Origin of the sequence: Bradyrhizobium sp. TM102 (genome assembly GCF_009176685.1) — a bacterium.
Classification (GTDB): domain Bacteria; phylum Pseudomonadota; class Alphaproteobacteria; order Rhizobiales; family Xanthobacteraceae; genus Bradyrhizobium; species Bradyrhizobium ottawaense.
The window spans coordinates 3,347,972-3,402,313 of the sequence record NZ_AP021855.1; the positions used below are offsets into that span (position 1 = coordinate 3,347,972).

A 54,342-nucleotide genomic window follows, 5' to 3' on the forward strand; every position below is an offset into this window, starting at 1 on the left:
CGAGGCGAGCGATGCGGCCGGTGACGGCTACATCATCATCACCCGCGACGACGGCTCGAAACAGTGGGCCTACAAGGGCAAGCCGCTCTACACCTTCGCCAAGGACCAGAAGCCCGGCGACGTCACCGGCGACGGCTTCTTGAACGGCGCCTGGCATCTGGCGATGCCGTAACGGCGCATCTATCTCGGATATTCGAGCTGCATCGCGACGAAGTCGGCCGTGCGCGAGCCGTAGCGCGCGTCGATGGCGGATAGCGTCTGGTCCAGCGCTCGCGCCGGCGGCAAACCGGCGGCGGCCGGCGGCGTCAGCTTTGCCGGCCAGTCGGCCGCGATCTTGTCCGGCAGGATGCGGAGACCGCCGCGGCTCGTCTGCGGCTCTGCCGTGGCAGCGAAGGTGAGGGCACGCGAGCGATAGGTGCGCGACCACGCATCGGCGATTAGCGCAAGCGAGACCTCGTCGATGCCTGGCGTCAGCGCGATTCCGAGTTGCTCGCGGTTCCAGAATGCGAGCGTGTTGGCGATCGCCGTCAGCGCGAACGGGCGCGTGAACTGGAACGCCGCGCTGCGATGGCGCGCATTCCACTCCGCAAGACCGATGTCGCGGGCGACCGCCTCGGCCCTGGCGCGGCCGGCGATGGCCTCGACCAGGGTCAGGGCCATCGGCATGGACGCGGTGATGCCGGTCGTCGTCGCGACGCCGCGCTCGACCACCAGCCTGCGGTCCGCGACATAGCGGATCGCGGAATGCTTCTGCAGATCGCGCACCGAATACCAGTGCGTGGTGGCCTGCCGGCCGTCGAGCAGCCCGGTGTTGGCAACGACCTTGGCGCCGACGCAGACGCCGACGATGATCGCGCCCTTGCCGGCCTGGCTTCTGATCCATTGCAGGGCGACCGCATCGTCTTCGCGGCTCATCGCGGGCACGATCACGTAGTCGGCGCCGTCGGGATGCGCAGCGTCGAACTCGGCGATGGTCGCATGCGGCTGCACTTTCAGCGCGGGATAGAGCGTGACGGGTCCGGGCTGCGTCGCCAATGTGAGGACGTCGGCGACATCGGCGCGCGCGAGGATGCCGTAGGGCATCAGATAGTCTGTCGTCTCGGTCATGTCGTTGATGCCGACGATGGCGATCAGCGGGCGTTCGCGCTTCGGCGGCTTCAGCGCCGCAAGCGTCGCCTCGGTCTCGTCCCTGGAAATTGCGGGCGCGGCTCCCCGAGCCGGAGTGCCTGGCAGCAGGAACAGCCAGGTTCCGCCGATCGCCGCCAGCAGCGCCACGCAGCCGAGGCCGCTCAACGCCAGAACGCGCCATGTCATGATGATGTCACCCGAACCTCGTTGCTTCACGCGAGGCGGAAGCTAACCCTTGGCAACGACATCAGGAATGACGCAGATCCGGCAAAAACGGCCATCCGCGTGCGCGAGACTATCTCAGCCCCTCATACACCATCAGCCCGCGTGCGATCTGCAATTTGCGGATCGCGCGCGGCAGCAGCTTCTCCGGCTGGTGCAGATAGCGCCAGGAGGTGAGGGTGAAGGTTGAAAGCGCGCCGCATTCGTCGTCGAACGGCGCGAGCACGCCTGTCACGCTCACCGGCGTGTGCGGGCGGGCGTTGAAGGGCAGCAGCAACAGCTCGAGATAGGCCTTGCTGCCGTCCTCGCGCGCGGCCGTGATGCCGGCGATCGCACCTAACGCCTCGTCGGCGACGATGGTCGTGATCTCCTCGATCTCGCCGCGGCTCGCGGCCGTGAACAGCGCCGCAAAGCTCTGGTCCTTGAGGTCACACCCCGCGAGCGCACAGACGCGCGTGCCCGCGACGCGGAAGGGAAAGCCGAGATTGGGCTCGCAGGAGAGGACAAAAATGTCGCCGAGCAGGCCGCGGACCGCGGCCGGATCGATGTCGGCCCTATCAGGGGCCCGTGCGGCGCCGCGCTTCTTGTCCCAATACGCGAAGAACGCGCGGCTCGACGGATGTTTCATGTCTGAACGCTTATCCCGGGGTGCAACCTCGAAGGGACAAAGCTGTCCCGCTTCAGTGCACCCGCGATCCCTTGTGATGTTGTGCAGGAGGGGATTTGCAGCGTCCATGCCGGGAGGGCGTTTTCGCCCTCGTTAAGGCAGTCTTTGCGTCGTTAACGTTAAATTAACTATGGCCTTTGCGCCTCACGCGTCGCTGCTATGGTGATCGCAGTCGCAAGCCTCGCCGCTTTCATCCAGGTTCTCGGCGGGGTCTGTACACAGGGCGTCAAACAGCTTGGTCACGGGCCGCGGGGAGGGGTGGGGATACACCTTCATTCCTCCGGCACCGGAAGGCCGACACGGACAGGCAGGGCTTCCCAGGGCCCTGCCTTTTCCTTTTCAGCCGCCGGCTTTCGTGCCCCGGAGCCGGGGCCCATGTCGCGGGCTCAACCGACGAAGAGCTGGGTCCCGGCTCTGCGGCGCGTCACTTCGTGCCGCGCCTGGTCCGGGACACTAGCGTTCCGTGTCCCGGACGCGCTGCAGCGCATAGCGCTGCTGCGCAGAGCCGGGACCCAGTCAGTTTGCCAGCGAGTTCAGGTCTTCCGTCAGGTCGCGCCAGTCCGGATTGAGGTCTTCGATCAGCTTGAGCTTCCAGGCGCGCCGCCATCGCTTCAGCGAATGCTCGCGCGCTCTCGCTTCGAGGATGGACTCGTAGCTCTCGAAATAGACCAGCAACGTGACCCCGTATTGCTTCGTAAACCCGGGGACGCGCTTCGCCTTGTGTGCGGCCATCCGGCGCGCGAGGTCGTTGGTGACGCCGACGTACAATGTGCCGTTTCGCTGGCTTGCGAGGATGTAGACGAAGAATGCGGTTGGCATCGGCGTGAACCAGAAAGTAGAAACTACCTAGAATTGCATGGTTCGAGCTTGCCGCCAATCTGGGTCCCGGCTCTGCGGCGCGTCACTTCGTGCCGCGCCTGGTCCGGGACACGGGCTGGGCTGGTTTCATGCCCCGGACGCAGTGCGGCGCTTCTTCAGCGCTGCACTGCTGAGCCGGGGCCCAGCGTCGCGTCCGACATCGAAATGAGACGCCGTTTTACGATTTCCTTTTGTGCACTTGCGCAAGGCCGGCAAAGGCGACTATCTCCAAACGGATCGTTCCGATCGCGCCTGAAAGCGAAGCTGCCTTGGATTCCCCGCACGATTCTCCGCCGCAGGATTCTCAGCCCGGCCTGCCGGCCGCCCATGAGGAGGCTCCGCGCGAGCCGGTCCTGACGCTGCCTGTGGCGCTGACCGCCTATATCGTCCTGCTGGCGGTGATCCATCTGCGGGTGCTGCTGCCGGCGGAGCTCGAGAACTGGACCATCGACGTCTTCGGCTTCATCCCGAAGCGATACGATTCCTCGCTGCTCAATCTGCAGATCCCGGGCGGGTCGGGCGCCAAGGTCTGGACGTTCGTCACCTATTCGCTGCTGCACGCCAATCTGACCCATCTCGGCTTCAACGTGCTCTGGCTCTTGCCGTTCGGCAGCGCGCTGGCGCGGCGGTTCGGCGCGGTCAGGTTCTTTCTGTTTCTGGCGGTGACGGCGGCGGCCGGCGCGCTCGCCCATCTCGTCACCCATGAGCACGCGGTGGCGCCGATGATCGGCGCCTCCGCCTCGGTGTCGGGCGCGATGGCAGCCGCGATCCGCTTCGCCTTCGTGCGCGGCAGCTTCCTGTCGTTCAACCGGTCGGACGCCGATACCGCAGCAAAGGTTCCGGCGCTGCCGCTATCGCGTGCGCTGCGCGACGGGCGGGTGGTCGGCTTCCTCGCCGTGTGGTTCGGCGTCAACATCATCTTCGGCGTCGGTGCGATCGGCATCGATTCCGAAACCACGAGCGTGGCCTGGCAGGCGCATATCGGCGGCTTCTTCGCCGGCCTGCTGCTGTTCGCCCTGTTCGATCCCGTGCCGCGCGTGCGAAACGATGCTGCGGATGCGTCATCACAGGACGTTTCAGACCGTATTTGAAGCGGCGCTTGCGGCGCGGCCCGAATTCATCCATCATTTGCAGGAAGAATGTTCCGAAGCTGCAAGCCGCTAGCGGCGATGCTTCGCAAAGCGCCTGAGCCTGCAACCGGCGCCTAAACTGTTAGTTGAAGACTCGAAGAACAAGTCCGGACCGCCAAGAGGCGGACGGGTCCGATTCAGGGAGGCAACAATGACGGTACGTTCCATTCTCAACACCAAGGGCCACCAGATCATGAGCGTCGAGCCCGACGCGAAGCTGGCTGCCGCGGTCAAGTTGCTCGGTGAGAAGAAGATCGGCGCGGTGCTGGTGATGAACCAGAGCCGGCTCGAGGGCATCCTGTCGGAGCGCGACATCGTCCGCGTGCTCGGCGAGCGCGGCGCCGGCGCGCTGGAGGAGCCGGTCGCTCAGGTCATGACCCGCAAGGTCGTGACCTGCAAGGAGACCGACACGGTCGCCGAGCTCATGGAGATGATGACGTCGGGCAAGTTCCGCCATCTGCCCGTGATCGACAACGGCAAGGTGGTCGGCCTGATCTCGATCGGCGACATCGTCAAGCGCCGGGTCCAGGAATACGAGTCCGAGCAGGAAGCCCTGCGCGACTACATCAAGACGGCCTGATCAGGTCTGCTCGCCCGCTTTCGGAGCGGTGCCTTCGGGCGCCGGCGCCAGCACATGGATCGCCTCCTGGATCGACTCCAGCGCGCGCTCCGCGGCGCGGGTGCCATGAGCGATCAGGTCTTCGGAGCGGTGGAAGTCGAACCAGCCGAACTGGCCGACCCGCGGCGTGATCAACAGATCCGGCGGATCGCCGGCAAGGCGGGCGCGGGTGATGCGGTCCTGCATGATGTTGAAGGCATCCACCATCACCGAGGAGATGCCGGGCCGGCCATTGCCGCCAAAGAACTCGCGCTTCATCGTCCTCTCGGGCGAGAACAGGCGCGGGAAGCGCCGCTTGGCCGTCGGCTCCTCGGCCCCCGGAGCGACCGGCGTGGGCGGTGCGCCGTGCGAATAGATCGTCGTGGAATGGGTGAAGATGTCGCTGGAAAGATTTGCGGCGATGACGATTTCGGCGCCGAGCGCGCGGGCGGCCGAGACCGGCACCGGGTTCACCAGCGCGCCGTCGACCAGCCAGCGGTCGCCGATCAGGACGGGCGAGAAGATGCCGGGCAGCGCGTAGGAAGCGCGCATCGCATCGACGACGCGGCCGCGAGTCAGCCAGATTTCGTGGCCGGTGCGGACCTCGGTCGCGACGCTTGCGAACTTGATGGGCAGGTCCTCGATCAGGGTCTGTCCGACCGCGTTCTCGAGGCGGGTCGCCAGCTTCTCGCCGCCGAGCAGGCCGGAGCCGTTGAGGCGGATGTCGAGATAGCCGAGGATGTTGCGCATCCCTTGCAGGCTGCGCCCCCACTCTTCGAACGTCTCGAGTCGGCCGGCCGCATGGAGGCCGCCGACCACGGCGCCGATGGAGGTGCCGACCACGACGTCGGGCACGATGCCGTTGGCGATCAAGGTCCTGAGGATTCCGATATGGGCAAAGCCGCGCGCCGCGCCGCCGCCGAGGGCAAGGCCGATGATCGGCCGACGGGTGGGGCCAAGGCCAATCTTCTCACCGTTCGAGCCGTTCCCACCACGACCCTTCAAGATATCAAGCACCGAAACTCTCCTACCCGGGCCAGCCCTCGACACCAGAGTAGGCACCGGACTTCCGCCGCACCAGAGCGAGGGCCAAGCATGGTTTATACCGTTCGGGAAGCAGGGGGCAGCAGTGTGGCGAGAGCTGGCTGCCGCTGGACTAATCACGCAGGCGTCAACCGGGTTCCATCAATCGGACCGGGCCCGTATTTCCTGGGGTTTCAGAGGCTTGAATTTGCCGCGTTTTCGGTGAAAAGCAGGGGGCATGACACGCGGGGGTGACGGCATCATCGGATGGCGGCGCAGCGGCAGGCTGCTGCCGGCGCTGATCCTTGCCGCGTGCCTCGTTACCTCAGGCCAAAACGCTGCGCAGGCGCAGCTATTCTCCGATCGTCCGCCGCCGGTCCCGCCGGCTTCGGTGCCCGACCCCGGCGGCGCCGTCAGCCTGGCGCCGCCCTCCGGCCCTGGCGCCGGCCCCCCGAGCCTGCCGCCGACCCTGATGCAGCCGACGACCCCCAGCATGCCGCCGCCCGCGGTCACGACCGTGCCGCCGGCCGCCCCGCTCAATGCGGCCGTGCCCGGACAGGGCGTGCTGTCGCTGACCGCGAAATACGGCAAGGATTCTCCGGCGATCACCAGCGGCCTGGTCTGGCGCGTGTTTGCCGACCGTCCCGATGAGAACGGCACCTTCAAGCTGATCCGCGAGGACCGAAGCGCCACGCCCAATATCGTGCTGCCGCCCGGCAATTACGTCGTGCACGTCGCCTTCGGCCTCGTCAGCGCGGTGCGCACCGTCAGCCTGAAGGCCGAGACCGACCGCGAGTCCTTCGTGCTCCCGGCCGGGGGCCTGCGGATCGAGGGTCGGGTCGGCACCAGCCGCATTCCCCAGAACCAGATCTCGTTCGCGATCTACAAGGGCAGCCAGTTCGAATCCGGCGAGCGTGCCTCCTTGGTGCCGAACGTCGCCGCCGGCGACGTCGTGCTGCTGCCGGAGGGCACCTACTACATCATCTCCAACTATGGCGACGCCAATTCGGTGGTGCGCTCCGACATCCGCGTCCAGGCCAGCAAGCTCACCGACGTCACCATCACCCACCGCGCAGCCGTGATCACGCTCAAGCTGGTCAGCGACAGGGGCGGCGAGGCGCTCGCCAACACCGCCTGGTCGGTGCTGACCCCGGGCGGCGACGTCATCAAGGAATCGATCGGCGCCTTCCCGCGCGTCGTGCTCTCCGAAGGCGAATACCGCGCCATCGCCAAGAACGAGGGCAAGGTCTACGAGCGCGGATTCAACGTCGTCAACGGCGTCGACGGCGAGGTGGAAGTCGTCGCGCGCTAAGGCCCTCGCGCGCTAAGGCCGTCGCGCGCTAAGGTCCTGGCGGCGGTGCCGCCTGCAACCTGACACCGACCTGACGTCCGGCACGGAAATTCTCATCGAGCGCACGAACGTGCATCTCCTGTTACCGTCGCATGCGTCGTGGGGACTGGTAAGCAAAATGCTCATCCCCATCACCCCCTGTGTTCTGCTTTGAATACTGCAAGCGCCAGCAGATTGCCTCCTGGGGCCGAGGCAAACACCGCTGGCGAAAGCTTATTCCCGCACCCCCGCCGTCCTCATCACAGCGGTGCAAGAGACGAATTTCCGATCATCAATTTTATTCTCTTTCCACTCCGCTGGGTTATATGTCGGGCATCCGTCTAATGGGGGAGGCCGGAGCAGGGGCTTGGATGCCTTTGCGAGACCGGCAAGGAGCAGGGGACCAAGCTCGTCGGCATGTTCGAAGTGATCCTCACCAGGCGCAAGCGGTTTGGCTGGCGATGGCAGGTGTGCGACCAGTCCGGCAAGATCTTTGCCGACGGTTTCGAGCGCACCCGGCCCTCCGCCAAATATCATGGCGAGCGCGCGTTGTTCTTCCTGTTGTCGCAGGCCTATTTGCGCAACCGCTCCGCCGCGTCCAGCGAGGACTAGCGGCGCGCACAGCTCCATCCGGCTACAAGCTCCACCTCAGATATCGACGACGAGCTTGCCCTTGGCGGCGTGATCCCTGATCAGGGCATAGGCGTCGTCGACGTTCTCCAGCGTAAAGCGCCTGGCGTCGAGCAGCGGCACGAGCTTGCCGGCCTCGGCGAGGCGCGTGGCCTCCGCCATGATCTCTCCATGATGCGCGCGGCCTTCGCCCGACAGCAGCGGCAGCAGCGTGAACACGCCTGAATAGGTGGCTGCCCGGAATGACAGCGGCGCAAGCGCATGCGTGCCCCAGCCGAGCGCGCTCACCACATGGCCGAAGCGGCGCACCGCTTCGAAGGAAGCGTCGAGCACCTTGCCGCCGACGGTGTCGTAGACGATGTCGAAGCCGCGGCCGCCGGTGTGCTGCGCCACGCAGGCTTCGACCGAACTGTCGCGGTCGATGAATACGGCGCCGAAACCTTCGATGGTGGCGCGCTGCGACGGCGAACCGGTTGCGAACACCTCCGCTCCGAAGGCGCGCGCGATCTGGATCGCGACATGACCGACGCCGCCCGCACCGCCATGAATCAATACCTTCTGGCCCGCCTTCAACGCCGCCCGATCGATCAGGCCTTCCCAGGCCGTGATGACGATCAGCGGCAGCGCGGCAGCTTCCCGCATGCCGAGATTGGCAGGCTTCAATGCGAGGAGATCGGCATCGACCGCGGCGAATTCGGCGAGCGATCCCTGTACGCCGCCGACGCCACCGGTCATCCCGTAGACCTCGTCGCCCGGCTTGAACCGCGAGACCTCGCGCCCGGCCAGCTCGACCACGCCGGCGAGATCGATGCCGAGAATTGCCGGCAGCGGGTGGCGGGCATGCGCCGCGGCGCCGGCCTGGATCTTGGTGTCGAGCGGATTGACCGCGCTCGCGCGCACCCGCACCAGCACGTCGTGCGGGCCGATCTCGGGCGTGGAGATGGTTGAGAGGCGCAAGGGAGCGTTGTGGGTCTCCAGGACAGTTGCGCGCATCGTCGATTGTCTCGTCATGATCGTCTTGCTCCGTGATCGGCTCAATATGCCCATGAAACTTTGCATGAGAAGGAACAAGGTTGTACAATCGTCATACATTTATGTATGGCGGGATTCCTGATGGACTGGAGTGATCTGCGCATCTTCCTGGCAATTGCGCGCGAAGGCACGCTCGGCGCTGCCGCACGAAAAATCGGCCAGACCCAGCCGACGATGGGCCGGCGGCTTCGCGCGCTCGAGACGTCGCTGGGACAGACGCTGTTCCAGCGCACGGCGGATGGCCTGGTGCTGACCGACGAGGGCGCCGCCGTGCTCCGCCATGCCGAGCGGATCGAGGACGAGGCGCTCGCGCTGGAGCGCCATGTGTCCGGTGCGGAGACGCAGCTCGACGGCCTGCTCCGCCTGTCATCGTCGGACTGGTTCGGGACGGTGATGCTGTCGCCGGTGATCGCCGCATTCGGCAAGCGTCACCCCAAGGTGACGGTGGAGCTCCTGACCGATGCGCGGCTCTACAGTCTGCCGCGGCGTGAAGCCGATCTCGTGTTTCGCATCAAGCCGTTCAGCGAGCCCGAGGTGATCTCCAGAAAGCTGCTGCACATTCCCCACGCGCTCTATGGCAAGAGGGGCAGCAAGCCGCCGCGCGCCGGCGACGGCAGCGCTGTCCGCGTCGTGACGATGAATGCCGAGTTCGCCGACATGCCGGACGCCGTCTGGCTGAAGCGCGCGCTGCCGAATGCAGCCGTCGCCTCGCGCAGCAACAACAGGCAGGTGCAAGCCGAGCTTTGCGCGAGCGGCGGCGGCTTTGCCGTGCTGCCGCGTCCGCTCGGCGACCGCGACCGCCGCCTGGTCGCGCTCGACATCGGAACGGCGCCGCCCGGCCGCGACACCTATGTCGGTTATCACCGCGATCTCAGGCGGCTCGCCCGTCTGCGCGCGCTGCTCGATATCGTGATCGAACGTCTCGCCGGCGCGGCTCCGTAGGCGGCACGGTGCCGTAGGGTGGGCAAAGCGACTTGTCCGCCGTAGCTCGGAGAGCGAAGGCGGAAGCGTGCCCACGATTGGCCCGAGTGGAGAGAGATGGTGTGCACGGCGCTTTGCGCCTTTGCACCCTACGAACGCGTTCCCACGAGCCCTTGCGTTGTCCGACGGGCAAAACACCCGAGCCGTGGGTCAATCCGTGTCATCAAAAATATCCCACTTTACCGAAATTCGGAAATCACGTATGTGTCGCGACAACCCGGCCCAAGGAAGAGGGGCGTATCGCGATCGTCACGAACGCGGGCCGGGCGGCGGTGGACGCTAGTTGCATCGGCGCGAAGTGCTTTCGCAGGGCGGAGAGCCGTGAGCGAAAGTATCGCGCACACGACCGGTGTGATCGGCGTACGGCAAAATCGTGTGGTCCTGGCGCCCGGGGTCTGTGCGCCAAGTCTTGTGGTGATGGATGTCGTCCAACCGGACGCATCCGCCAGCCATCCGCAAGGCGACGGGGGCAATAGCGCAACGCTCCCCGGGGAGAGCACGACATAAGCCGTAAAGCCACTGCGCAGGGAAGGCCGGGATGCTCCGGTTGCCCTGTGGTCTTTCCGCCTGTGCCTTTCTGCACACGCAGATCTTGCGCACAGGCGGCCATGGGAGCCAACCGGCTCCCGGCCTTCCCTGCGCCCTCTTTCAAATGGGGGTGAAGCGATCAAGCAAAGCTCGGGCGAAATGCGCCGCGAGGCTGCGAAGGTGTGTCTATTGAATAGGTCTCGTGCCCCGGACGCAGCGCAGCGCTTCTTCAGCGGTGCGCTGCAGAGCCGGGGCCCATGTTGCAGCACGTGCTGTGGCTTGCTGGGTCCCGGCTCTGCGCCGCAACGCGAAGGGCGTTGCAGCGCGTCCGGGACACGAGAGAGCCGGAAGCTGCTACTTCACACGCCGTCATTGCGAGGAGCTCTTGCGATGAAGCAATCCAGACTGTCTCCGCGGCGGCAGCCTGGATTGCTTCGCTGCGCTCGCAATGACGACTCTCGTGCCTCGGACGCAGCGCAGCGCTTCTTCAGCGGTGCGCTGCAGAGCCGGGGCCCATGTTGCAGCACGTGCTGTGGCTTGCTGGGTCCCGGCTCTGCGCCGCAACGCGAAGGGCGTTGCAGCGCGTCCGGGACACGAGAGACGCGCGCCCAAACTTCGAACGCACACCCGGACGTAGCCCCTTCGCACGACCGTCATAGTCTCTAACGCCCACTAACCAACACCCGACTTAAAACTGTCATAATCGCCGAATGGAACCCGCGCCAGCGGCCTTTTTACATGTCGTTAAGCGCAGCTGCATTGGATGCGCCGGGAAAGTGCGTTGGGGACTGCCATGAATGCCGCGAAGAAAGTGTCGGGAAAACCGGCCGCCGAAATGTTCGACGACATCCCGGTGCTTCAGCGCAAATGGCGTGCCGCACTGAAGCCGGGCGATCGGCTGCCGCGCTATGAGGACGTGATGCTCGGCAGTCTCGGACGGCTCGCCGATCACATCGCGCTGCTGAGGAACGACGGCAGGCTCGAGCTGTCGCGCAGCGGGCGCTACGTGCAGAAATGGCTCGGCGAGGAGCGCTGGGATATTCCCGTCGCCGAATTGTCGCCGGATTGCGCCACCGCACTGTCGGAAGCGGCGACGAGCGCGCTTGCCAATGGACGACCTTACCACGCCAGCGCGCATTGCGTGCGCGACGGCATGGTCCGGACCTACGATGTGCTGGCGCTGCCGACGGCCTCGCGCTGGGGCGCTACGCTGGTCGGCGCCTACATCAACGAGCGCGGCACGCAGTACAATCTGCTGGATGCGATTTTCGCTTCGACCGACGATGCGGTGATCTCGCTGGCGACGGTGCGCGATGCCGGCGGCAAGCCGTCCGATCTCCAGGTCGTGCATCACAACAACAGCGCAAGCGCGCTGCTGAAGGTCGCGAGCGGAGGTCTGTTGTGGCGGCGGATCGGCGAGGGCAACACGCTGCTGGCCTCGCCCGAGATCATGGGCTTCCTGCTCAAGGCCGTCGCGGGCGGCCGCGGCGAGCAGCTCGAGATCGAGAGCGACGGACGCCACCTCCGCCTCAGCGCCACGGCCTTCGCCGACGTGGTCTCGCTGACGATCTCCGATGTCACCGCGTTGAAGCGGCGCGACGCCTCGTTCCGCCTGCTGTTCGACAGCAACCCGATGCCGATGTGGGTGTTCGACGCGCAGACCAAGGAGTTCCTTGGCGTCAACGACGCCGCGGTCCAGCATTACGGCTACAGCCGCGCCACCTTCCTGCGCATGAAGCTGCACGAGATCTGGCCGGAGGACGAGTGGGACAGCCACGCCGAGGCGCTGGAGCGCGTTGGCGAAGCCTATCACTCCTCGCGCAACTGGCGGCATCTGCGCGCCGACGGCAGCGAGATCGAGGTGCTCACCTTCGGCCGCCGTGTCGCCTTCGACGATCGCGACGGCTATCTGGTCGCAGTGGTCGACATCACCGAACGCCGCAAGGCCGAGGCGCGCATCGCGCACATGGCCCACCATGACGGGCTCACCGACCTGCCGAACCGCGAATATTTCCGGGAGCGCCTGAAGCAGGCGCTGGAGCAGGCAGCGGGGAAACGGGTCGGCGTGCTCTACATCGATCTCGACCTGTTCAAGAACATCAACGATTCCTTCGGTCATCCCGTCGGCGATCGCCTGCTCAAGGACGTCGCCGAACGCCTGACCCTTGCCGTCCGCGGCGGCAATCTGGCGGCCCGGCTCGGCGGCGACGAATTCGCGGTGATCCTTGCCGCCGACGTCTCGCCGAACGAGGCCAGCGCCTGCGCTGGCCTGCTGATCGACATGCTGAAGGCACCCTACGATCTCGACGGTCAGGAGATGGTGATCGGCGCCAGCATCGGCATCGCGCTGTCGCCCGGCGACGGCACGACGCCGGAAGAGCTGATGCGCAATGCCGATATGGCGCTGTACCGGGCGAAGTCCGACGGCGGCGGCGTGCACCATTTCTTCGAGCGCGAGATGGACCTGCAGGCGCAGAAGCGCCGCGACATGGAGCTCGATCTGCGCCGTGCGTTCGCCAATGGCGAGTTCGAGCTGCACTATCAGCCGCTGGTGTCGATCGCCTCCGACCGCATCTCGGGCTTCGAGTCGCTGCTGCGCTGGCGCCATCCGGACAAGGGCATGATCTCGCCGGCGGAGTTCATCCCGGTTGCCGAGGACATCGGCCTCATCACGCAGTTAGGGGAGTGGGTCTTGCGCGAAGCCTGCGCCGAGGCCGTCAAATGGCCTGCCGACGTCAAGGTCGCGGTCAATCTGTCGCCGGCGCAATTCCGCAGCCGCAACCTGGTTCAAATCGTGATCTCGGCGCTGGCGCAGTCCGGCCTGTCGCCGCGGCGGCTCGAGCTCGAAATCACGGAGTCGGTCTTTCTGGCGGAGACTGATGCCAACCTTGCCATCCTGCACCAGCTCCGCGAGCTCGGCGTCGGCATCTCCATGGATGATTTCGGCACCGGCTATTCCAGCCTGAGCTATCTCAGGAGCTTTCCGTTCGACAAGATCAAGATCGACCGCTCCTTCGTCAAGGATCTGGCGCAGCGGCCCGATTGCAGCGCGATCGTGCGCGCGATCTCCGGGCTCGGCCGCAGCCTCAACATCACCACGACCGCGGAGGGCGTCGAGACCGAGGATCAGCTCGACTGGCTCCGCGCCGAAGGCTGCAACGAAGTGCAGGGCTTTCTGTTCAGCGCGGCGCGGCCTGCGGCCGAGATCGCAAAGCTGCTCGCCGATTTCGGTCAGCGCGCCTCACGGGCGGCGTAGCCCCTCGGGGTAGCAGTCGTAGACCAGCGCCTTGAAGGCGGGCGTGATGCGGCTGCGCTCGTTCTGGGTCTGCTGCATCATGAGGTAGACCATGTCGAGCTTGGGATCGACGCCGAAATAGGTGCCGCTCCCTGAGTCCCATTTCAGCTCGCCGAGCGAGCCCGGCGGCGGCGGTTTGGCGTTGCCCGGATCGGTCCGCACCGCAAGGCCATAGCCATAACCGAAGCCGTCGCCCGGAAAATAGAAATAGTCGCGTCCGACGCCGGAGCCGGGCCCGATATGATCGGTCGTCATCGCCTTGAACGCGGCAGGGCTCAGGTAACGCTTGCCCTCGAACTCGCCGCCGTTGAGCAGCATCTGCGAGAAGCGCTGATAGTCGGTGATGGTCGAGAGCAGGCCGCCGCCGCCGGACTGCCATTCGGGATGATCGAGGCGGTCTCGCTCGGCGGCGAGCAGGATGAAATCGTTCGGCAGCGGCCGCGCCATCCGGGCGAGCTCGTCCTCGGTCGCCAGCGCGAATTTGGTGCTGCTCATGCCGAGCGGATCGAAGATGCGCTGCTTCAGGAACTGATACAGCGTCTGGCCCGAGATGATCTCGATGACGCTGCCGAGCACGTCGGTGGAATGGCCGTAGCGCCACAGCGTTCCCGGCTGCCGCGCCAGCGGCAGCTTGGCGATGCGGTCGGCGAATTCGCGGTTGTTGAATTGGCCCTCGAAGATGTTGGCGGCCTTGTAGGCCTGCTCGACCCATTTGCCGCCGATATAATCGTAGCTGATGCCCGAGGTGTGCCGCAGCAAATCCTCGATGTTGACGGGGCGGACCGGCGGCACGAGATCGAGCTCCAGCTTGCCGTCGGGCAGGGTGACTTCGAGGCCGACCTTGGTGTCCGCAAACAGGGGAACGTATTTCGACACGGGGTCGGTGAGGGCGAGCTTGCCCTCGTCGATCAGCATCATCGCACCAAGGCAGGTGATCGGCTTGGTCATCGAGTGGATCGCGAAGATCGTGTCCGGCGTCATCGCAAGACTGGTCCTGACGTCGCGCACGCCAAACGTCTTCTGATAGACCGGCTTGCCGTGCTGCTGCACCAGGATCACGGCGCCCGGCAACCGGCCGCTTCCCACCTCGTTGTCGAAATACGAAGTGATGCGATCCAGCCCCTCGGACGACGGGGCGGGGATGTCGGCGGCGCGGCTTCGTGCCATCGTGCCGGCGAGCAGCGCGGCCCCGACCAGAAAATCACGACGCTTCATACCGGCTTCCTCCCTGGCCGGGATGAAAGCCGCAAGACGCCAGAGGCGTCAACAAGCGTTCGATTAAAAACGCGTCACGATTTCCGAAAGGAACGGTCGCGGACGGTCTTCGCTCGGCTTGGTCGGCGTGCCGATATGGATGAAGCCGGCGAGCTTTTCGTCCGGCTTGAGGCCGAGGCCATCGAGCACGTCGCGATCGAACGAGAACCAGCCGGTCAGCCAGCAGGCGCCATAGCCGAGCGCGGTTGCGGCCGTGACGATGTTCATGGCGCTGGCGCCGGCGGACAATTCCTGCTCGAACGCCGGCACCTTCGGATGCGGCCTGGTGAAACTGACGATGCCGATCACCAGCGGCGCGTCGGTGAGGCGCTTGCGCTCGATCTCGACGTCGGCGGCGGGCGCACCGGGATTCTTCCGGGCGAACACCTTGGCAATCACCTCTCCGGCGCGCTGGCGGGCGTCGCCCTCGAAGATGATGAAGCGCCAGGGCGCGAGCTTGCCGTGGTCGGGCACGCGGGCGCCGATGGTAAGGATGGTCTCGAGCTCGGCCGCCGAGGGGCCAGGCCCGGTCATTTCGCGCGGCTTGACCGAGCGGCGGGTCTTCAGGAGTTCGATGGCGTCGGGCACGGGGCGTCCTTATGGCTTTGTTCTCGCCGGGAGATAGGCCCGGCAGGGGACGAATGGAAGGGATTTTAGAGTGATTATGAGTTCGACAGCTGCGCCCGTCCAGAAGGTTATGGTCCCAAGATGGGACTATGCTAAGATGAGTTGAATGAGGATCATCGCGCTCAGCACGATCAAGGCTTTTCTAGATCGGGCCGGCGAGGCGGCCTCCGATGCGCGCGATCCCCTGATGGCCTGGTTTCGGCAGGTAAAGCAGGCCGATTGGGCGAAGCCCGCGGACGTCAAGAGAGATATCCGAACCGCCAGTATCCTCAGGGATGGCCGCGTCATGTTCAACGTCGCCGGCAACAAATATCGCGTGGTGGTCTGGATCAACTATCCATACCGCGTGGTCTATATCCGTTTTGTTGGAACACACCGGCAGGACGACGCAATCGATGCGCAAACCATTTAGAAGGTCGATGATGGAAATCGCTCCAATCAAGTCTAACCGAGACTATCGTCGCGTGCTCAAGGAGATCGAGACGTTGATGAGTGCGCGCCGGAACTCGCCTGAGGGCGATCGACTTGACGTGCTTGTGACGCTCGTGGAGGCGTGGGAGCGGAAGCACTACCGACTGGACCTTCCGGACCCGGTCGAAGCCATCAAATATCATATGGAACAGGGCGGTCTGCAGCCGAGGGACCTGATTCCCTTTATTGGCAGCCGCAACCGGGTCCACGAAGTGCTCAACCGGCGGCGCGAATTGACACTCAGCATGATCCGACGGCTGCATGAGGGCCTCGGCATTCCGGCCGAGTCCCTCATCAAAGTCGGGCAAGATAGAGCCGCTTGAACGCCGTCAGACCGCGGCGCGCGCCCGCTTGACGTCAGGCGGCGTCGCCTCGTCGACCAGGGCGGCGATCGCCTCCTCGGTCGTCAGCACCTTCTGGCCGTCGCTGCCGAGGCGGCGGACGGACACCGAATGCGTCTCGGCCTCCTTCTTGCCGACCACGAGCAGCGCCGGGATCTTGGCCAGCGAATGCTCGCGGACCTTGTAGTTGATTTTTTCGTTGCGCAGGTCGATCTCGACCCGAAGCCCGGCGCGGCGTGCCTGCTCCATCACCACCTTGGCGTATTCGTCGCCTTCCGAGGTGATGGTCGTGACCACCGCCTGCACCGGCGACAGCCAGAGCGGGAAGTTGCCGGCATAGTGCTCGATCAGGATGCCGATGTAGCGCTCCATCGAGCCGCAGATCGCCCGGTGCACCATGACAGGCGGTTTCTTGCCGCCGTCATGGTCGATGTAGAACGCGCCGAACCGCTCCGGCAGGTTGAAGTCGACCTGCGTGGTGCCGCACTGCCAGTCGCGGCCGATGGCGTCCCGCAGCACATATTCGAACTTCGGCCCGTAGAAGGCGCCTTCGCCTGGGTTGATCTCGGTCTTGATGTGATTGTTCTGCGACTGGATCTCGCGCAAAACCGTCGCCATCACGCGTTCGGCGTGATCCCACATCTCGTCGGTGCCGACGCGCTTGTCCGGCCGCGTTGACAGCTTCACGGTGAGATCGCCGGTGAAGCCAAAATCCGCATAGGTCGACAGGATGAGTTCGTTGATCTTCAGGCACTCTTCGGCGAGTTGGTCCTCGGTGCAGAAGATGTGCGCGTCGTCCTGGGTGAAGCCGCGCACGCGCATCAGGCCGTGCATGGCGCCGGAGGGCTCATAGCGATGCACCACGCCGAACTCGGCGAGGCGCAAGGGCAGGTCGCGGTAGCTCTTCAGGCCGTGCTTGAAGATCTGCACGTGACCCGGGCAGTTCATCGGCTTGAGCGCAAACCAGCGCTTGTCCTCGGCCTCGTCGCCGGCCGACTGCGCCGCGAACATGTTCTCGCGATACCAGCCCCAATGGCCCGAGGTCTCCCACAGCACCTTGTCGAGGATCTGCGGCGCGTTGACCTCGCTGTAATCGCCGGTCAGGCGCCGGCGCATATAGGCGATCAGCTGCTGGAAGATGGTCCAGCCCTTCGGGTGCCAGAACACGACGCCCGGACCTTCCTCCTGGAAGTGGAAGAGGTCGAGCTCGCGCCCGAGCTTGCGATGGTCGCGCTTCTCGGCTTCCTCGATCTGCTTCAGGTAGGCGTCGAGGTCCTCCTGCTTGGCGAAGGCGGTGCCGTAGATGCGGGTCAGCATCGGATTGTTGCTGTCGCCGCGCCAATAGGCGCCGGCCACCTTCATCAGCTTGAAGGCGTTACCGACCTTGCCGGTCGAGGTCATGTGCGGGCCGCGGCACAGGTCGAACCAGTCGCCCTGGTAGTAGATCTTGATCGGCTCGGTGCCGGGAATGGCGTCGACCAGCTCGACCTTGAAGGCCTCGCCCTTGTCGCGGAACACCTGCTTGGTCTTCTCGCGATCCCAGACTTCCTTGGTGAAAGGTTTGTCGCGCGCGATGATCTCGCGCATCTTCTTCTCGATCGCGGCAAAGTCTTCCGGCGTGAACGGCTCGTTGCGGAAGAAGTCGTAATAGAAGCCGTTCTCGATCACGGGACCGATGGTGACCTGCGTGCCCGGCCACAGCGTCTGCACGGCCTCAGCGAGCACGTGGGCGCAATCGTGGCGGATCAGTTCGAGCGCGCGCGGATCGTCGCGGCTGATCAGCTCGAGCTTGGCGTCGGCCTCGATGGGATCGTTGAGGTCGGCGACCACGCCGTCGAGCGCCATCGCGACCGTGCGCTTGGCCAGCGACGGCGAGATGCCCTTGGCGATATCGAGGCCGGTGATGCTCTGGTCGTATTGGCGCTGGGCGCCGTCCGGGAAGGTGAGGGTAACTTTGGCGGCGGGGGTCACGGGCTTCAGATTGCTGAGGGAATATTGGAAGCCGGATTCGGACTTCGGCTGGTCCTTGGACTGGTCGGTCATTGCTTTTCTCCTGAGGCTCACTCCTGCGAACGAGCGCAGGTAAGCGGGAACGAGCGATATATCAGGCGATTCGGCCTGCGCAATCCGGCAATTCCAAGAAAATCGGCGCATAAAACGGGGCGTGCGCCCGAACTATTTCGCACCGGCCCTTTAACTGGCCCGGCGGCTGCTCTACATGCACTTGCATGGAAAATGCACGCGCCCCGCGTTTCGCGCCAACCGCCTTGATGCTCGGCAATCTCGTCACCGGCTGCTCGGTGCTGGCGCCGGCGGGCATGCTGCCGGAGTTGGCGACGGGGCTCGACGTCAGCATTCATGCAGCCGGGCTCCTCATCACCTTCGGCGCGATCACGCTGTGCATCGGCTCGCCGCTGACGGCCTGGCTGACGAGCCGCATCGAACGGCGGACGCTGCTCACGACGACGCTGGCGGTGCTCGCCTTCGGCAATCTCGCCTCGGCCTTTGCACCCGATTACACCAGCCTTCTCGCCATCCGTCTCGTGATGCTCGCGGTCGGTGCGCTCTACACGCCGCAGGCCGCCGGCACGGCGGCGTTGATCGTGCCGGTGGAGCGGCGGGGCAGCACCATCGCCTATATCTTCCTCGGCTGGTCGCTGGCTGCCGCCGTCGGCCTTCCGCTGATCACCTTCATTGCGAGCCGCTACGGCTGGCGCGCGGCCTATGGCGAGATCGGCGTGCTCGGTTGCATCAGCTTCCTGTTGCTGCTGCTGCGGCTTCCGGCAGGCCTGAAGGGCGCGCCGGTGGATTTGAAGACCTGGCGCGAGGTCGGCCGCAACAGGACGATTCTGCTGCTGCTGGCGATCACCATGCTGCAGATGTCGGGGCAGTTCGTGGTGTTCACCTTCATGGGCCCGCTGCTCAAGAAGCTCACCGGCGCCGGTCCCGATGCGATCGGCATGGTGTTCGCGCTTTACGGCGTCTGCGGCTTCCTCGGCGTCGTCATCGCCACCCGCATCGTCGACACCTCGGGACCGTATCGGACCTCGCTGCTGTTCACTTGCCTGCTGCTTGCGGGCATCACGGGCTGGGCGCTCGGCGCGGGCACGCTTGCCTTCATGACGGTCGGGGTCGCGATCTGGGGCCTCGGCTTTGCCTCGACCAATTCGATGCAGCAGGTGCGATTGGTCGCGGCCGCGCCGCCACTGGCATCGGCAACCGTCGCGCTCAATACGTCCGTTCTCTATATCGGCCAGGCGGTCGGCTCCGCCGTCGGCGGGCTGCTGTTCGCCCGCGAACTCCTGCATGCGCTCGGCTTCGTCGCGGTCGGTTTCGTCGCGCTGGCGCTGATCCTGGTGGTCCTGACCCGGCCCCGGCCTGCGGCTGCAACGGCCTGAATCCCGCGGCTTCGTGTACGCAATGTGCTTGGCAAACCGCGCGCGGGAGCGCTAGAACGCCGGTCATGGGGACCAAAGAGAGTTGACTGAAATGAGGATGATTCTGGCGGTTGCCGCGGTGCTCTATTCAGCCTCCGCGTTTGCGCAAGCCGACAAGCCACCGATGGTGGGGGACAAGCCCTTGGTGCAGGTCAAGCCCAAAGGGACCAAAGAGGCGGCGGCCAAGCCGGCCGCAGCGCCGAAGGGCAAGCCGCAGTCGATCGCGGCCCGGCTCCAGGCCTGCCTCGAGCTCGACGACGGCACCAAGGACCGCCTCAACTGCTACGACGCGGTGATCGCGCCAGCGCCGAAGCCGAAGCCGGCGAAGGCCAAGGGCTACGCCGATTGCCGCTTCTTCAAGGAAGAGGACGAGCGGCTGGCCTGCTTCAACGGCTTTGCCGAGAGCATTCCGAAGCTGCCCAAGAGCTAATACTTACAAGAGCTAATCTTGAATGAGCTGATGCTCAGTCGCTGATCCGGCTCAGCACGGCCCGGAAGGCAACGCCCGGCGCCTGCAGCGCGTTGCCTTCGAATTCCGCGTTGTCGCCGTCCTCCCGGCCGGCGAGCGCCAGCGTGATCCGGTCGGTGCCGAACAGAGCCTTGAAGGAGGGGTCGTCGTTGTAGCGCTGGGTCGAGATCTTGACCTTGATGCTGTCGCCTTCGCCCGTATAGGTGCCGATGAAGGCGAAAGCGGAATTGCCGCCGCGCATCTTGCCATCCATCACGTAGACGACGCCGCAGCCCGTTCCATGAACGGTGTGGAAGTCGACCTTGTACAATCCCTGACGCACTGCCTGTCCCCGCGAAATTCCAATCACAAACTGGCCGGCAAAGTATGAGCCTTGCTGGCGGAAGCAATCCGGTGGCTTCCGGGGATTTCGACCATCAACATTACATTTTGATCAGAGCCTGAGGGAATTGCAGGCAATGCAGCCGGACACCGGCTGCACCAATATCCAAACCTATCGGCTCGATGCGGCGGAACTGGTGGCCGCCACGCGGGTCAGCGCCAGCGCCGGCGTCGCCGACATCTTCACCAGCACGTCCTTGAGTGGATCCCGCGTCCAGGCGCGGGTGACGTAGTCGCGATGGGTGATGCCGTCGCCGGTCTCCACGAACACCACGCTGCCGGGACGCAAGGGGCCGTCCATGTCCTCGGCGACACTGATGCCCTTCTGCCGGAGCATGCTCATCAGCTCGCGGTCGCGCCGCGCGGTGTGGCGGGTGTAGGCGCTGACGAAGAAGCCGGAACGGTGGCTCTCGATCCAGGACGCGAACTTGTCCATTTCGCCATAGACGGCGTCGAGCAGCACGACGCCGCGGACGCGGTCGCTGATGCCGCCGACCTCCAGGCTCCAGGCCGTCGGCAGGAAGCCGCCGCTATAGCCGACGATCACGATCGGCATGTTGGCGAAGGCGCGGGCGCTGTTGGGATCGCCGGTGACGCGGGCGAGGTGGTCGGCCGATTCCGCCATGAAGCGCTTGAAGCCGCCCGGTTGCCAGAACTTGCCGGCGCTGGAATCGGCGGCATCGACCGCCATCTGTGGGGCAAGCAGCACGGCATTGGCGCCGGAATCGGTGACCTGCTTCGGCACCAGCTGGCGATCACGCACGTCGCGTTCGAGCGTCGCGCCATTGCCATGGAAGAACACCACGATCACGCCCGGCTTGCGGACGTCGAAATGCTCGGGCACGTGCATCAGCACGCGGCTGTCATTGTAGGTCTCGTCCTGCCAGAACACGCGACCGGAATAGCTGCGATGGCCGCGGCGGTCGCCCTTGGCAATGTTGAGGAACGGCGCGTCGGAGGCGGGGTTGTTGCCGAAATAGGGAAAGGCCGACGATTTCATGCTGACGAGCGTCGTCAGGTCGTCGCGGGGCGAACGCTTGTAGGGGACCTGCGGCTCGAGCGAAGCGACCCTGTAGGGAGCCTGCTCCAGCGACGGTTGCTGCACGGCGCGCTTCGGCGAGAAGTCCGACATCTGCCGCTGCAGAAAACTCTCGCTCGCCGAGGGAAAGCGCTCCCCGAATTGCGGGGCCGGGAAGCGATTCTCGAACGTGTCGCCGCTCGCGACTTGCTGATTTGTCTTCGCAACGACCTGAACATTGGCCTGCGAGTTCGCGGCGAGCGCCGCCGGATTGGGCGCCTTGCCGCATTGAACCAGTGTCAGGGAGAGCGGCACCAAGGCTGAGATCAGGCCGATCCGGAGCGCATGACCGCGCGCACCGGACGTCGTCCGGTCGGCACGCATGTCAGCTCTCAATTTCGGAACGGCCCCGACCATCCACCCATGACCCCAAAGTCACGTCCATCGGCATCTCAAGACAATTGCGCCGCTGGCGTTTAGGTGACGTTAAGTGTCCGGAGAAACTTCCCCACATCCGGAACGCTCAAAAGGACCATGCAATCGTGTCCTGATTGTGGGGAGGAGGAACGGGATTTCTCGGGGCGGGCGCCGCTTTATCGCTCGGGGGCGGAATAAGCGGTGCTCGATTACCCGCTTCCGTCGCCTCATTTAGCCCTTGTTAACCCTGCTTGAATTGACTGGGCCAACCTGCACGATGCGCCCATGAGGCACGACGCCTGAGGTTAAGGACCCCGATGACGGCATCAAATGCGGGAACCGCGCCCTGGACTGGCCGGCTGACCGGAAGCGGGACCGGGGTCTCAGTTCTGGTCGCAACCGCCATCGTCGTGGCCGACATGATCGGGGTCGGCGTCTTCACCAGCCTCGGCTTCCAGGTCAAGGACATCCCGTCCGGCTTCTCGATCCTGCTGCTGTGGACCGTCGGCGGCATCGTCGCGCTGTGTGGCGTGTTCGCCTATAGCGAGCTCGGGGCGATGTTTCCGCGCTCGAGCGGGGAGTACAATTTCCTCGGTCGCGCCTATCATCCCGCCTTCGGCTTTCTCGCCGGCTGGGTGTCGGCGACGGTGGGCTTTGCCGCGCCCGTTGCGCTCGCCGCGATGGCGTTCGGCGAATACGCCAAATCTGTCGTGCCCGATCTGCCCCCGATCCCGCTCGCCATCGCCGTGGTGTGGCTGGTCTCGCTCGTGCAACTGACCGGCGTCAGGCACTCCTCGACCTTCCAGCTGATCGCGACGATCATCAAGGTCGCGCTGATCGTCGCCTTCCTGGTCGCCGGCTTCGTCATCGCTGCCCCGCAACCGATCACGTTTACGCCGCAGCCGGGCGATCTCGCCCACATCGTCAGCGCGCCGTTTGCGATCGGGCTCGTCTTCGTGATGTATTCGTTCTCGGGCTGGAACGCCGCGACCTACATCATCGGCGAGATGAACATGCCGCAGCGGAATCTGCCGCGCGCGCTGCTGGCGGGGACGCTGATCGTGCTCGTGCTGTACGTCGCGCTGAACGCGGTGTTTCTCCATTCGACGCCGGTCGGTGCGCTTGCCGGTCAGCTCGATGTCGCCAGCGTCGCCGGCAGCGCCATCTTCGGCAGCCTCGGTGGTCGGATCGTCGGCGCGATGATCTGCGTTGGCCTGATCTCCTCGATCAGCGCCATGATGTGGATCGGCCCGCGCGTGATGATGACGATGGGGGAGGACATTCCCGCCTTGCGCGTGTTCTCGAAGCGATCGGCGAGCGGCGCGCCGGCCTATGCGATCCTGTTCCAGCTCGCCGTCGCCAATCTGCTGCTGTTCACGCGCAGCTTCGAGGCGGTGCTCGACTTCATCCAGTTCGCACTGTTGTTCTGCTCGTTCTTCACGGTCGCCGGCGTCATCAAGCTGCGCATCACCGATCCCGATCTGCCGCGACCCTATCGCGCCTGGGGATACCCGTTCACGCCGCTGGTTTTCCTGCTCGTGACCGCGTTCATGATGTACTACCTGCTGACCGAGCGGCCGCTGCAGTCGCTCGCGGGGATGCTCGTCATGCTCTCGGGCCTGTTCATTTATGCTGTTTTCCGCAGGCGGCCGGTCGCCGCTGGCAATTCACACGATCGCGCATAGACATGTTTCGTCCCCTCAGAATTGCGGCCACAGCTCTTGCCCTGCTGGCTGCGGCCGTCTCGTCCGCGCACGCCGCCGAGGTGAGCTTCGACGACACCGCGCGCTTCCTCGCGGGCATGCAGCCTTCGGCGGACTCGCCGCTGGTGGCGCTCACGAAGGATCCGGGCTGGCAGCGCCATGCAAAGTTCTTCGACGGCGCCTTCGCCCAGCTCGAACAGCGCCAGCTCTCCAAGATCCGCGATTGGGCCGACGTCAATCTCGCCGCGCCCCGGCCGACCATGTTCTACATGTTCAGCGGCCCCGATTTCCTCTACGCCAACGCTTTCCATTCCAAGGCCAGCACTTACGTGCTCGGCGCGCTGGAGCCGGTCGGCGCCGTGCCCGATTTGACGCGGCTGCCGCGCGGCGCGGTCGGCGCGGCGCTCTACAATGTCGAGCGCTCGCTCGGCTCGATCCTGAGCTTTTCCTTCTTCATCACCAAGCAGATGAAGGTCGACCTGCACGCCAACCAGGTCAACGGGACCTTGCCGATCCTCTATGTCTTCCTCGCGCGCTCCGGCAAGACCATCCGCAACGTCGAGATGATCGCGCTCGACGACAAGGGGGGCTTGCATGTCGGCGACGACAATCCGGGGCGCAACGCGACGCGCGGCGTTCGCATCACCTTCGCCGGCAGCGATGGCGAGGCGCGCACGCTGCATTATTTCTCGACCGACCTCTCCAATGCCGGCGCGCGCAACACCGGATTCCTGAAATTCTGCGAGACGCTCGGGCCCGGCAACAGCCTGCTCAAGAGTGCGTCCTATCTCATGCACTCCGGAAACTTCACCGTCGTTCGCGACTGGCTGCTCGCCAACAGCGCCACCATCATCCAGGACGATTCCGGTATTCCGCTTGCGAACTACGGCGCGCGGCAATGGCGGTTCTTCCCGTTCGGCCGCTATCTCGGGCCGATCGACGAATTCCCCGGCCGCTACCAGGAGCGCTATTCCGAGTTGTTCACGCGGGCCCAGCCGATCGATTTCGGCGTCGGCTACCGCTGGCGGATGCACGAGTCCAATTTGTTGCTGGCGGTGAGGGTGCCGGGTACCGAAACGGCGCCGGGCGGGGAGGCCACCTCGTCGGCCGATCCGACGCCGAAGCCGCCGCGTCCGAAACGGCTGCGGCCGCCCGAGCCGATCCCGCCGCCGCCCGGGCGCTTCTACTGGTTCCGCTAAGCATGATTCGGAAAAGTGCGAAGCGGTTTTCCGAAATGATCATGCGCAAACAACAGGCTAAAGCGACAACGATTCATCCAATTCTCATTGCGCTTTAGCTACCAGTGCACGCTCTGGCTTGGCACGATGAACGCCGTCGTGCTCGGCGCGGTGGCTAAGCTCGTCGCCAGATACCAGCCGGAGCCAAGCACGAGCGCGAGCAAGGCGACGATCGCGAGCAGATCCAGGGTTCTGGGGTCGTGGTGCCGCCTGGAGCCGGGGGTGGGCCCAGGCCTGAAGTGAGAAAGCCTGAAGTGAGAAAGCCTGAAGTGAGAAAGCCTGAAGTGAAGATGAGGGCTGATTTTCCAGCGCATTGTTGTTTCCTCCCGGGGGAGCATCGAAACAACGCGGGAAGAAAGCTTGCGGTTCCCCTCAGGCCACCGATGCGCAAAGCATCACAGCAATCTCAGGATGCATTGACGCCGCGCCAGCGGCCGTAGCGCCATGGCAGATACCAGTGCGCGCCTGGCGGTGCCGTGAGCGGTACATTGTCGATGCCCGACGTGCCGAACGGATTGCAGCGCAGCAGGCGCGCAAGCGTCATCCAGCCGCCGGCCCAGAGCCCGAACCGTTCGATCGCCTCGTCGCCATAGACGGAGCAAGTCGGCAGATGCCGGCAATTGTAACCGACCAAGGGCGACAGCGTGTGCCGGTAGAGCCAAATCAACGCACGGCCGAATCTGCGCGGGAGCCGAAACGCCCCTTCGACGGAACTGGAACAATGCCCGCAGGCTGAATGCTTCATGTGCGATGTGCTGCGAGGTTAGGCGAGGTGTTGCACGGTTCCGGCGCAGGGAACTGTAAGCTGTTGTTTGCGCGCCATATTTTGCGTGCTTTTTGGGAGCAGTGCAGCAAGTACCTGTGGACGATCTGTATTCCCACGGATACCATTTTTGTGACGTCCATGTGTAGAAACATACGCCTGTATGATGGACTCAGAGGGCGCTACCAAGGATTGTTAGGGACCTTAGGGGCTTGGGGAAGGAACCAGATTGAGACTTCTGAACTCCCTTAATCTTCGCGGCTGGTTGCTGGTGGGAACCGCCGTCTGTGGAGTCGTGCTGGCTGGCGCCGTCGCGACACTCGGGTCATCGGCCCGCGCGGGTGTTGCTCTCGAAGAGCGCAAGCTGCCGATGAAGTTCAACTGGATTGCCTGCGAGCCGAACTGCCGCGGCTGGGTCAGCGCGGTCGGCATCATCACCGCTGACACACCGAAGGATTTCGAGGAGTTTTCCCGCGGACGGCAGCTCGGCGGCGCCACCGTGGTGCTCGATTCCAGCGGCGGTTCCGTCAACGACGCGATCACCCTCGGCCGACGCTTCCGCAATCTCGGACTCCTGACCACGGTCGGCGTAAGTCTCCGCGGCGGGCAGTCCGCACGCCCGGCGGTTGCGCCAGAGGCCTATTGCGAATCCATGTGTGTGTTCCTGCTGCTGGCCGGCAAGAAGCGCTACGTGCCCGAAGCTGCCCATGTCCGCGTCCACCAGATCTGGATGGGCGACCGCGCCGACGATGCCAAGGCAGCGAGCTACAGCGCGCAGGACCTGATGATCGTGGAACGCGACATCGGCCGGCTTGCCAAATACACCTTCGACATGGGCGGAGCCGGTGACCTGCTGTCGCTCGCGCTCAGCGTGCCGCCCTGGGAAGACCTGCATGAGCTGGACGCCGGCGAGCTGAAGCTCACCAATCTCGTGACGACCGACCTCGTCGCCGACGTGCTGCCGCATGTGGACATCTCTGCGCCGGCAATGGCGGAGCTTGCGCCGAAGACTCAGGCAAGGTTCGGCGCGGAACCGGAGCAGTCGCAGCCTGCCAAGTCGACCAAGACGGCCGAAGCCTTGGTGCCGACCGGTGGCGTGGCCGCGCCGGCTCCGGCGACGCAGAAGTAAGCTCTGAAATCTTGATAGTGATTCCGGGTTCGTCGCTTTGCGACGCCCCGTGTCGTTCCGGGGAGTTCAGCCCTGCGCCGCAGCCGGCTGCTTGGCCTTGGCTTCGATCTGGCCAATGGCGTCGACCACCGCATCGAAGGTCAGGAGCGTCGAGGCGTGCCGCGCCTTGTAGTCGCGGACCGGCTCGAGGAACTTGATCTCCTCCCATTTGCCTTCAGGAGGCGCACCGTTCTCCTTCAGCATCTTGCGAACAGTTTCGCGTAACTCACGGAGTTCGCTCGCAGTCGAGCCGACGATGCGACTTGCCATGATGGATGAGGAGGCTTGTCCGAGCGCGCAGGCCTTCACGTCATGGGCGAAGTCGGTGACCCTGTCGCCCTCCATCTTGAGATCGATCTTCACGGTCGAGCCGCACAGTTTGGAGTGGGCGGTGGCGGAGGCATCGGGGTCCGGCAGCCGTCCGAGGCGCGGAATATTCCCGGCCAACTCGATGATCCGCTTGTTGTAGATGTCGTTCAGCATGTGATGGAGTCCAGCACTTCCGCATCGGATCGGCCTTGGCGGGCGCCGTCCACGGTCCTATATAGGGTCGGAACTGGCGGAAAAACAGTCCAGCGGCGGTGGCGATAGGCCATGCGGCCGACGGGAGAGATGAGGACCATTTCGCCGGGTTCAACTGTTCTCTTCAGGCGTCCGGCGGCATGCCGCCCCGTCTGCCGGTGACACTTCGGCCGCAAGGCCGTCGAACGGAGTAGACATGGACGCGACCATCAAATCCATCCGCCCCAACATGCCCTCCGACCGGCAGCCCGAGAGCCGACCGGCCGAGCTTGATCCCGCCGAATTCCTCGCGGCCGCCGTCCGCGCCGATCAGCCGCGCCCGGCGCGCGCCGAGGCCGAACAGGCGGTGAAGACGCTGCTCGCCTATATCGGCGAGAACACCGAGCGCGAGGGCCTGCTCGACACGCCGCGCCGCGTGGTCGAGGCTTTCGACGAGCTCTATCAGGGCTATCACCAATGCCCGGCCGAGGTGCTCGACCGCACCTTTGGCGAGACCGCGGGGTATGACGATTTCGTCCTGGTGCGCGACATCGAGTTCACCTCGCAATGCGAGCATCACATGATGCCGTTCTACGGCAGGGCGCACATCGCCTATACGCCGGTGGAACGCGTCGTCGGCCTGTCCAAGCTCGCCCGCCTCACCGACATCTTCGCCCGCAGGCTCCAGACCCAGGAGCATCTGACGGCGCAGATCGCGGCTGCGATCGACGAGGTCCTCAAGCCGCGCGGCGTCGCGGTGCTGATCGAGGCCGAGCATACCTGCATGTCGGTGCGCGGCGTCGCCAAGCATGGCGCCTCCACCTTCACCAGCCGCTTCACCGGCATGTTCCGCGACAACCCGGCGGAGCAGGCCCGTTTCCTGTCCCTGGTGCGAGGCCTGCAGCGCTGACCTCGCAAGTTAACGGCGAGGGTCGCTATGTCCGCTCACTCCCATGAGATCGAGGAAGGGTTGTCCTTCCTCCCGCGCTTCGACGCGAGCGGCCTCGTGACTTGCGTCGCGACCGACGTCGCCACCGGTGATGTGCTCATGGTCGCGCACATGAACGAGGAGGCGCTGCGCAAGACGATCGCGACCGGCGAGGCCTGGTACTTCAGCCGCTCACGCAATGCCTTGTGGCGAAAAGGTGAGACCTCGGGTCAGACCCAGCGCGTGATCGAGATGCGGACCGATTGCGACCAGGACGCGGTCTGGATCCGTGTCGAGCAGATCGGCGCGGCCTGCCACACCGGGCGGCGATCCTGCTTCTATCGCAAGGTCGAGGCCGAAGGCGGCGGGGCGAAGCTGGTCTTCGCCGATGCGGAGCGGCTGTTCGACCCGAACGCGGTCTACAAGAAGTAGCTCGCTGTCATTCCGGGGCGCACCGAAGGTGCGAGCCCGGAATCCCTTCAGCTGCGCGTAATGCCTTGCGATGGATTCCGGGCTCGCGCTACGCGCGCCCCGGCACGACAGCGAGGGCCAATTTAACCCCGCATTAACCATACCTGTCCCACGGTGAGACGACAGGCGCCGAATTGCCGGCGCTGCTCAACGCCGCGCGGGGCGGGCACTTCATCATGTCGGTCGACAATTCCAGTGCCACGCAGACGGCGGTTCTCGATCCGTCGCGGGCGCGCGTCGCCGGTGCGATCAAGCAGGCCTCGAATGTCTCCGGCGTCAGCTTCCAGTACATGCTGACCACCGCCAAGATGGAATCGGATTTCGATCCGACGGCGGGTGCAACGACGTCATCCGCGCACGGGCTCTACCAGTTCATCGACCAGACCTGGCTCGGCACGGTGAAGGAGGCGGGCCCCCAGCTCGGCTATGGCAATTATGCCAACGCGATCTCCAGGACCACGTCGGGCGGCTACGCCGTCGACGATCCCGCGATGAAGCGGTCGATCATGAAGCTGCGCGACGATCCCGAGGCCGCCTCCAGCATGGCGGCGGCGCTGACGCAGTCGAACAGTTTCAAGTTGACGGGCCTGCTCGGGCGCAGGCCGAGCGACAGCGAACTCTACATGGCGCATTTCATGGGCGTCGGCGGGGCCGCGAAACTGATTGCCAATGCCGAGGACAATCCGCAAGCGGTCGGCGCGCGGCTGTTTCCCAATGCGGCATCCGCCAACCGTTCGATTTTTTATGCCAGGGACGGCCGCGCCCGCAGCGTCTCCGAAGTCTATTCGGTGCTGGACTCGCGCTATGCCAGCGCGGCCAATTCGAAAACGACCCGCAGCGCGATGGCGATGTATGGCGGCACGCCGTCGACCACGGAGGTTGCGAGCGCGAGCGGCGTGCAGCCGACCGCACCTGTCATCGACAACGCCGCCTATCTCCAGACCTTCCCGAACACACGCGCGGTGACGCCCGTCAGTGCGACATCGACGACGACGGTCTCCAACAGTGCCCCGACCACGCCGGTGTTTCGTTCGATCTATCAGCCCGGCGATGCCACGCAGCCGGTTTCGACCACGGTGCAGAAGCTGTGGGGCAACAACGCCTCGCTCACGTCAGTCGCATCCGCGACGCCGGATGTGCGGCCGCCGCAGCCGCTCGATCTGTTCAGCGATCGCAGCGGCACGTTCTCGAGCTAATCAGGTCTCGTGTCCCGGACGCGCCGCAGCGTGAAACGCTGCTGCGCAGAGCCGGGACCCATGCCGCAGCAAATCATCCTGTCGGACATGGACTCCGGCTCAGCTCGCATCACCTCGTGCTGCGCTGCGTCCGGGGCACGCAAGCCGAGCGCCTTTGTTCCCTTAACAAAACGTCAATAAAACCAGCCAGTTATGGTGAACGCTTTGTTAAGCGTCGTGGTTTATTTTGTGTTCCAGGTGACGAGCCGTCACCAATTTCGTTTGTTGTGTAAGCCGGAAGCAGCATGATTGTTCGGCAGTTCATCAATTGGATCAGGACGGCGCCCGCCGGCGAGCGGGCCGAGGCCACACGGGCGTTGGCCCGGGCCTGGCTGATCTCAGACCTTTCGACAGACGACCGCATCGCCGCCGAAGGCGCGCTTCTGATGCAGCTCGACGATCCCTCGCCGCTGGTGCGGCAGGCGATGGCCGAGGCCTTTGCGCGCAGCACGGATGCGCCGGCCTCGATCGTGCGGGCGCTGTCGGCGGACCAGCCGACCGTCGCGCTGCCCGTGCTCGAACATTCCCCGCTGCTGATCGACGCCGATCTCGTCGACCTCGTCGCGACCGGCAATCACGAGGTGCAATGCGCGGTCGCACGCCGCATCGCGCTGCCGGTCTCGGTCTGCGCCGCCATCGCCGAAGTCGGCTGCGCGGCGGCCGCGCTGGAGCTGATCGAAAATCCCAACGCCGAGCTTGCGCCGTTCTCCTGGGATCGCATCGTCGAGCGCCACGGCCATCTCGCCGCGATCCGCGAGGCGATGCTGGTGCTGGACGATCTGCCGTCCGCAACCCGCGCCGCGCTGGTCGCGAAACTCTCCGAGACGCTGGCGCAGTTCGTCGTGGCGCGGAACTGGCTCAGCGCCGACCGCGCCGAACGCATCGCGCTCGAGGCGCGCGACCGCTCCACCATGAATATCGCATCGCGCTCGCGCGGCGAGGATATGCAGGGCCTGGTGCGACACCTGCGCATCACCGGCCAGCTCACGGCGGGTCTCATCTTGCGCGCGCTGTTGTCGAGCAATCTCGACCTCTTCGACGCGGCGCTGGCCGAGCTTGCCGACCTGCCGCTGGCGCGCGTCACCGCGCTGCTGCACGACCGCGGCGGCAACAGCCTGCACGCGCTGCTGCGCCGCGCCGGGCTACCCGAGGCGACGTTCGCGGCGTTCCAGGTCGCGCTCGATGCCTGCCACGAGCAGGGCTTCGTCGACAGCGACGACGGCGCGGTGCGGTTGCGCCGGCGCATGGTCGAGCGCGTGCTCACCCATTGCGAGACCGACCGCGGCGTCACCGAGCCGCTGATGGTCCTGCTGCGCCGCTTCGCCACCGAATCCGCGCGGGAGGAGGCAAGGCTGTTCTGCGACGAGCTGGTCGCGGACGATGCGATCGATCCTGTGTATGGCGATCTGATCGCGGCGTAGCGAGCTGCCGTAGGGTGGGTTAGCCCTGCGGCTGCGCGAAGCGCAGCTCGCAGGCGTAACCCACCTCTTTGCTTTCCACGCAAACAGAGAAGTGGTGGGTTACGCTACGCTAACCCACCCTACGATTCTGATCGTGGTGATAGAGCCGAACCCTTACTCCGTCGGCGCGATGCTCGGTGCCAGGATCACCTCGAGATGCTCGGGGCGGTCGCGGTTGACATGGGCGAGATAGTCGTCGGCGACCTTGCGCAGGCGGCGGCTGAGCTCGGCGGAGACGCTGATGCTGTCGAGCCTGGTGTTCTCGTGCACGATGGCGAGGATGGCGTTGATGTGGTGCGTGAACAGTTCGGCCGGCACCTTTTCCAGATCAGGCGCGTGCTCGATGACGCGGCACAGGCTCTCGGCGATTCCGGCCGCGGCCGGATAGCCGAAGGTCGCGGCGTCGCCCTTGATGTCGTGCGCGGCGCGGAACAGCTCGTCGCGCCGCTCCTTGGTGAAGCCGTCATTGCGGATGGCGACATAGGCGGCCGACAGACGATTGACCTCGGTCGTCATCCAATCCTTGAACTCGCCGGACAGGCCCGCCAGCGCCTGCTCGGCGCGGCCGATCGGATCGTCCATGTCCTTGTCTTCGACCCGGCGCAGAACTTTCCGCAGCGGGTTGGGCTGCGTGATGAGTTGATGCGTGGCGAAGGCCGTGACCTCGATGTCCTTTGCGCTGTTCTTCGCCATGATGCCTGCCTCGTCTGAAGACGTTGCGCTAGATGGATGAGCGGGCCTTGTCGAGCAGCGAGGGCTGCTGGAGCACCTCGTGCTTTTCGCCGACGCGGCGCTCGGGGCCCATGTAGGCGGAATTGGTGTTGCGGCGCCGGTCCGGCCCGAAATAGGTCTTGGTCTTGATGAAGGGGCGGGGATTGGCGACCACGTTGAGGATGCGCTGATAGAGCCCCTTGGCCGAGATCGGCTTGGCCAGGAATTCGGTGACGCCGGCATCGCGCGCCACGGTGACGCGGCGCTTCTCGGAATGGCCGGTCAGCATGATGATCGGCGCGTAGGGGTTGCCCTTGGATTCCGGCTGCCGGATCATCTGCGCGAGCTCGAGCCCGTCGAAGATCGGCATGGCCCAGTCGGTGATGACGATGTCAGGCACGTAATGGCTGTACATTTCGAGCGCGGTGGCGCCGTCCTCGGCTTCATAGACCTCGCGCGCGCCGAACGAATGCAACAGCGTGCGCAGGATGCGGCGCATGTGCGGATTGTCGTCACAGACGAGGAAGCGCAGCTTGTTGAAGTCGATACGGAACATGACGCCCGGGCCAAAGCGGTCAACCTTCGTTAACCATATCGTGGCGAGGGTTAACGAAGGGTTGCGACCGGGCTCCCGCAGCGCGCGGGGGGGCGGGGGCTCAGTAGCCGAACTGCTCGCGCAAAATGCGTTCTTCCAGGCTGTGGCCGGGGTCGAACAGCATGCGCATCGAGATGCTCTTGTCGGACAGGACCTCGACGCGCCGGACCCTGCGGACCTCTTCATGGTCGGCGACGGCCGCGACCGGACGCTTGTCGTCCTCCAGCACCTCGATCACGACATAGGCGGTGTTGGGCAGCAGCGCCCCGCGCCAGCGGCGCGGGCGGAAGGCGCTGATCGGGGTCAGTGCCAGAAGGGCGGCGTTGATCGGCAGGATCGGTCCCTGCGCCGACAGATTGTAGGCCGTCGAGCCGGCCGGCGTCGCCACGATGATGCCGTCGGCGATCAGCTCGGGCATGCGCTCGCGCTCGTCGATCAGGATCCGCAGGCGCGCCGCCTGCGAGGTCTGCCGGAACAGGTAGACCTCGTTGATGGCGTGGTGCAGATGGACGCGGTCGTTGGCGTCGGTTGCGCGCATCAGGAGCGGATTGATCTCGGATTCATGCGCCGTCTCGAGCCGCGCCCGCAGATCGTGCGTCGCGTATTCGTTCATCAGGAAGCCGACGGTGCCGCGATGCATGCCGTAGATCGGCTTTCCCGTGCGCATGTTCTGGTGCAGCGTCTGCAGCATCAGCCCGTCGCCCCCCAGCGCAACCACGACGTCGGCCTCCCTGGGGTCGCAATTGCCATAGTCCCTGGTGAGCTGGCTGAAGGCGGCCTGCGCCTCGCTGCTCGGGCTGGCGACGAAGGCGATGCGGTCGTATCGCTGGGGCTTGGTCATGGCTTGTCGGGCAGGCCGCTTGCTGGAGGAAGTTCCGCCGGGCTCGTCTATACGACCTGGGGCTCCATTGTCGAGGATGACCGCCTCTCAAGGCAAACGGGCGATTGTCGATCCAGAGAACAAAACGGGTTGATTTGAGCCAGCCCGCGCGCCTTACTTGCCCATCGGACCGGTGATCCCGCAAAGCGTCGCAATTCCGCGCTAGTTCGAAGCGCGCCGGCTGTGACAACCGGGCAGGGAGAACGATCATGTTCACGATCTTGCCGACTCTGCGACGAACCGGGCTCGTGCTGGCCGTGTCCGCGGCCGCGCTCGCGAGTGTCGCGCGCGCGGATGATCCGCCGCAGCCGCGCTCCGAGGCGGCATCGCCAGCGGCACAGAAGGGTGGGCGCGCCGCCAATCCGCAAAGCGCGACGCAGGCCTCGCCGTCCGCGGCCGAGCCGCATCGTCTCCCCCCGGATTCCACCACGAAGCAGACGCTGGATCTGCCCGGCCGCACCCTCAATTTCGCCGCGACCGCCGGCTCCATCCGGGTGTTCGACGGCAAGGGCGAGCCGCTGGCCGACATCGCCTATACGTCCTACCAGCTCGACGGCGCCGACCGTGCCACGCGCCCGGTCACGTTCCTGTTCAATGGCGGGCCCGGCGCGTCCTCGGCGTGGCTCCAGTTCGGCGCGGCCGGTCCATGGCGGCTGCCGCTCGACGGCGAAGGGCTGTCGCCGTCAGCCTCGCCCGAGGTGAAGCCGAACGCGGAGACCTGGCTCGATTTCACCGATCTCGTCTTCATCGATCCCGTCAGCACGGGCTACAGCCGCTTCATTGCGAGCGGCGAGGACGCACGAAAATCGTTCTACTCCGTCGACGGCGACGTCAACGCGATCGCGCTGGTGATCCGCCGCTGGCTCGAGAAGCACGACCGGCTGACCTCGCCGAAATACGTCGCGGGCGAGAGCTATGGCGGCATTCGCGGGCCGAAGGTGGTGCGCCAGTTGCAGCTCCAGCACGGCGTCGGCGTCAAGGGCCTGATCCTGGTGTCGCCGCTCTTGGATTTCCGCGAGTTCACCGGCACCAGCCTCCTGCAATATGTCGCGACCTTGCCGAGCTATGTGGCGGTGGCGCGCGAGGCCAAAGGGCCGGTCAAGCGCGCCGATCTCGCAGACGTCGAGGCCTACGCGCGCGGCGAATTCCTGGCCGACCTCGTCAAGGGCGAGGCGGACAAGGAGGCCACCAATCGTCTTGCCGACAAGGTCGCCGCGCTCACCGGCATCGACCAGGCGGTGAGCCGCCGGCTCGCCGGCCGTTTCGACGTCGGTGAATTCCGCCGCGAATTCGACCGCAAGAACGGCAAGGTGACGGGACGTTACGATGCCTCGGTGCGCGGCTTCGATCCCTATCCGGATTCGAGCAGCTCGCGGTTCGGCGACCCCTCGGGCGACGCGCTCCAGGCGCCGCTGACGAGCGCCGCGGTCGACGTGCTCACGCGCAAGCTCAACTGGCGGCCCGACGGCTCCTATGAAGTCCTGAACGGCACCGTGGAAGGTCACTGGGATTTCGGCCGTGGCATCAACCCGCCGCAATCGGTGTCCGAGCTGCGCCAGATCCTCGCCACTGATGCCAAGCTGAACGTGCTGGTCGCGCACGGCCTGTTCGACCTTGCCACGCCCTATTTCGGAACGAAGCGGGTGCTCGATCAGATGCCGGCCTTCGCAACGCAGCGCGTGAAGTTCGTCGTCTACCCCGGCGGCCACATGTTCTATTCGCAAGGAGGCTCGCGGCAGGCGTTTCGCAGCGAGGTCGAGGCGCTGATCAGGGAGTAGAGCATGATCCGGAAAAGTGTATAGCGGTTTTCCGATAGGATCATGCTCCGATTAAAGAGGCCGCCGTTTGCGCGGCTTATATCGACGGGCGATCTCCTTCGCCACGACGCGCGCAGGCTTGACGTTGGCGCCGGCGATCCAGACCTCGCTGATCCTGCCGCGCTTGTCGCGGATACGGCGCACCGGCTCGCCATGGCTGGAATAGCCCGCAGCCCAGGCGAGCTTGCCGGTGTCGCGGCCGGTGACCTCGATCTCGGCGGCATCCATGAACGGATTGTTGAACTGCGGATTGGCGACGACCACGCGATTGCCCATCGGCACGAGGTCGCTCGCACCCCAGATCGTCCACCAGCGGCCGGTCCAGTCGCGCAGGCGCCGGTCGGCCGTGCCGCGCGCCTTGAACACGCGCAAGATCTGCATCGCGCCGTCCACCCAGAACGGTGCCGCGCCGTCGATGGAGTTGCTGAGGATGCTGATCGTGAGCTCGCAAGCGGGAATGGCGCAGGTGCGGGAGATGTAGCCCTGAAAGCCGCCGCCATGGCCGAACCAGTCCCAGCCGTCGGTCTTGCCGGCATTGACGCCGAGCCCGTAATAGCCCTCGAAGCCCTGCGGGATACGCCAATGGTGTCGCGTCATCTCGCGGCGGCTTGCGACCGAGAGCACGCTCTTCTTTGCATTGGGCGCAAGCTGCGCGAAGAAGCGTGCGGTGTCGCCGGCCGTCGCAACGAAGCCTGCAGCGGACGCCATCGCGTGCGCGGGATTGTCGCCGGGGATCACGCATCGTTCGCCGAACGGCAGCTTTCGCGTATGGCCGCGCGCGAACGATGCGCCTTTGGGAAGGGGCGCGTCCGGCTCGCTCTCGCGCAGGCCCGCGGGCTCGATGATCTCGCGCTTGATCCAGGCGGAGTAGGGCTGCTTGGTCACCGCTTCGATGACGAGGCCGAGCAGGCCAAAGCCGTGATTGGAATATTTGAAGCGCGTGCCGGGCTCGATCGCGGTCGGCAGCTTCAATTCCGCGAGCAACTCTCTCGCGTCGAGATAGGAACGGCGGTCGATGAACTGGCCGGAATCGGCGCCGTCGCGCGTCAACCCGGCGCTGTGCGATAGCACCTGCGCGATCGTGGTCTCGGCGACGCGCGGATGCAGGCCACCGACATATTGGCCGACCGGATCGTCGAGCCGGAGCTTGCGCTGTTCGCGCAGCTTCATGATGCCGGCCGAGGTGAAGCTCTTGGAGTGGGAGGCGATGCGGAAGCGGTGGCGCGGGGTGAGCTTCTCGCCGGTGTCGAGATTGGCGAGGCCAAACGCATGCTCGGCGACGATCTCGCCGCGATGGGCGAATGCGACGATGACGCCTGGCTGCTGGATGGTCGTCAGTTGGAATTCGATCCAGGAGCCGATGTAGTCGATCGCGGATCGCAGCCACGGGTCCATTGCACACCAATTTGCTGGGAAAATCGATGCGAGAGGCTAGCCGAGAAAGCCGAACGGGCACAACCGAAAGGTTGTGCCCGTTCGCGAGGTCGAAGATGCGATTGTCTCAGTAGACGAGCGTCGCGCCGGTCGGCTTGTCGAGCGCCGTGGCAAGCGAGCGATACTCGGAGCTGTCGGTGCCGGCGAGCGAGGCGATCTTGTTCAGATGATACTGCGCCTGTTCGCGGTTGCCCTGCTCAAGCTGCCAGAGGCCGTAATACTGCCAGGTGCGGACGTGGTTCGGATCGTCCTTCAGCGCCAGCTCGTAATAGACCTTCGACGACTGGTAGTCGCCGAGCTTGCGATAGGAGTAGCCGATCAGATTGGCGACGTCGGCGACGTCGTCGCGCTTGAGCGACTTCAGCTGATCGATCGCGCCGGTGTAGTCGTGGTTGTCGTAGATCGCCGTGTAGGCGGTGCGATAGGCGGCGAGGAATTTGGGATCGCTGACGGAAGAGCTCTTCTTCTTGCCCTTCTTGGACGAGGAGTCCGACTTCGGCGGCGGCGAGGGCTCGTCACTGCCGGCGGCATAGGCGCTGGACAGCACCGGCGCGGCCGCCAGCGACATGGCGACCAATCCCGGCACGACAAGCATTGAGAGTTTGCGCATCTAAATTCTCCCGTATGGAACGTGGCGATCCTACACGATTGCCCGAAGACCGGAACACCCGTCTGGCGAAAACATTCCCGCTTCGCACGATCTATTCGCCCGGGCGCAGATGACAAACTTTTGTCATCGAGATGAACGGAAGCCTGCAGGGGGCTTCAGACAGGGTTCAGCGCGCTGCCCCTAGGCTCCCACCCACGATCGAAGGGGAGGCGAGAGGGCGCCGCCTCAAGATCCTTCCAAGAGGAGACCACTATGTTGAAGACCATTTCCGCAGCCTTGCTCGCCGCTTCCGTGATCGCAGCCCCGGCCTTCGCTGCCGAGGCCGGCAAGACCAACACGGCCCCGGTGATCAAGGCGGACCAGAGCCAGACCAAGGCCTCGACCACCGCCGCAAAACCGGACACCGGCATCAAGGCCGATGCCAAGACCGACGCGAAGGCCGGCGACGTGAAGCCCGCCGACGTCAAGGCGGACGCCAAGGTGGATACCAAGTCGAAGGCGCTGAATGCCAACGCAGCGGTCACGCCCGACGAGCACAAGACCGTGCGGACGCATCGCCATCACCACAAGCATCTGTCGGCGAAGAAGTCGCTGAAGGCGCAGCCGGACCTCACCAAGCCGGCAACCACCGAGAAGCGCAGCTAACGACTGATCCTGCGCGGCGGCATCCCAAGCATTGCCCCGCCGCCGCGTCAGGACTCCAGACCCGGCCCGTCGTCTCGGCGCCTTGCGCGAAAGCGCGAGACGCCGGCGGCGGGACGGTGCGTGCGTCGCAAAGCCCCGGGGACGCGAATTCCCTTTGCACGACCTTGCGGCTAGAACGTCCCCTTAGTCTGTTCGAGCGGGAGCGGGATCTGTGGGGCGATTGGCGAAACGTGCGGCGAGCTTGGCATCGGTCCTGCTATTGGCGTTGGCGCTCGCGGCGTGTTTCGGCAGCGACGGTGATCGTCCGACCATCATCGGGGGGACCCAGGCCGGAGGGCCGCAGCCGTTTCCCGACAATTTCCGCGGCGACATCCTGGCGCTGATGCGCACCTATCTGAACAACCCGGTCGGCGTGCGCGAGGCCAGCATGGCCGAGCCGGTCCAGCGCGAGGTCGGCGGCCGGCAGTTCTATGTGAGCTGTCTGCATTTCACCCCGCGCGAGACCGATGGCAGCTACAAGGCCATGCGGGAACGCGCTGTGATCTTCGTCAACGGACGGGCGGACCGCGTCGTCGACCGCACGAGCGAGCTCTGCGCCGGCGCGGTTTACGTACCCTTTCCGGAACTGGAAAAGATGACGCGGTAGCGCAAAGCCCGCCTTCATCGCCGGGTGTTAGAACGATGACTGCCGGAGCCGCCGGATCACATTTCGGCGAGCTTTGAACGGGGTGGTTCGACCTCGCGACAAATTGTTACGGTAGGCCCTGCGCAGACGACAAAAAATAGTCGGTGCAGGACGACGTGACGGAACAAAATCGCGTTGTTGCCCCACCGTCACAGTCACGAACGATCAACGTTCCGGCATCGCCGCGAAGCAACCCAATTCACGCCACGTTGTTTCCTGAGTGTCGCAAATGAAAGAACGGGGATGATCATGAAATCGATTTTGCTGGGTGCAGCTGCTCTGCTTGCGCTGGCCGCGCCGGCCGCCGCCGCGGACATGCAGCCGCGCACCTACGCCAAGGCCCCGGCCTACACGCCGCCGCAGCTGATTTATAACTGGACCGGTTTCTACATCGGCGGCCATGTCGGCGGCGCGTTCGCCGGCGACAGCAGCTTCCAGTCCAGCGACGCCCGCTTCCTCGGCGGCGTGCAGGGCGGCTTCGACTACCAGTTCGCGCCCAATTGGGTGGTGGGTATCGAGGCCCAGTATTCCTGGCTGCCGACCAACAACAACGGCGTCACGTTCCCGCTGGGCACGCAGGTGACCTCCAACACCGACCAGCTCGGGTCGGTGACCGGCCGCATCGGCTACACCTGGGGTCCGGCGCTGCTCTATGCCAAGGGCGGTTACGCCTGGCGCAATGGCGGCCTGGGCGTCAATGTCGCAGGCGTGCCGCAGGGCTTCACCACCACCGGCAACAGCAAGGACGGCTACACCGTCGGCGCCGGCCTCGAATACATGTTCGCGCCCAGCTGGTCGGCCAAGGCCGAGTACCAGTACTACAATTTCGGCAGCACCACCTTCACCTCCGGTCCGGCAGACATCGTCGGCGTTCGCGGCCGGGAGGACGAGCATACCGTCAAGGTCGGTGTGAACTACCGCTTCGGCTGGGGCGGTCCGGCAGCCTCGCGCTACTGACCCTCTACCGCGACCACGCTCTGACAAAGGCCGGCTTCCCGCCGGCCTTTCGTTTGTCAGCCTCTTGCCTGTCGGCCCCATGTTTGCTTTGCGTGAACCATCTGGCGCGTCATTTGCAGGAAAACATTCCGGCGGGCGCTTTCTCACGCGCGTCATGGGACTTGGGTAAAGCAAAAATAATTTTTGCTGCTTACGGAACTCGCGCTCCGGAAAGCGTTATATGAGAATTACCGGGCTGGTGGGACGACGGTCATGCGTATCTTGGTGTCGGCGGTGGTGCTCTCGTGCTTTGTCTGCCTGCCGTGCTCTGCACAGACAATCCTCAAATCCGAGCCTCTGATGCTGGCACCTTACGAGGTGGCCTTCGTCAAGGACGCGTCCTGCCCGTCGGGCAAGGTGCTCAAGGTCACCGGCGCGATCCGCGGGCTACATCGCCGCAAGGCCTGCGTGGCGCTGGCCGGTGAGCAGGCCTCGCTGGCAACCGCAACCCCCTGACCGCTTTGCGGCTTCCGCCGCCGGACCTCACGAATTCAGCTCGAGCTCCATCGTCGACTGGCGGTCGGCCTCGGCCTTGTTTTGGGCGGGGTCCTCACCCTGGACGACCCGGCAGGGCTTAATCTCGTAGTCGTTGTCGAGCACCCGGCGTGGCCCGGGACGCTCCTCGTCGGCGCTGATGTCCACGACCAGACCGCTCCGATAAGCGAGCTTCCAGACGTCGGATTCGCTCGGATAGGCCTTGCTGATCTGGGCGTCGTTGCAGAACAAGGCGTAGGGCATTCTTCCCGCTCCCGGAAAGCGCATTAACGACCTCACGGGCCGCGGGTTCCGGGGGGCTGGCGATCACGGGCCCGTGATCCAGGCTAAAGCATGATCCGGAAAGCGAGCAGCGGTTTTCCGAAAAGATCATGATTAAACAACAATTTAAAGCGCGATGACGATTCATCCTCATCGCATCGCGCTTTAGCCGGGCCTTGAGTCCTTAACGACTCCTGAATCGCGAAAAAAAGAATCCTTGGGACTCGTTTGGCGGAATCAGCGGATGTTTTCCGCCATGACGAGCGACCTGAAGACCTCCTGCGGGCACATGCTCCTGCCGCTGACGCTGGCGTTATTCGGCGCCTGCGCGGCCAATCTTTGGCTGGTGTGGTCCTGGCTGTAGGCCCCTCCGATGGGGGGTGGCGCGTTATTTTCTGACCGGTGGGGCCGGGGCGTCGTGGATGGCGGCGCGCAATCTGGTCAGGGTTTCGGCACAATATTCCTCGCGCTCGCGCTCGAACCGCTCCTGATGCTTGCGGAAATTGGCGATGCGGGCCTGCATCTCGGTGCGGAAATCACCGATCGCCCGCGGTGGCGGCGGAGGAGTGGGTGGGGGCGGTACCGGAGCTTGCGTCAGCTCGATCTCGACTGCAGCGACCTCCACGGCAACGATCTCGACCGCGGCTGTCGTGGCAACCGGGGTCCCTTCCGGCTGAAGGACATTATCCTTCATGCCGGTCACCGATTGGACGAAGGCCAGTGTCTGCGCGATCAGCTCGTCACGTTCCACGATCCATTTCATGATCCACCTCAGCCGGTCCCATTCCAGCAAAGCGGCTGCGGCGAATCAAGGCGGTAAACAAAGGATTGCATATTTTTCCCGGTCGCCCGAAAATAGGCAGATGGATTCCGGAAAAGAACGGTCGGACGAAGTGGAGGGCCTGAGGCTCATCCGCGCGTTCTTGTCGCTGCCGCCCGACAAGCGGGCGGAGGTGATCGCGTTCGTCGAGGAATTGGCGCGTGCGCATGGCCGGCCAGAGGAGGGCACGCAGGCGTCGCCGAGGTGAGCGCTATCGCTGGCGCGGATTGACGTTGGGCTCGAACGGTGCGCCAACCACCCGGACCGGTGTCTGAACCGGTGTCCGGGTGTCGTCGATCACGGCTGTCTCGGCGACCCGCTTTTCGGGGGCCGACCCAAGCATCGGCTCGAACAACATCAATGTCCCGGCCACGGCGACACAGCACAGCGTCACGGTCGCCAGCAGAAACATATTTCGGTTTTCTTCCCTGATCCGCATGGGCCAACAACGGCCGACGCCGAGGCTCGGTTCCCGTCTGGAATGTCGGGATCGCCCGCGCAACCGGTCGAAGCTTACGCGAAACTTACGGCGAGGGCTCAAAAGGGTTATTTTTCCGTAAGATGACGCCCTCAATTTGCATTAAATCTTAACGCCCGCCGGTTCCAATGCACGCCGGGATAGGCGCAGAAAATCATTGGGACGGCTGCGATGAGCTTTTTGAACAATCTGAAGATCGTCTGGAAGGTCGCGCTGATCGTGACCGTGATGGGCTGTGCGATGATCGCCGTCGCGGCCTTTGGCGTGCGCGAACTCTCCGCGACCGTCGACGGTTTCGGCGAGCTCTCCGCCGCGCAATCTTCCGCTCTCAACCTCACCCGCGCCCAGCGCCGCGCCGAGACCTACCACGCGGCGCTCTATGCGATCTTCACCGAGGCAACCGAAGCAGGCAACGCCAAACGCCTCAAGACCGCGACCCAGAACCGCGACGAAATTCGTCAATTCCTCGATGCGGCCGAGCAGGACGACCCATCGCGTGCCGGCGAGCTGAAGGGCATCGGCGACCAGCTGAAAGCTGCGTTCACCGGCTGCGATCCGGTGCTCCAGGCCGGCTCACAGGCCAGCAGCACGGAAGAGAACGCCAGGGCAGCCGAACGCGCGCACAAGGAGTGCGATCCCGTGCTCGATGCGGCCCTGGCACGCATCGCCAAGTTCACGACCGAGACGACCCAGGCCGTGGCCAAGCGCAAGGACACCATCAGCCGCGACGCTCACGCCGCGACCTGGACCGTGATCGGCGTCAGCGCCGGCGGCCTGATCCTGGGCATCGCGATCGCGCTGTTCATCGGCCTCAAGGCGATGTCGCAGCCGATCGCCCGGCTCAAGCTCGCCATGGAGGGGCTTGCCCGCAACGATCTCAGGACCGAGGTGCCCGAGAAGGACCGGCGCGACGAGATCGGTGACATGGCCAAGACGGTCGAAGTGTTCAAGACCAATGCATTGGAAGTCGAGCGCCTCAAGGCCGCGCAGCTCGAAGTCGAGAAGCAGGCTGCCGAGCAGCGCCGCCGCGACATGGTCAACCTCGCCGACGGCTTTGAACGCGCCGTCGGCGAGATCATCGAGACGGTCGGATCTGCCTCTACCGAGCTCGAAGCGTCGTCCTCGACGCTGGCGACCACCGCGCAGCGCGCGCAGGAGCTGACCTCGGTCGTCGCCGTCGCGTCCGGCGAAGCCACCGGCAACGTGCAGTCGGTCGCGACCGCCACGGAGGAGCTGTCCTCCTCGGTCAACGAGATCAGCCGGCAGGTGCAGGAATCCGCGCGGATGGCGGGCGAAGCCGTCACCCAGGCCCGCACCACGACGGAGCGGGTCAGCGAGCTCTCGGTTGCCGCGACGCGGATCGGCGACGTCGTGGAGCTGATCAACACGATTGCCGGCCAGACCAACCTTTTGGCGCTGAACGCCACGATCGAAGCGGCGCGTGCCGGCGAGGCCGGCCGCGGTTTCGCGGTCGTCGCGTCCGAAGTGAAGACGCTGGCCGAGCAGACTGCGAAAGCGACCGGCGAGATCAGTCTGCAGATCTCCGGCATCCAGACCGCGACCCAGGAATCCGTCAACGCGATCCGCGATATCTCCGTGACCATCGAGCGGCTGTCGGAGGTGTCTTCGACCATTGCCGCGGCCGTCGAGGAGCAGGGCGCCGCCACCCAGGAGATCTCGCGCAACGTCCAGCAGGCCGCTCACGGCACCCAGCAGGTCTCCTCGAACATCACCGACGTGCAGCGCGGAGCGGCCGAGACCGGCTCGGCCTCCTCGCAGGTGCTCTCGACCGCCAAGATGCTGGCGACCGACAGCAACCGGCTGAAGGACGAGGTCGGGAAATTCCTGCGGACGGTGCGCACGGCGTAAGTCCGCCGGCATCCGCCCGTCGCGCGCCTTAAATTAGAGCGCCAGCAGGAAACCAAGCGCGAGAGCAAGCAGCACGGCCGTCATGACGACGGCCGTCACCGCGCCAGCGGCGATCCTGGCCTTCTCTGTCGGGGTGGTCGAGCGCATGGGGCGCGAGTATAGCGTGTTTGCACCGGAATCTCGACTTTGAGTCCGATCCCATGATCTCCAATCGTCCTCCCGTGCTGGCCCACGAACGCTTCGTCGCCGACCGCGACAATTTCGTTGGGCTCGATCTCGCCGCGCGGTTCGAGCGGATCGAGCGGACGAACCTTTGGGGTGCCACGAACTCGGTGTCGGGCCTCGGCTCGGAGGACACGGCCACCGCCGCGATCCGGGAGGCGCTTCCTTCGCTGCTGCAACGGCTCGGCGCGCGCTCGCTGCTCGATGCGCCCTGCGGCGATGCCGGCTGGATCGGCCGCGTCAAGCTCGACCTCGACTATATCGGCATCGACATTGTGCCGTCGCTGATCGAGACCAACAACGCGCGTGCGGCGCGCGGCGAATTGGCCGGCCGATTCCTGGTGGCCGATATCACGCGCGATGCACTGCCGCGTGCCGATCTGATCCTGTGCCGGGACTGCCTGGTGCATCTGAGTTTTCAGAACATCGCCCGCGTGATCGGCCGCTTTCGCGAGAGCGGCGCGCAATTCCTGCTCGTCACGACGTTTCCGGAGTGGGAGGACAATTGCGATTGCGAGGATGGCGACTGGCGCGCGCTCAACATGACGAAGGCGCCGTTCGACTGGCCGGTGCCGCGCGAATTGATCGACGAGCGCTGCGACGAGGGCGATGGCGGCTGGCGCGACAAGAGCCTCGGGCTCTGGCGGCTGGATGAGTTGCCGGATCGCGTCCGCACGGCCACGGATGTGTGACAGCTGCGGGCGGAACGTCCATTGCGTCCGTGATCGCCCCGGCGATAGACTTTGGGTTGTGTAGCGATCTCGTATCGCGGTGACCTGCCGGAGCCCACCATGAGAGCATGTGCTGTCCTGGCCGCGTTGTTGATCTGGTGCAGCGCGCCGGCGCTGGCGCAGCAGGAGGGGGCAGCGCTCTACGCCGCGCATTGCGCGCAATGCCACGACGGCGATGTGCAGAGCCGCGTGCCGGGCCGCGGCGCCATGCAGGCGATGTCGTTCGACCATGTCCTGGCGGCGTTGACCTCCGGCAGCATGGCGGCGATGGCAAAGGATCGCAGCGACGCGGAACGTCGCGCGATCGCTTCCTTCGTCACCGGCAAGATCGCGACCGGCGGCGTTGCAACCGACGCGGAAGGCCGCTGCGCGCAACAGGTCATCGGTTTTCCGCAAGCCCTTGACGGTCCGCGCTGGAACGGATGGGGCGTCGACACCAACAACAGCCGATTCCAGCCCGCCGACATGGCGGGGCTGACCGCGGAGCAGGTGCCGCGCCTGCGATTGAAATGGGCCTATGCGTTCCCCGGCGCCTCGGTGTCGTTTGCGCCGCCGACCATCGTGGGCGGAATCCTGTTCATCGGCGGCACCGATCGCAAGGTGCACGCGCTCGACGCGCGCAGCGGCTGCACGCTGTGGACGCTGGCGATCGATGCGGCGGTGCGCGCCGCGATCAGCTTTGCGCCGCTTCCGGGCTCCGACCAGTTCGCGATCTTCTTCGGCGATTTGCGCGCCAACGCCTATGCCGTGAACGCGCTGACCGGCGCGCTGATGTGGAAGACGAAGGTCGAGGAGCATGCCGCCGCGCGCATCACCGGTGCGCCGACGCTGCATTCCGGCGTGCTCTACGTGCCGGTGTCCTCGATCGAGGAAGCCGCAGGCTCGCAAGCCAGTTACGAATGCTGCACCTTCCGCGGCAGCGTCGTGGCGCTGGACGCGGCGACCGGCAAGCTGGTCTGGCAGGCCTATACGATTCCGGAAGTGCCACATCCAACCGGCAAGAATGCCAGGGGCACGCAGCTGTTCGGTCCGTCCGGCGCCGCGATCTGGTCGGCGCCGACGATCGATGCGAAGCGCAATGCCGTCTATGTGGCGACCAGCAATTCATATTCGAACCCGCCGGCGGCAACCGCCGATGCGATCCTCGCTTTTGAGCTCGCGACCGGGAAGCTGCTCTGGAAGCAGCAGGCCACGCCCAAGGATGCCTTCGTCGTGGCGTGCTTCACCGCGGACAAGTCCAATTGTCCGGAGGATCACGGACCCGATCACGATTTCGGCCAGTCGCCGATCCTCGTGACCTTGCGTGACGGCAGGCGCGTGCTCGTCATCGCGCAGAAGTCCGGTGTCGTGCATGCGCTCGATCCCGATGACGGCGGCAAGATCCTGTGGCAGAAAAGGATCGGGAAGGGCGGTGCGCTCGGCGGCAGCGAGTGGGGCTCGGCCGCGGACGGCGAGCGCATCTATGTGGCCAACTCCGACGTCCGCTTCATGCGTGACGGCACGCGGCAACTCGATTCCACGCAAGGCGGCGGCCTGTTCGGCCTCGACCTCGCCAGCGGCAAGATCGCGATGGAGGTGCCGCCGGTCGCCTGCGGCGACCGCCCCAAATGCAGCCCCGCGCTCTCGGCAGCGGTGAGCCTGATTCCGGGCGTGGTGTTCTCCGGCGGCGTCAGCGGCTTCCTGCGCGCCTATGCCGCCGACGGCAAGCTGCTCTGGGAGTTCGACACCGCGCAGGATTTCAAGGCCGTGAACGGCGTCCCCGCCCATGGCGGCGCGATCGACGGCCCCGGGCCGGTCATCGCCGGCGGCATGCTCTACACCAATTCCGGCTACGGCCAATGGAGCGGCGTCGCCGGCAACGTGCTGCTGGCGTTCGAGGTGGGGACGGAGTGAGGATCTTGCTGTGTCCCGGACGCGCCGCAACGCCTTCCGCGTTGCGGCGCTGAGCCGGGACCCAGAAAGCGGCCCACAGCAATGCGGCGCTGTGGGCCCCGGCTCTGCAGCGCATCGCCGAAGAGGCGCTGCACTGCGTCCGGGGCACGGGTCGCCTTTTCAATTCGCATCCGTCCAGCAGGGAGAGCAAATTCGATGATCGATGCCAGATGCCGCTGCGGTGCTCTTTCGCTGTCGCTGCCGGGACCATCGCAGCTCGTTGTCGCCTGTCATTGCCTCGACTGTCAGCGACGAACCGGCGCGCCGTTCGGCGTGGGTGCGTTCTATCCGGCGCGCGCTGTCACGATCGCGGGACCGTCAAAGGAGTACGTTCGGACAGCCGCGAGCGGCGGCAAGGTCCGCAGCTATTTTTGTCCCGACTGCGGTTCGACCGTCTATTGGCAAGCCGAGAATCTGCCCGCGATGATCGGCGTTGCCGTCGGCGCGATCGCAAATCCGGATTTTCCGCCGCCGATCAGATCGGTGTTCGAGCAGTCCAAGCATGGCTGGGTGGAGATGTCAGGTACCGAGCACTTCCAGCAAGGCAGCGTGCCGAAGCATTCGAGCTGAGACCTGTACGCCAGATGCTGGTGCCGGCTGAGGGGATTGAACCCCCGACCTTCGGTTTACAAAACCGCTGCTCTACCGCTGAGCTAAGCCGGCGACGCGGGCAGGGCCGGCATGGGCCGGGGTGTCCACCCGTTGCGCGCCGCAATACCAGACTTGGTCGGAAAGTGCCAGAACCGGAAAGGCCGTCGCCGCGAACATGAATCAGGCGGCCCGGAGGCCGCCTGATCTCTCCGCATCGATTAGATCGCCTTACTGGCAGATGTGCCGGCGGCCGTCTGCGCCCTTGAACCAGGTACCAGGCGTACAGACGAAGCCGTTACGCTGGGCGTAGGTGCGGGTGTCCCAGCCACGATTGTCCCAGCCGCGGTTGTCCCACGAATTGTCGTAGGCGTAGGAATTGTCCCAGGCGCGGAACGGCGCGCTGGCAATCGCGCCCGCGGTGCCGATCGCGGCGCCGGCTACGCCGGCTGCGACGTCGGTCGGCCAGAAGCCGGTACGGCTCCTGTTCCAATCGTTATTCCAGTCGCCATTGGTTTGACGATAGGACGCGCGGCGCTGGCGGTATCCGCTATCGGTGTATGGATTTCCTGGGCCGAGATTCTGGCAATTGGCGTTGGGGAATTGCGCCGAGCAGCGGCCGGGATTGGTGACGACGGCCTGCGCCATGGCAGAGCCTGCCAGCATGGTCGCCGCAATCGTCGTCGCTCCAAGAAGCTTGATGTTCATGGTTGTTGGCTCCCATTTTGTTGACGGGGGCTAAACGCTTGCGGCGCCGGACGTTCCGATGAAACCGGTGGATTTCGCAAGCAAACGGTCAAACGGATGTGAGCGCACGGTGCGGTTCCGTGCGGCGAAGTCACACGCCGTTAACGCTTCGCTCATTCGCTTTGCGGCATTTGAGCGGCCCGCAATCCTTACACATTAGGCTTACCGGAATTTGGTGAGCGGGCCTTAACCCTCTCTGCGCCGCGATCGGATAGGTTGCCGCCGCATAACCGGGGTCCCCCTCATGCGCATTGTGGCGCTCGCTGCCTTTCTGATCGGACTGCCCGCGACGGCGTTTGCCGGCGAAGGCTTCGATATCGTCGTGCCCGGCCGGCCCGGCGTGCCGATCATCATCAACAACATCGACGCGTCCTATGCCGTGGTCGAGGGTGTCTGGGGCCTGGGCAAGAACCAGCAGGTGCAGCCCACGATCTATGGCGGGCGCTATGTCGCCGAGCGGCAGCCTGCCGACGTCGGCCATTATTATCCGACGCTGGGCCTGCGGCCCGGTTACGGCCGGCTCGAGGTCGAGCCGCCCGCGAACCGAAAATTGCCGAAGCCCGCCGAGAGCTATCACCAGAGCTGGGGCGCGCAATCGGCGCCGCTGCCGCCGCAGATGGACGTGCCCGTCGATCCGCCGCCGGTGATCCTCGCGCCTGAAATCAACGATCGTCCGCGGCCACCGCGACCGCGGCCGCATGTCCAGGTCCCCGGCAAACCGCCGGGTTAAGAAACGTCAAAATCCAACAAACAGAAATCAACAGGAGAGAGTAATGCGTCAAATGATTTCGGGACTGGTTGCGGCGGCTGCCGTGATGTTCGTCGCCACGGCACCCGCCGCGGCGTGCGGCTTCAACCCGTGCCAGCCGGTCGCGCCGGTCTATTCCGGCTGCAACACCGGTTGCGGCGGCTACGGCTATGGCTATGGCTATGGCGCCTATGAGCGTCTCGCCGAGCCGGCCACGCAGTATTATCACGTCAACCAGGGCCCGACCTATACCGGCCCGGGCGCCTTCGCGCCGTATCCGACCTATCGTGAAGACGCGGTCGTCGCGCCCGCCAATTACGGTTATGGCTATCGCGCCGCCGTGGCTCCCTATCACCGCCCGTACTACCGTCCGTATCGCTACGGCTACGGCCCGCGCTACGGCTATCTGCCGCGCGTGCACTACGGCCATGGTCCGCGCTACGGCTACGCCCACCGTCACGCGCCGGCGCCGTACTATGGCGGTCACCGCGTGCTGCGCCGCTATTACTGATCCCTGATCGGTTGAGCTGACGAGACGCCCGTTCGCACGATGCGGACGGGCGTTTTGCTTTTCTGATTATGTGCGGGCGCGATCAATCAGGTCGATAGCCCGCCTACGCCTGACGGCTACGGCGTGGCAGCCTTCGCTCGCTTCGCTGAATGATGATCTGGATTGGCTTGCCAAGCCGAAGCTCGCGAAGCGAGCGAAGGCTGGTGGGGGAGGCAGGACTCGAACCTGCGAAGCCATGAGGCGGCTGATTTACAGTCAGCTCCCTTTGCCACTCGGGACACTCCCCCGCTCGACGGCAGCACAATCGGGCCGGACCTTGCCGGCGACCGAAGACGGCCATGGAACGTGAAGGCCGCGACAGCCCGGATGGGGGCGCGACCGGGCGCGGTTATGGGCGATCCGGTGGGGCAAAGTCAACCGAGGCGAACAGCTAAAATCGCCTTCGAAGCCACCCAAATTGCCATATTCCGGCACCCGTGACACAAGCGAGCCCATGAAGGACAAAAAATTCACCCCCAGGGGCCCCCGCGGCGGGGCTAAGCCCTTCAACAGACCCGGGAAATCGGCCGGCCGGCCGGCCTGGCGCGACCGCGATTCGCACGCCGACGGGCCGGTCATCCTCTATGGCTGGCACACCGTCACCATGGCGCTGGCCAACCCGGAGCGACGGATCCGCAAGCTGACGCTGACCGAGAACGCTGCGAAGCGACTTGCGGACGAGAATATCGAGACCCGCGTCACGCCCGAGATCGTCCGGCCCCAGGAGATCGACCGTCTGCTCTCGCCCGATGCCGTGCATCAGGGCCTGCTTGCGGAAGCCGATCCTCTGCCTTCGCCTGATATCGAGACCTTGAAGCAGGAAGGCATGGTGCTGGTGCTCGACCAGATCACCGACCCGCACAATGTCGGCGCGATCCTGCGCTCCGCCGCAGCGTTCGCGGTGAAGGCGATCGTCACCACTGCCCGCCACAGCCCGGAAGCCACCGGCGTGCTCGCCAAGGCCGCCTCCGGCGCGCTGGAGCTGGTGCCTGTTGTGACCGTGCAGAACCTCGCGCGCGCCCTGACCACGCTGAATGAAATCGGCTTCCAGACCGTCGGGCTGGACAGCGAAGGCAGCGCGGATCTCAGCGACGTCGCGCTGCGCGAGCCGCTCGCGCTGGTGTTAGGGGCCGAAGGCAAGGGCCTGCGGCAATTGACCCGCGAGACCTGCAGCGTCGTGGCGCGGCTCGACATGCCCGGCGAGATCAAGAGCCTCAACGTCTCCAACGCCGCCGTGCTTTCGCTCTATGTCGGCGCGAGCCGGCTCGGGCTGATGAAGTAGGCGGCCGCCTCAAGCCGCTACCCCATCATCTCCCGCACCATCGGCACCACCTTGCGCCCATAAAGCTCGATGCTCTTCATCAGCTTCTGATGCGGCAAGGGACCCGCCGAATACTTCAGCTGAAACCGCGCAATGCCGAGCGTCTTCGCCGTCCTGGCGATCTTGCGCGCCACCGTTTCCGGCGAGCCGGCATAGAGCGAGCCGTGCTCGACCTCGCTCGCGAACTCGTCGCGGCCCATCGGCGGCCAGCCGCGTTCCTTGCCGATGCGGTCGCGCATGGCCTTGTAGTCGGGCCATAGCTCCTCGCGCGCCTCTTCATCCGTCTCGGCGACATAGCCGGGCGAGTGCACGCCGATCGGCTGCGCGGGGCGGCCGAACTCCTTGGCGGCGCGGTGATGGAGATCGACGAACGGCGCAAAGCGCGCGGGATCGCCGCCGATGATCGCGAGCATCAAAGGCAGGTCGTAATGCGCAGCGCGCACCACCGATTGCGGGCTGCCGCCGACGCCGATCCAGGTTTTAAGCCGGCCGTTCTCGACCGGGGGATAGACCAGCTGATCCCGCAGCGGCGGACGCAGCTTGCCCTCCCAGCTCACCGGCTTCTGCGCCAGCAGGGCAGCAAACAGGTCCAGCTTCTCCTCGAACAGCTCTTCGTATTTGCGCAGGTCGAAACCGAACAACGGAAAGGATTCAGTGAACGAGCCGCGGCCGAGGATCACCTCGGCGCGTCCGTTGGAGAGCGCGTCCAGCGTGGCAAAGCGCTGGAAGACGCGGATGGGATCGTCCGAAGACAGCACCGTTACGGCCGAGCCGAGATGGATGCGCTTGGTCCGCGATGCGATCGCGGCGAGCACGGTCTCCGGCGAGGAGATCGCAAAATCGGCGCGGTGGTGTTCGCCGAGGCCGATGAAGTCGAGGCCGAGTTCGTCGGCCAGCACCGCTTCGTCGACGACGTTGCGGATCACCTGCGCGTGCGGAAGCATGGCGCCTGCGGCATCCCTGGTGACGTCGCCAAAAGTATCCAGTCCGAATTGAAGCGATGCGGTCATCGGTGAGGTCTCTGCGGGCGCAGCTTGCGCTTGTCGCTGTGGGAGGGAATCGTCTGCGATGGAGCTAGGCCGCGGCGGCCGGTGCAACAATGCTGCTTTGAGAAACCCACCGTTTCCTCTTTGGATCGTGCCAGGCCCGCGCCCGTACGCTCAGTCGGACCTGGTGAACATCTCGACCAGGGTCTCGCGCAGCCAGCGCTGCGCCGGCACGGTGTCGTTGCGCTGGTGCCAGAACAGGCTGACGATGCGCGGCGGCGCCTTGAGCGGCAGCGGCATGGCGTGCAGGAACGGCGCGTGCCGGGATTGCGAGCGCAGATCGCTCGGCAGCACCGCGATCAGGTCGGACTGGCGCACCACCTCGTAAGCGGCGCTGTAGTGATTGACGGTCGCGACCAGATTGCGCGACAGCCCGCGCGAAGCGAGGAAGAGGTCGTAGGACGGCAGGGTCTTGCCGGCGAGGCTGACGTCGACATGGCCTGCGCCGAGGAAGCTGCGCGTGCTGAGCCGCTTCTGGGCGGCGAGCGGATGGCCGCGCCGCATGAAGCAGGCATAGTCGACCGTCCACAGCGAGCGCGAGCGGATGGCGGCCGGCTGCTGCGCCTCGTTGACATAGACGCTGAGCACGCAATCGACGCGATTGTCTTCGAGCTGATCGGCGATCTCCAGAATGGTGTTGGGGACGGTGTGCACGCGCGCCTTGGGCGCGACCTTGCCGAAATGGCCGAGGAGATTCGGCATCACCAGCGAGGCGACGTAATCCGACATCGACAGGCTGAACTCGGTCTGCGCGCGGCGCGGATCGAACACCTGCTCGTCGAGCGCGCCGCGGACGGTTTCGAGTGCCTCGCCGATCGGCTCCCACAGCACCACGGCGCGCTGGGTCGGACGGATGCCAGTGCCGGACCTGACGAACAGGGGATCGCCGAGCGCGTCGCGCAGCCGCGCCAGCGCGTTGCTGACCGCCGGCTGCGTCATCAGCAGTGCGTTGGCGGCGCGCGTCACGCTGCCCTCGGTCATCAGGGCTTCGAAGACTTTCAGCAGGTTGAGGTCGAGCGATCGAAACGACAGAACATTCACCGTGGTGATGTATGGGATCACGATTATAAATTATGACGATAATATCTCTTTGTCTATGGTTCCCCCAGGGACTTGCGGATGCCGGGCCGCCGGACAGAGGGGACTTACATGTCGATGATCTCGGCGCGCATCGAGCGCCTGCCATTCGCACGCTTCCACACGCATCTGTTGTTGATGGGCGGGCTCGGCTACATGTTCGACGCGATGGACGCCGCCGTGCTGGCGTTCATCCTGCCGGTGCTGCGCACCGCCTGGAATCTGACGAGCGTGCAGATCGGCGTGCTCGGCAGCAGCACCTATATCGGCTTCCTGTTCGGCGCGTTGCTGGCGGGCACGCTCGGCGACCTGATCGGACGCCGCGCGGTGATGATGTCGGCGCTGGCGCTCTATTGTGCCGCATCGATCGTCAGCGCCGCCGTGGACAGCTGGCCGTCCTTCTTCGCCGCCCGCGTTGTCGCGGGCATGGGCACCGGCGCCGAGAGCGCGATCATCGCGCCTTATCTCGCCGAGTTCGTGGCGCGGCGCTTCCGCGGCAGCTTCACCGGCGCGCTGGCCGGGTTCTTCTCCTTCGGCTTCGTCGCGGCGGCCTTGCTCGGCTACTTCATCGTTCCCGCCTATGAGAACGGCTGGCGCATCGTGCTGGTGATCACCGCGGTGCCGGTCGTCATGCTGCTCTGGTGGCGCCGGGCGCTGCCGGAATCGCCGCGCTGGCTGGAAAGCCGGGGCAGGGCGAAGGAAGCCGAAGCGGTGCTGGACAGGATCGAAGCCGGCTTCGCGCGCCGGGGGCATGTGCTGCCGCAGCCGGTCGTCGACGCGGTCAGCCCGCCCGTCGCCGGGGGAACGTTGCTTGCCAATTTCGCGGCGCTTCTGGCGCCCCGGCAGGCGCGCATCACCGTCATGACCTGGATCATGTGGCTTGCGATCACCTTCAGCTATTATTCCTTCTTCGTCTGGATTCCCGGCCTCCTGGTCCAGAACGGCATGAGCATCACCAAGAGCTTCGCCTATTCGCTCGCGATCTATTGCGCGCAGATCCCCGGCTATTTCAGCGCCGCGTATTTCAACGAGCGCATCGGCCGGCAGGCGACCATTGCGTCCTACATGGTGCTCGGCGGTATCAGCGCGCTCGGACTCGCCTTCGCGCAGAGCGACCAGCACATCATGGTCGCGGGGATCCTGCTGTCGTTCTTCATGAACGGCACCTATGCCGGCGTCTATGCCTATACGGCCGAGGTGTTCCCGACGCCGGTGCGGACCACCGGCGCCGGGCTTGCCTCGGCGATCGGCCGGATCGGCGCGATCGTCTCGCCGATCCTGGTCGGCTACCTCTATCCCAATTTCGGCTTTGCCGGCGTGTTCGGGATCACCACCAGCGTTCTGCTGATCGGTGCGCTCACCGTCGTGGTGATGGGCGTGCCGACGCGCGGCCGGTCGCTGGAAGACATTGCGGCGGGCGAAGTCGCATGAGGGCAACGACGCGCCCGCCCGATCCGCTGCTCAACGCCGTGGCGGCGGCGCAGGGCAGGGCGGATCAGCCGGAGGCGCTGTTCTCGGCGCTGGATCAAGCCTTGAAATCGGCGATCGGGCACAAGCTGTTCACGATCCTGACCTATGACGACGATACGGGCGAAGCGGCGCGGATCTATTCCAATCTCCCCGAGCCTTACCCGACGGGCGGCCGCAAGCGGCTGGCGCCGGGCCCCTGGACCGAGGCCGTGCTCGACCGCGGCGAAGCCTATATCGGCCGCACTCTCGATGATCTGCGCAATGTGTTCGCCGATCACGAGCTGATCGCTTCACTCGGCTGCGAGAGCGT

Annotated in this window: 57 protein-coding genes and 2 tRNA genes (2 of these 59 only partly in view); 33 read left to right on the top strand and 26 right to left on the bottom strand. The window is 65.3% G+C overall.

The genetic code is table 11. From position 1 onward, the window contains the following. A protein-coding gene (locus tag GDN70_RS15795) for a hypothetical protein (protein WP_173015819.1) crosses the window boundary here: on the top strand, positions 1–172 show its final stretch. 215 nt of this gene lie to the left of the window's left edge; 172 of the gene's 387 nt are visible here — the last part of the coding sequence; its start codon lies beyond the left edge, outside the window; its stop codon occupies positions 170–172. A gap of 8 nt (positions 173–180) precedes the next feature. Here GDN70_RS15795 and GDN70_RS15800 read toward each other — a convergent pair whose 3' ends face one another. From GDN70_RS15800 to GDN70_RS15810, 3 genes are all read right to left on the bottom strand, one after another. Beyond that, positions 181–1,314, bottom strand: a complete 1,134-nt coding sequence (locus GDN70_RS15800) for a DJ-1/PfpI family protein (RefSeq protein ID WP_173015820.1) — start codon at positions 1,312–1,314, stop codon at positions 181–183. Positions 1,315–1,423: 109 nt separating this feature from the next. Then, a complete protein-coding gene (locus tag GDN70_RS15805) occupies positions 1,424–1,978 on the bottom strand; it encodes a PAS domain-containing protein (protein WP_018322140.1) in 555 nt (184 codons plus the stop codon). A 555-nt stretch (positions 1,979–2,533) separates the two neighbouring features. Next, complete coding sequence (locus tag GDN70_RS15810) at positions 2,534–2,836, bottom strand: GIY-YIG nuclease family protein (RefSeq protein WP_028141126.1); 303 nt, start codon at positions 2,834–2,836, stop codon at positions 2,534–2,536. A 308-nt stretch (positions 2,837–3,144) separates the two neighbouring features. On the opposite strand from GDN70_RS15810, the gene GDN70_RS15815 reads away from it, so the two are divergent. Both GDN70_RS15815 and GDN70_RS15820 read left to right on the top strand, forming a co-directional pair. Next, positions 3,145–3,966 carry a rhomboid family intramembrane serine protease gene (locus GDN70_RS15815; RefSeq protein ID WP_028141125.1) on the top strand — a complete coding sequence of 274 codons (822 nt, stop codon included), beginning with the start codon at positions 3,145–3,147 and terminating at the stop codon, positions 3,964–3,966. A 190-nt stretch (positions 3,967–4,156) separates the two neighbouring features. Next, entirely contained in the window at positions 4,157–4,585 is a 429-nt protein-coding gene (locus tag GDN70_RS15820) for a CBS domain-containing protein (RefSeq protein WP_028141124.1), read from the top strand. Here GDN70_RS15820 and GDN70_RS15825 read toward each other — a convergent pair whose 3' ends face one another. Next, positions 4,586–5,620, bottom strand: a complete 1,035-nt coding sequence (locus GDN70_RS15825; RefSeq protein WP_028141123.1) for a patatin-like phospholipase family protein — start codon at positions 5,618–5,620, stop codon at positions 4,586–4,588. Positions 5,621–5,864: 244 nt separating this feature from the next. On the opposite strand from GDN70_RS15825, the gene GDN70_RS15830 reads away from it, so the two are divergent. Further along, a complete protein-coding gene (locus GDN70_RS15830; protein ID WP_028141122.1) occupies positions 5,865–6,938 on the top strand; it encodes a hypothetical protein in 1,074 nt (357 codons plus the stop codon). A 435-nt stretch (positions 6,939–7,373) separates the two neighbouring features. Next, positions 7,374–7,568 carry a hypothetical protein gene (locus GDN70_RS34960; protein WP_018322145.1) on the top strand — a complete coding sequence of 65 codons (195 nt, stop codon included), beginning with the start codon at positions 7,374–7,376 and terminating at the stop codon, positions 7,566–7,568. A 36-nt stretch (positions 7,569–7,604) separates the two neighbouring features. On the opposite strand, the gene GDN70_RS15840 is transcribed toward GDN70_RS34960, so the two are convergent. Then, the gene (locus GDN70_RS15840) at positions 7,605–8,597 is read right to left on the bottom strand and encodes a zinc-dependent alcohol dehydrogenase family protein (protein WP_244625886.1); all 993 of its coding nucleotides are present in this window, start codon (positions 8,595–8,597) and stop codon (positions 7,605–7,607) included. 102 nt (positions 8,598–8,699) lie between these two features. Here GDN70_RS15840 and GDN70_RS15845 point away from each other — a divergent pair, with 102 nt between their 5' ends. Together GDN70_RS15845 and GDN70_RS15860 are read left to right on the top strand one after the other, a co-directional pair. Further along, positions 8,700–9,560 carry a LysR family transcriptional regulator gene (locus GDN70_RS15845; RefSeq protein ID WP_038949888.1) on the top strand — a complete coding sequence of 287 codons (861 nt, stop codon included), beginning with the start codon at positions 8,700–8,702 and terminating at the stop codon, positions 9,558–9,560. 1,360 nt (positions 9,561–10,920) lie between these two features. Further along, a complete protein-coding gene (locus GDN70_RS15860) occupies positions 10,921–13,383 on the top strand; it encodes a bifunctional diguanylate cyclase/phosphodiesterase (RefSeq protein WP_152102755.1) in 2,463 nt (820 codons plus the stop codon). Here the strand turns inward: GDN70_RS15860 and GDN70_RS15865 are convergent. Continuing rightward, positions 13,369–14,637, bottom strand: coding sequence for a serine hydrolase (locus GDN70_RS15865; RefSeq protein WP_038972389.1), 1,269 nt, complete (start codon positions 14,635–14,637; stop codon positions 13,369–13,371). The genes GDN70_RS15860 and GDN70_RS15865 overlap by 15 nt on opposite strands. A 63-nt stretch (positions 14,638–14,700) precedes the next feature. Then, entirely contained in the window at positions 14,701–15,264 is a 564-nt protein-coding gene (locus tag GDN70_RS15870) for a nitroreductase (protein ID WP_038950529.1), read from the bottom strand. 145 nt (positions 15,265–15,409) lie between these two features. Here GDN70_RS15870 and GDN70_RS15875 point away from each other — a divergent pair, with 145 nt between their 5' ends. After that, positions 15,410–15,715, top strand: coding sequence for a type II toxin-antitoxin system HigB family toxin (locus tag GDN70_RS15875; protein WP_038972388.1), 306 nt, complete (start codon positions 15,410–15,412; stop codon positions 15,713–15,715). A 10-nt stretch (positions 15,716–15,725) separates the two neighbouring features. Continuing rightward, complete coding sequence (locus GDN70_RS15880; protein WP_028141115.1) at positions 15,726–16,097, top strand: type II toxin-antitoxin system HigA family antitoxin; 372 nt, start codon at positions 15,726–15,728, stop codon at positions 16,095–16,097. Between the two features lie 6 nt (positions 16,098–16,103). On the opposite strand, the gene thrS is transcribed toward GDN70_RS15880, so the two are convergent. Beyond that, positions 16,104–18,158 (bottom strand): threonine--tRNA ligase, encoded by a 2,055-nt coding sequence (gene thrS / locus GDN70_RS15885; protein ID WP_038972387.1) that lies wholly within the window; start codon positions 18,156–18,158, stop codon positions 16,104–16,106. Between the two features lie 185 nt (positions 18,159–18,343). Here thrS and GDN70_RS15890 point away from each other — a divergent pair, with 185 nt between their 5' ends. Then, positions 18,344–19,513: an MFS transporter gene (locus GDN70_RS15890; RefSeq protein WP_152102756.1), complete on the top strand. Its 1,170-nt coding sequence runs from the start codon at positions 18,344–18,346 to the stop codon at positions 19,511–19,513. 91 nt (positions 19,514–19,604) lie between these two features. Beyond that, on the top strand, positions 19,605–19,982 hold the full coding sequence (locus GDN70_RS15895; protein WP_028141112.1) for a hypothetical protein: 378 nt from the start codon (positions 19,605–19,607) through the stop codon (positions 19,980–19,982). A gap of 34 nt (positions 19,983–20,016) precedes the next feature. Here GDN70_RS15895 and GDN70_RS15900 read toward each other — a convergent pair whose 3' ends face one another. Together GDN70_RS15900 and GDN70_RS15905 are read right to left on the bottom strand one after the other, a co-directional pair. Then, positions 20,017–20,343, bottom strand: coding sequence for a GrlR family regulatory protein (locus GDN70_RS15900; protein ID WP_038950525.1), 327 nt, complete (start codon positions 20,341–20,343; stop codon positions 20,017–20,019). A 171-nt stretch (positions 20,344–20,514) separates the two neighbouring features. Continuing rightward, positions 20,515–21,804 (bottom strand): alpha/beta hydrolase, encoded by a 1,290-nt coding sequence (locus GDN70_RS15905; RefSeq protein ID WP_244625887.1) that lies wholly within the window; start codon positions 21,802–21,804, stop codon positions 20,515–20,517. A gap of 350 nt (positions 21,805–22,154) precedes the next feature. Here GDN70_RS15905 and GDN70_RS15910 point away from each other — a divergent pair, with 350 nt between their 5' ends. After that, on the top strand, positions 22,155–23,522 hold the full coding sequence (locus tag GDN70_RS15910) for an APC family permease (protein WP_152102758.1): 1,368 nt from the start codon (positions 22,155–22,157) through the stop codon (positions 23,520–23,522). 2 nt (positions 23,523–23,524) lie between these two features. Further along, positions 23,525–24,739 carry a hypothetical protein gene (locus GDN70_RS15915; protein ID WP_152102759.1) on the top strand — a complete coding sequence of 405 codons (1,215 nt, stop codon included), beginning with the start codon at positions 23,525–23,527 and terminating at the stop codon, positions 24,737–24,739. A gap of 98 nt (positions 24,740–24,837) precedes the next feature. On the opposite strand, the gene GDN70_RS15920 is transcribed toward GDN70_RS15915, so the two are convergent. Both GDN70_RS15920 and yidD read right to left on the bottom strand, forming a co-directional pair. Continuing rightward, positions 24,838–25,092 carry a hypothetical protein gene (locus GDN70_RS15920; protein WP_152102760.1) on the bottom strand — a complete coding sequence of 85 codons (255 nt, stop codon included), beginning with the start codon at positions 25,090–25,092 and terminating at the stop codon, positions 24,838–24,840. Positions 25,093–25,184: 92 nt separating this feature from the next. Beyond that, complete coding sequence (gene yidD / locus GDN70_RS15925) at positions 25,185–25,523, bottom strand: membrane protein insertion efficiency factor YidD (RefSeq protein ID WP_028141106.1); 339 nt, start codon at positions 25,521–25,523, stop codon at positions 25,185–25,187. A gap of 247 nt (positions 25,524–25,770) precedes the next feature. Here yidD and GDN70_RS15930 point away from each other — a divergent pair, with 247 nt between their 5' ends. Next, positions 25,771–26,670, top strand: a complete 900-nt coding sequence (locus tag GDN70_RS15930; protein ID WP_028141105.1) for a hypothetical protein — start codon at positions 25,771–25,773, stop codon at positions 26,668–26,670. A 66-nt stretch (positions 26,671–26,736) separates the two neighbouring features. On the opposite strand, the gene GDN70_RS15935 is transcribed toward GDN70_RS15930, so the two are convergent. After that, a complete protein-coding gene (locus GDN70_RS15935) occupies positions 26,737–27,192 on the bottom strand; it encodes an iron-sulfur cluster assembly scaffold protein (protein ID WP_028141104.1) in 456 nt (151 codons plus the stop codon). Positions 27,193–27,427: 235 nt separating this feature from the next. On the opposite strand from GDN70_RS15935, the gene folE reads away from it, so the two are divergent. The 4 genes from folE (at position 27,428) to GDN70_RS15955 (ending at position 31,265) form a co-directional block, all read left to right on the top strand. Next, positions 27,428–28,120, top strand: a complete 693-nt coding sequence (folE, locus tag GDN70_RS15940; protein WP_028141103.1) for a GTP cyclohydrolase I FolE — start codon at positions 27,428–27,430, stop codon at positions 28,118–28,120. A 27-nt stretch (positions 28,121–28,147) separates the two neighbouring features. Then, positions 28,148–28,570: a phosphoribosyl-AMP cyclohydrolase gene (gene hisI, locus GDN70_RS15945; RefSeq protein ID WP_028141102.1), complete on the top strand. Its 423-nt coding sequence runs from the start codon at positions 28,148–28,150 to the stop codon at positions 28,568–28,570. A 173-nt stretch (positions 28,571–28,743) separates the two neighbouring features. Beyond that, complete coding sequence (locus GDN70_RS15950; protein ID WP_152102761.1) at positions 28,744–29,805, top strand: lytic transglycosylase domain-containing protein; 1,062 nt, start codon at positions 28,744–28,746, stop codon at positions 29,803–29,805. Positions 29,806–30,089: 284 nt separating this feature from the next. Beyond that, on the top strand, positions 30,090–31,265 hold the full coding sequence (locus GDN70_RS15955) for a DUF2336 domain-containing protein (protein WP_028141100.1): 1,176 nt from the start codon (positions 30,090–30,092) through the stop codon (positions 31,263–31,265). Positions 31,266–31,418: 153 nt separating this feature from the next. Here the strand turns inward: GDN70_RS15955 and GDN70_RS15960 are convergent, their stop codons facing one another. From GDN70_RS15960 to GDN70_RS15970, 3 genes are all read right to left on the bottom strand, one after another. Continuing rightward, on the bottom strand, positions 31,419–31,997 hold the full coding sequence (locus GDN70_RS15960; RefSeq protein WP_028141099.1) for an Hpt domain-containing protein: 579 nt from the start codon (positions 31,995–31,997) through the stop codon (positions 31,419–31,421). 28 nt (positions 31,998–32,025) lie between these two features. Further along, positions 32,026–32,571: a response regulator gene (locus tag GDN70_RS15965; RefSeq protein ID WP_008549760.1), complete on the bottom strand. Its 546-nt coding sequence runs from the start codon at positions 32,569–32,571 to the stop codon at positions 32,026–32,028. Positions 32,572–32,671: 100 nt separating this feature from the next. Continuing rightward, positions 32,672–33,451 carry an NAD kinase gene (locus GDN70_RS15970; protein ID WP_028141098.1) on the bottom strand — a complete coding sequence of 260 codons (780 nt, stop codon included), beginning with the start codon at positions 33,449–33,451 and terminating at the stop codon, positions 32,672–32,674. 248 nt (positions 33,452–33,699) lie between these two features. On the opposite strand from GDN70_RS15970, the gene GDN70_RS15975 reads away from it, so the two are divergent. Further along, positions 33,700–35,268, top strand: coding sequence for a S10 family peptidase (locus GDN70_RS15975; protein WP_152102762.1), 1,569 nt, complete (start codon positions 33,700–33,702; stop codon positions 35,266–35,268). A 51-nt stretch (positions 35,269–35,319) separates the two neighbouring features. Here the strand turns inward: GDN70_RS15975 and GDN70_RS15980 are convergent, their stop codons facing one another. Beyond that, positions 35,320–36,702 (bottom strand): serine hydrolase, encoded by a 1,383-nt coding sequence (locus tag GDN70_RS15980; RefSeq protein ID WP_038972372.1) that lies wholly within the window; start codon positions 36,700–36,702, stop codon positions 35,320–35,322. A 106-nt stretch (positions 36,703–36,808) separates the two neighbouring features. Then, entirely contained in the window at positions 36,809–37,351 is a 543-nt protein-coding gene (locus GDN70_RS15985) for a tetratricopeptide repeat protein (protein ID WP_028141095.1), read from the bottom strand. Positions 37,352–37,603: 252 nt separating this feature from the next. Here GDN70_RS15985 and GDN70_RS15990 point away from each other — a divergent pair, with 252 nt between their 5' ends. The 4 genes from GDN70_RS15990 (at position 37,604) to GDN70_RS16005 (ending at position 40,133) form a co-directional block, all read left to right on the top strand. Continuing rightward, complete coding sequence (locus GDN70_RS15990) at positions 37,604–37,996, top strand: His-rich protein BRANT (protein WP_028141094.1); 393 nt, start codon at positions 37,604–37,606, stop codon at positions 37,994–37,996. Positions 37,997–38,207: 211 nt separating this feature from the next. Beyond that, positions 38,208–38,642 carry a hypothetical protein gene (locus tag GDN70_RS15995; RefSeq protein ID WP_038974968.1) on the top strand — a complete coding sequence of 145 codons (435 nt, stop codon included), beginning with the start codon at positions 38,208–38,210 and terminating at the stop codon, positions 38,640–38,642. Between the two features lie 288 nt (positions 38,643–38,930). Further along, positions 38,931–39,638, top strand: a complete 708-nt coding sequence (locus tag GDN70_RS16000; RefSeq protein ID WP_028141092.1) for an outer membrane protein — start codon at positions 38,931–38,933, stop codon at positions 39,636–39,638. 252 nt (positions 39,639–39,890) lie between these two features. Continuing rightward, positions 39,891–40,133, top strand: coding sequence for a DUF6719 family protein (locus GDN70_RS16005; protein WP_038972370.1), 243 nt, complete (start codon positions 39,891–39,893; stop codon positions 40,131–40,133). Between the two features lie 27 nt (positions 40,134–40,160). On the opposite strand, the gene GDN70_RS16010 is transcribed toward GDN70_RS16005, so the two are convergent. Both GDN70_RS16010 and GDN70_RS16015 read right to left on the bottom strand, forming a co-directional pair. After that, complete coding sequence (locus tag GDN70_RS16010; protein ID WP_038972369.1) at positions 40,161–40,415, bottom strand: hypothetical protein; 255 nt, start codon at positions 40,413–40,415, stop codon at positions 40,161–40,163. A gap of 406 nt (positions 40,416–40,821) precedes the next feature. Next, on the bottom strand, positions 40,822–41,196 hold the full coding sequence (locus GDN70_RS16015) for a hypothetical protein (RefSeq protein WP_152102763.1): 375 nt from the start codon (positions 41,194–41,196) through the stop codon (positions 40,822–40,824). Here GDN70_RS16015 and GDN70_RS16020 point away from each other — a divergent pair. After that, positions 41,195–41,461, top strand: a complete 267-nt coding sequence (locus GDN70_RS16020; protein WP_131233057.1) for a hypothetical protein — start codon at positions 41,195–41,197, stop codon at positions 41,459–41,461. The genes GDN70_RS16015 and GDN70_RS16020 overlap by 2 nt on opposite strands. A 3-nt stretch (positions 41,462–41,464) precedes the next feature. Here GDN70_RS16020 and GDN70_RS16025 read toward each other — a convergent pair whose 3' ends face one another. Beyond that, entirely contained in the window at positions 41,465–41,665 is a 201-nt protein-coding gene (locus GDN70_RS16025) for a hypothetical protein (protein WP_038950518.1), read from the bottom strand. 237 nt (positions 41,666–41,902) lie between these two features. Between GDN70_RS16025 and GDN70_RS16030 the strand changes: the two genes are divergently transcribed. The 4 genes from GDN70_RS16030 (at position 41,903) to GDN70_RS16045 (ending at position 47,055) form a co-directional block, all read left to right on the top strand. After that, entirely contained in the window at positions 41,903–43,600 is a 1,698-nt protein-coding gene (locus GDN70_RS16030) for a methyl-accepting chemotaxis protein (RefSeq protein ID WP_152102764.1), read from the top strand. 200 nt (positions 43,601–43,800) lie between these two features. Next, complete coding sequence (locus GDN70_RS16035; RefSeq protein WP_095426194.1) at positions 43,801–44,514, top strand: class I SAM-dependent methyltransferase; 714 nt, start codon at positions 43,801–43,803, stop codon at positions 44,512–44,514. A gap of 99 nt (positions 44,515–44,613) precedes the next feature. Continuing rightward, complete coding sequence (locus tag GDN70_RS16040; RefSeq protein WP_152102765.1) at positions 44,614–46,446, top strand: PQQ-binding-like beta-propeller repeat protein; 1,833 nt, start codon at positions 44,614–44,616, stop codon at positions 46,444–46,446. A 195-nt stretch (positions 46,447–46,641) separates the two neighbouring features. After that, the gene (locus GDN70_RS16045; protein WP_152102766.1) at positions 46,642–47,055 is read left to right on the top strand and encodes a GFA family protein; all 414 of its coding nucleotides are present in this window, start codon (positions 46,642–46,644) and stop codon (positions 47,053–47,055) included. Between the two features lie 18 nt (positions 47,056–47,073). On the opposite strand, the gene GDN70_RS16050 is transcribed toward GDN70_RS16045, so the two are convergent. After that, a tRNA-Thr gene (locus GDN70_RS16050) sits at positions 47,074–47,148 on the bottom strand. Positions 47,149–47,304: 156 nt separating this feature from the next. Then, positions 47,305–47,781 carry a hypothetical protein gene (locus GDN70_RS16055; RefSeq protein ID WP_152102767.1) on the bottom strand — a complete coding sequence of 159 codons (477 nt, stop codon included), beginning with the start codon at positions 47,779–47,781 and terminating at the stop codon, positions 47,305–47,307. Positions 47,782–48,064: 283 nt separating this feature from the next. Here GDN70_RS16055 and GDN70_RS16060 point away from each other — a divergent pair, with 283 nt between their 5' ends. Next, positions 48,065–48,550, top strand: a complete 486-nt coding sequence (locus GDN70_RS16060) for a hypothetical protein (RefSeq protein WP_152102768.1) — start codon at positions 48,065–48,067, stop codon at positions 48,548–48,550. Positions 48,551–48,593: 43 nt separating this feature from the next. Further along, the gene (locus GDN70_RS16065; protein WP_095426198.1) at positions 48,594–49,079 is read left to right on the top strand and encodes a hypothetical protein; all 486 of its coding nucleotides are present in this window, start codon (positions 48,594–48,596) and stop codon (positions 49,077–49,079) included. A 201-nt stretch (positions 49,080–49,280) separates the two neighbouring features. On the opposite strand, the gene GDN70_RS16070 is transcribed toward GDN70_RS16065, so the two are convergent. After that, positions 49,281–49,366, bottom strand: a tRNA-Tyr gene (locus tag GDN70_RS16070). A gap of 206 nt (positions 49,367–49,572) precedes the next feature. Between GDN70_RS16070 and rlmB the strand changes: the two genes are divergently transcribed. Next, positions 49,573–50,400 (top strand): 23S rRNA (guanosine(2251)-2'-O)-methyltransferase RlmB, encoded by an 828-nt coding sequence (rlmB, locus tag GDN70_RS16075; RefSeq protein WP_028141081.1) that lies wholly within the window; start codon positions 49,573–49,575, stop codon positions 50,398–50,400. A gap of 17 nt (positions 50,401–50,417) precedes the next feature. Here the strand turns inward: rlmB and GDN70_RS16080 are convergent, their stop codons facing one another. Together GDN70_RS16080 and GDN70_RS16085 are read right to left on the bottom strand one after the other, a co-directional pair. Next, a complete protein-coding gene (locus GDN70_RS16080) occupies positions 50,418–51,449 on the bottom strand; it encodes an LLM class flavin-dependent oxidoreductase (protein ID WP_028141080.1) in 1,032 nt (343 codons plus the stop codon). Between the two features lie 150 nt (positions 51,450–51,599). Further along, the gene (locus GDN70_RS16085) at positions 51,600–52,466 is read right to left on the bottom strand and encodes a LysR family transcriptional regulator (protein WP_240536446.1); all 867 of its coding nucleotides are present in this window, start codon (positions 52,464–52,466) and stop codon (positions 51,600–51,602) included. Positions 52,467–52,634: 168 nt separating this feature from the next. Between GDN70_RS16085 and GDN70_RS16090 the strand changes: the two genes are divergently transcribed. Both GDN70_RS16090 and GDN70_RS16095 read left to right on the top strand, forming a co-directional pair. Beyond that, positions 52,635–53,993: an MFS transporter gene (locus GDN70_RS16090; RefSeq protein ID WP_038950504.1), complete on the top strand. Its 1,359-nt coding sequence runs from the start codon at positions 52,635–52,637 to the stop codon at positions 53,991–53,993. Next, positions 53,990–54,342, top strand: the 5' portion of a protein-coding gene (locus tag GDN70_RS16095) for a GAF domain-containing protein (RefSeq protein ID WP_028141077.1). Its footprint extends 145 nt past the window's final position; only the first 353 of its 498 coding nucleotides appear in the window; the start codon lies at positions 53,990–53,992; the stop codon falls past the right edge of the window. The genes GDN70_RS16090 and GDN70_RS16095 overlap by 4 nt, the downstream gene beginning before the upstream one ends.

What these genes read in the sequence shown, in the direction of transcription:
- GDN70_RS16005 (WP_038972370.1), top strand. Translation starts at nt 39,891, where the DNA reads ATGCGTATCTTGGTGTCGGCGGTGGTGCTCTCGTGCTTTGTCTGCCTG.
- GDN70_RS34960 (WP_018322145.1), top strand. Translation starts at nt 7,374, where the DNA reads ATGTTCGAAGTGATCCTCACCAGGCGCAAGCGGTTTGGCTGGCGATGG.
- GDN70_RS15895 (WP_028141112.1), top strand. Translation starts at nt 19,605, where the DNA reads ATGAGGATGATTCTGGCGGTTGCCGCGGTGCTCTATTCAGCCTCCGCG.
- GDN70_RS16045 (WP_152102766.1), top strand. Translation starts at nt 46,642, where the DNA reads ATGATCGATGCCAGATGCCGCTGCGGTGCTCTTTCGCTGTCGCTGCCG.
- GDN70_RS15935 (WP_028141104.1), bottom strand. Translation starts at nt 27,192, where the DNA reads ATGCTGAACGACATCTACAACAAGCGGATCATCGAGTTGGCCGGGAAT.
- GDN70_RS15985 (WP_028141095.1), bottom strand. Translation starts at nt 37,351, where the DNA reads ATGCGCAAACTCTCAATGCTTGTCGTGCCGGGATTGGTCGCCATGTCG.
- hisI (WP_028141102.1), top strand. Translation starts at nt 28,148, where the DNA reads ATGTCCGCTCACTCCCATGAGATCGAGGAAGGGTTGTCCTTCCTCCCG.
- GDN70_RS15980 (WP_038972372.1), bottom strand. Translation starts at nt 36,702, where the DNA reads ATGGACCCGTGGCTGCGATCCGCGATCGACTACATCGGCTCCTGGATC.
- GDN70_RS15910 (WP_152102758.1), top strand. Translation starts at nt 22,155, where the DNA reads ATGACGGCATCAAATGCGGGAACCGCGCCCTGGACTGGCCGGCTGACC.
- GDN70_RS15875 (WP_038972388.1), top strand. Translation starts at nt 15,410, where the DNA reads ATGAGGATCATCGCGCTCAGCACGATCAAGGCTTTTCTAGATCGGGCC.
- GDN70_RS16025 (WP_038950518.1), bottom strand. Translation starts at nt 41,665, where the DNA reads ATGTTTCTGCTGGCGACCGTGACGCTGTGCTGTGTCGCCGTGGCCGGG.
- GDN70_RS16040 (WP_152102765.1), top strand. Translation starts at nt 44,614, where the DNA reads ATGAGAGCATGTGCTGTCCTGGCCGCGTTGTTGATCTGGTGCAGCGCG.
- GDN70_RS15890 (WP_152102756.1), top strand. Translation starts at nt 18,344, where the DNA reads ATGGAAAATGCACGCGCCCCGCGTTTCGCGCCAACCGCCTTGATGCTC.
- GDN70_RS15955 (WP_028141100.1), top strand. Translation starts at nt 30,090, where the DNA reads ATGATTGTTCGGCAGTTCATCAATTGGATCAGGACGGCGCCCGCCGGC.
- GDN70_RS16055 (WP_152102767.1), bottom strand. Translation starts at nt 47,781, where the DNA reads ATGAACATCAAGCTTCTTGGAGCGACGACGATTGCGGCGACCATGCTG.
- GDN70_RS16090 (WP_038950504.1), top strand. Translation starts at nt 52,635, where the DNA reads ATGTCGATGATCTCGGCGCGCATCGAGCGCCTGCCATTCGCACGCTTC.
- GDN70_RS16020 (WP_131233057.1), top strand. Translation starts at nt 41,195, where the DNA reads ATGATCCACCTCAGCCGGTCCCATTCCAGCAAAGCGGCTGCGGCGAAT.
- rlmB (WP_028141081.1), top strand. Translation starts at nt 49,573, where the DNA reads ATGAAGGACAAAAAATTCACCCCCAGGGGCCCCCGCGGCGGGGCTAAG.
- GDN70_RS16010 (WP_038972369.1), bottom strand. Translation starts at nt 40,415, where the DNA reads ATGCCCTACGCCTTGTTCTGCAACGACGCCCAGATCAGCAAGGCCTAT.
- GDN70_RS15840 (WP_244625886.1), bottom strand. Translation starts at nt 8,597, where the DNA reads ATGACGAGACAATCGACGATGCGCGCAACTGTCCTGGAGACCCACAAC.
- GDN70_RS15975 (WP_152102762.1), top strand. Translation starts at nt 33,700, where the DNA reads ATGTTCACGATCTTGCCGACTCTGCGACGAACCGGGCTCGTGCTGGCC.
- GDN70_RS15800 (WP_173015820.1), bottom strand. Translation starts at nt 1,314, where the DNA reads ATGACATGGCGCGTTCTGGCGTTGAGCGGCCTCGGCTGCGTGGCGCTG.
- yidD (WP_028141106.1), bottom strand. Translation starts at nt 25,523, where the DNA reads ATGAAGCATTCAGCCTGCGGGCATTGTTCCAGTTCCGTCGAAGGGGCG.
- GDN70_RS16015 (WP_152102763.1), bottom strand. Translation starts at nt 41,196, where the DNA reads ATGAAATGGATCGTGGAACGTGACGAGCTGATCGCGCAGACACTGGCC.
- GDN70_RS15860 (WP_152102755.1), top strand. Translation starts at nt 10,921, where the DNA reads ATGAATGCCGCGAAGAAAGTGTCGGGAAAACCGGCCGCCGAAATGTTC.
- GDN70_RS15830 (WP_028141122.1), top strand. Translation starts at nt 5,865, where the DNA reads ATGACACGCGGGGGTGACGGCATCATCGGATGGCGGCGCAGCGGCAGG.
- GDN70_RS15965 (WP_008549760.1), bottom strand. Translation starts at nt 32,571, where the DNA reads ATGTTCCGTATCGACTTCAACAAGCTGCGCTTCCTCGTCTGTGACGAC.
- GDN70_RS16030 (WP_152102764.1), top strand. Translation starts at nt 41,903, where the DNA reads ATGAGCTTTTTGAACAATCTGAAGATCGTCTGGAAGGTCGCGCTGATC.
- GDN70_RS15915 (WP_152102759.1), top strand. Translation starts at nt 23,525, where the DNA reads ATGTTTCGTCCCCTCAGAATTGCGGCCACAGCTCTTGCCCTGCTGGCT.
- GDN70_RS16080 (WP_028141080.1), bottom strand. Translation starts at nt 51,449, where the DNA reads ATGACCGCATCGCTTCAATTCGGACTGGATACTTTTGGCGACGTCACC.
- GDN70_RS16060 (WP_152102768.1), top strand. Translation starts at nt 48,065, where the DNA reads ATGCGCATTGTGGCGCTCGCTGCCTTTCTGATCGGACTGCCCGCGACG.
- GDN70_RS15960 (WP_028141099.1), bottom strand. Translation starts at nt 31,997, where the DNA reads ATGGCGAAGAACAGCGCAAAGGACATCGAGGTCACGGCCTTCGCCACG.
- GDN70_RS15810 (WP_028141126.1), bottom strand. Translation starts at nt 2,836, where the DNA reads ATGCCAACCGCATTCTTCGTCTACATCCTCGCAAGCCAGCGAAACGGC.
- GDN70_RS15845 (WP_038949888.1), top strand. Translation starts at nt 8,700, where the DNA reads ATGGACTGGAGTGATCTGCGCATCTTCCTGGCAATTGCGCGCGAAGGC.
- GDN70_RS16085 (WP_240536446.1), bottom strand. Translation starts at nt 52,466, where the DNA reads ATGACCGAGGGCAGCGTGACGCGCGCCGCCAACGCACTGCTGATGACG.
- GDN70_RS15880 (WP_028141115.1), top strand. Translation starts at nt 15,726, where the DNA reads ATGGAAATCGCTCCAATCAAGTCTAACCGAGACTATCGTCGCGTGCTC.
- GDN70_RS15920 (WP_152102760.1), bottom strand. Translation starts at nt 25,092, where the DNA reads ATGCGCTGGAAAATCAGCCCTCATCTTCACTTCAGGCTTTCTCACTTC.
- GDN70_RS15805 (WP_018322140.1), bottom strand. Translation starts at nt 1,978, where the DNA reads ATGAAACATCCGTCGAGCCGCGCGTTCTTCGCGTATTGGGACAAGAAG.
- GDN70_RS15905 (WP_244625887.1), bottom strand. Translation starts at nt 21,804, where the DNA reads ATGCGTGCCGACCGGACGACGTCCGGTGCGCGCGGTCATGCGCTCCGG.
- thrS (WP_038972387.1), bottom strand. Translation starts at nt 18,158, where the DNA reads ATGACCGACCAGTCCAAGGACCAGCCGAAGTCCGAATCCGGCTTCCAA.
- GDN70_RS16000 (WP_028141092.1), top strand. Translation starts at nt 38,931, where the DNA reads ATGAAATCGATTTTGCTGGGTGCAGCTGCTCTGCTTGCGCTGGCCGCG.
- GDN70_RS16035 (WP_095426194.1), top strand. Translation starts at nt 43,801, where the DNA reads ATGATCTCCAATCGTCCTCCCGTGCTGGCCCACGAACGCTTCGTCGCC.
- GDN70_RS15990 (WP_028141094.1), top strand. Translation starts at nt 37,604, where the DNA reads ATGTTGAAGACCATTTCCGCAGCCTTGCTCGCCGCTTCCGTGATCGCA.
- GDN70_RS15820 (WP_028141124.1), top strand. Translation starts at nt 4,157, where the DNA reads ATGACGGTACGTTCCATTCTCAACACCAAGGGCCACCAGATCATGAGC.
- GDN70_RS15865 (WP_038972389.1), bottom strand. Translation starts at nt 14,637, where the DNA reads ATGAAGCGTCGTGATTTTCTGGTCGGGGCCGCGCTGCTCGCCGGCACG.
- GDN70_RS16065 (WP_095426198.1), top strand. Translation starts at nt 48,594, where the DNA reads ATGCGTCAAATGATTTCGGGACTGGTTGCGGCGGCTGCCGTGATGTTC.
- GDN70_RS15970 (WP_028141098.1), bottom strand. Translation starts at nt 33,451, where the DNA reads ATGACCAAGCCCCAGCGATACGACCGCATCGCCTTCGTCGCCAGCCCG.
- folE (WP_028141103.1), top strand. Translation starts at nt 27,428, where the DNA reads ATGGACGCGACCATCAAATCCATCCGCCCCAACATGCCCTCCGACCGG.